General features: G+C 69.9%; 48 protein-coding genes, 1 tRNA gene and 1 pseudogene (1 of these 50 only partly in view). 32 read left to right on the top strand and 18 right to left on the bottom strand.

What is annotated here, in order from left to right; genetic code table 11:
• Together ACQEVY_RS30120 and ACQEVY_RS30115 are read right to left on the bottom strand one after the other, a co-directional pair.
• Positions 1-415, bottom strand: the 5' end (the start) of a protein-coding gene (locus ACQEVY_RS30120; RefSeq protein ID WP_432952507.1) for a toll/interleukin-1 receptor domain-containing protein. It extends 2,429 nt beyond the left edge of the window; only the first 415 of its 2,844 coding nucleotides appear in the window; it begins with the start codon at positions 413-415; its stop codon lies beyond the left edge, outside the window.
• An 88-nt stretch (positions 416-503) separates the two neighbouring features.
• A complete protein-coding gene (locus ACQEVY_RS30115) occupies positions 504-1,100 on the bottom strand; it encodes an SACE_7040 family transcriptional regulator (protein WP_432952506.1) in 597 nt (198 codons plus the stop codon).
• 95 nt (positions 1,101-1,195) lie between these two features.
• On the opposite strand from ACQEVY_RS30115, the gene ACQEVY_RS30110 reads away from it, so the two are divergent.
• Genes ACQEVY_RS30110 through ACQEVY_RS30095 form a run of 4 tightly spaced genes read left to right on the top strand, consistent with a single transcriptional unit; the run spans position 1,196 to position 6,851 of the window.
• The gene (locus ACQEVY_RS30110) at positions 1,196-2,812 is read left to right on the top strand and encodes a carboxyl transferase domain-containing protein (protein WP_432952505.1); all 1,617 of its coding nucleotides are present in this window, start codon (positions 1,196-1,198) and stop codon (positions 2,810-2,812) included.
• An 11-nt stretch (positions 2,813-2,823) separates the two neighbouring features.
• The gene (locus ACQEVY_RS30105; protein ID WP_432952504.1) at positions 2,824-4,749 is read left to right on the top strand and encodes an acetyl/propionyl/methylcrotonyl-CoA carboxylase subunit alpha; all 1,926 of its coding nucleotides are present in this window, start codon (positions 2,824-2,826) and stop codon (positions 4,747-4,749) included.
• Positions 4,749-5,678, top strand: coding sequence for a hydroxymethylglutaryl-CoA lyase (locus ACQEVY_RS30100; RefSeq protein ID WP_432952503.1), 930 nt, complete (start codon positions 4,749-4,751; stop codon positions 5,676-5,678). The genes ACQEVY_RS30105 and ACQEVY_RS30100 overlap by 1 nt, the downstream gene beginning before the upstream one ends.
• A 6-nt stretch (positions 5,679-5,684) precedes the next feature.
• Positions 5,685-6,851, top strand: coding sequence for an acyl-CoA dehydrogenase family protein (locus ACQEVY_RS30095; protein ID WP_432952502.1), 1,167 nt, complete (start codon positions 5,685-5,687; stop codon positions 6,849-6,851).
• A 149-nt stretch (positions 6,852-7,000) separates the two neighbouring features.
• Here the strand turns inward: ACQEVY_RS30095 and ACQEVY_RS30090 are convergent, their stop codons facing one another.
• Positions 7,001-8,761, bottom strand: a complete 1,761-nt coding sequence (locus ACQEVY_RS30090) for an NlpC/P60 family protein (protein ID WP_432952501.1) — start codon at positions 8,759-8,761, stop codon at positions 7,001-7,003.
• 185 nt (positions 8,762-8,946) lie between these two features.
• Here ACQEVY_RS30090 and ACQEVY_RS30085 point away from each other — a divergent pair, with 185 nt between their 5' ends.
• From ACQEVY_RS30085 to glmS, 9 genes are all read left to right on the top strand, one after another.
• Entirely contained in the window at positions 8,947-9,993 is a 1,047-nt protein-coding gene (locus ACQEVY_RS30085; protein ID WP_432952500.1) for an ABC transporter substrate-binding protein, read from the top strand.
• Between the two features lie 372 nt (positions 9,994-10,365).
• Positions 10,366-11,220: a siderophore-interacting protein gene (locus tag ACQEVY_RS30080; protein ID WP_432952499.1), complete on the top strand. Its 855-nt coding sequence runs from the start codon at positions 10,366-10,368 to the stop codon at positions 11,218-11,220.
• 197 nt (positions 11,221-11,417) lie between these two features.
• Positions 11,418-12,863 carry a lysine decarboxylase DesA gene (gene desA / locus ACQEVY_RS30075; RefSeq protein ID WP_432952498.1) on the top strand — a complete coding sequence of 482 codons (1,446 nt, stop codon included), beginning with the start codon at positions 11,418-11,420 and terminating at the stop codon, positions 12,861-12,863.
• Entirely contained in the window at positions 12,847-14,139 is a 1,293-nt protein-coding gene (locus tag ACQEVY_RS30070) for a lysine N(6)-hydroxylase/L-ornithine N(5)-oxygenase family protein (RefSeq protein WP_432952497.1), read from the top strand. Before desA ends, ACQEVY_RS30070 begins: the two co-directional genes overlap by 17 nt.
• Positions 14,136-14,684, top strand: coding sequence for a GNAT family N-acetyltransferase (locus ACQEVY_RS30065; protein ID WP_432952496.1), 549 nt, complete (start codon positions 14,136-14,138; stop codon positions 14,682-14,684). The genes ACQEVY_RS30070 and ACQEVY_RS30065 overlap by 4 nt, the downstream gene beginning before the upstream one ends.
• Before the next feature lie 8 nt (positions 14,685-14,692).
• Positions 14,693-16,516 carry an IucA/IucC family protein gene (locus tag ACQEVY_RS30060; protein WP_432955471.1) on the top strand — a complete coding sequence of 608 codons (1,824 nt, stop codon included), beginning with the start codon at positions 14,693-14,695 and terminating at the stop codon, positions 16,514-16,516.
• 78 nt (positions 16,517-16,594) lie between these two features.
• On the top strand, positions 16,595-17,482 hold the full coding sequence (locus tag ACQEVY_RS30055) for a DUF4429 domain-containing protein (protein ID WP_432952495.1): 888 nt from the start codon (positions 16,595-16,597) through the stop codon (positions 17,480-17,482).
• Positions 17,483-17,609: 127 nt separating this feature from the next.
• On the top strand, positions 17,610-17,867 hold the full coding sequence (locus tag ACQEVY_RS30050; RefSeq protein ID WP_328771391.1) for a hypothetical protein: 258 nt from the start codon (positions 17,610-17,612) through the stop codon (positions 17,865-17,867).
• Between the two features lie 26 nt (positions 17,868-17,893).
• Positions 17,894-19,711, top strand: a complete 1,818-nt coding sequence (glmS, locus tag ACQEVY_RS30045; protein ID WP_432952494.1) for a glutamine--fructose-6-phosphate transaminase (isomerizing) — start codon at positions 17,894-17,896, stop codon at positions 19,709-19,711.
• Positions 19,712-19,811: 100 nt separating this feature from the next.
• On the opposite strand, the gene ACQEVY_RS30040 is transcribed toward glmS, so the two are convergent.
• Entirely contained in the window at positions 19,812-20,402 is a 591-nt protein-coding gene (locus tag ACQEVY_RS30040) for a GPR1/FUN34/YaaH family transporter (protein ID WP_328771389.1), read from the bottom strand.
• Between the two features lie 200 nt (positions 20,403-20,602).
• The gene (locus tag ACQEVY_RS30035) at positions 20,603-21,130 is read right to left on the bottom strand and encodes a universal stress protein (RefSeq protein ID WP_432952492.1); all 528 of its coding nucleotides are present in this window, start codon (positions 21,128-21,130) and stop codon (positions 20,603-20,605) included.
• Positions 21,131-21,530: 400 nt separating this feature from the next.
• On the opposite strand from ACQEVY_RS30035, the gene ACQEVY_RS30030 reads away from it, so the two are divergent.
• From ACQEVY_RS30030 to ACQEVY_RS30015, 4 genes are all read left to right on the top strand, one after another.
• Positions 21,531-21,875, top strand: a complete 345-nt coding sequence (locus ACQEVY_RS30030) for a hypothetical protein (protein ID WP_432952491.1) — start codon at positions 21,531-21,533, stop codon at positions 21,873-21,875.
• Positions 21,876-22,261: 386 nt separating this feature from the next.
• Positions 22,262-23,488, top strand: a complete 1,227-nt coding sequence (locus tag ACQEVY_RS30025; protein WP_432952490.1) for a helix-turn-helix domain-containing protein — start codon at positions 22,262-22,264, stop codon at positions 23,486-23,488.
• A 102-nt stretch (positions 23,489-23,590) separates the two neighbouring features.
• The gene (orn, locus tag ACQEVY_RS30020; RefSeq protein ID WP_432952489.1) at positions 23,591-24,193 is read left to right on the top strand and encodes an oligoribonuclease; all 603 of its coding nucleotides are present in this window, start codon (positions 23,591-23,593) and stop codon (positions 24,191-24,193) included.
• A gap of 104 nt (positions 24,194-24,297) precedes the next feature.
• Positions 24,298-24,370, top strand: a tRNA-His gene (locus tag ACQEVY_RS30015).
• 75 nt (positions 24,371-24,445) lie between these two features.
• On the opposite strand, the gene ACQEVY_RS30010 is transcribed toward ACQEVY_RS30015, so the two are convergent.
• The gene (locus ACQEVY_RS30010) at positions 24,446-25,501 is read right to left on the bottom strand and encodes a LacI family DNA-binding transcriptional regulator (RefSeq protein WP_328771384.1); all 1,056 of its coding nucleotides are present in this window, start codon (positions 25,499-25,501) and stop codon (positions 24,446-24,448) included.
• A gap of 359 nt (positions 25,502-25,860) precedes the next feature.
• On the opposite strand from ACQEVY_RS30010, the gene ACQEVY_RS30005 reads away from it, so the two are divergent.
• The 4 genes from ACQEVY_RS30005 (at position 25,861) to ACQEVY_RS29990 (ending at position 30,642) form a co-directional block, all read left to right on the top strand.
• A complete protein-coding gene (locus tag ACQEVY_RS30005) occupies positions 25,861-27,180 on the top strand; it encodes an ABC transporter substrate-binding protein (RefSeq protein WP_432952488.1) in 1,320 nt (439 codons plus the stop codon).
• Between the two features lie 5 nt (positions 27,181-27,185).
• Positions 27,186-28,196, top strand: coding sequence for a carbohydrate ABC transporter permease (locus ACQEVY_RS30000; RefSeq protein ID WP_432955469.1), 1,011 nt, complete (start codon positions 27,186-27,188; stop codon positions 28,194-28,196).
• 12 nt (positions 28,197-28,208) lie between these two features.
• A complete protein-coding gene (locus tag ACQEVY_RS29995; RefSeq protein ID WP_432952487.1) occupies positions 28,209-29,120 on the top strand; it encodes a carbohydrate ABC transporter permease in 912 nt (303 codons plus the stop codon).
• 103 nt (positions 29,121-29,223) lie between these two features.
• Positions 29,224-30,642, top strand: a complete 1,419-nt coding sequence (locus ACQEVY_RS29990) for a GH1 family beta-glucosidase (protein ID WP_432952486.1) — start codon at positions 29,224-29,226, stop codon at positions 30,640-30,642.
• 95 nt (positions 30,643-30,737) lie between these two features.
• Here ACQEVY_RS29990 and ACQEVY_RS29985 read toward each other — a convergent pair whose 3' ends face one another.
• From ACQEVY_RS29985 to ACQEVY_RS29975, 3 genes are read right to left on the bottom strand one after another with little or no spacing between them, the layout of a single operon-like run.
• The gene (locus ACQEVY_RS29985) at positions 30,738-31,946 is read right to left on the bottom strand and encodes a hypothetical protein (RefSeq protein WP_432952485.1); all 1,209 of its coding nucleotides are present in this window, start codon (positions 31,944-31,946) and stop codon (positions 30,738-30,740) included.
• An 8-nt stretch (positions 31,947-31,954) separates the two neighbouring features.
• A complete protein-coding gene (locus ACQEVY_RS29980) occupies positions 31,955-32,317 on the bottom strand; it encodes a hypothetical protein (RefSeq protein ID WP_432952484.1) in 363 nt (120 codons plus the stop codon).
• Complete coding sequence (locus ACQEVY_RS29975; protein ID WP_432955467.1) at positions 32,314-32,913, bottom strand: ABC transporter ATP-binding protein; 600 nt, start codon at positions 32,911-32,913, stop codon at positions 32,314-32,316. The genes ACQEVY_RS29980 and ACQEVY_RS29975 overlap by 4 nt, the downstream gene beginning before the upstream one ends.
• Positions 32,914-33,665: 752 nt before the next feature.
• Between ACQEVY_RS29975 and ACQEVY_RS29970 the strand changes: the two genes are divergently transcribed.
• A complete protein-coding gene (locus tag ACQEVY_RS29970) occupies positions 33,666-34,955 on the top strand; it encodes an MFS transporter (RefSeq protein WP_432952483.1) in 1,290 nt (429 codons plus the stop codon).
• Between the two features lie 120 nt (positions 34,956-35,075).
• On the opposite strand, the gene ACQEVY_RS29965 is transcribed toward ACQEVY_RS29970, so the two are convergent.
• Complete coding sequence (locus tag ACQEVY_RS29965) at positions 35,076-35,576, bottom strand: ATP-binding protein (RefSeq protein WP_432952482.1); 501 nt, start codon at positions 35,574-35,576, stop codon at positions 35,076-35,078.
• A gap of 240 nt (positions 35,577-35,816) precedes the next feature.
• On the opposite strand from ACQEVY_RS29965, the gene ACQEVY_RS29960 reads away from it, so the two are divergent.
• Positions 35,817-36,698, top strand: coding sequence for a helix-turn-helix domain-containing protein (locus tag ACQEVY_RS29960; RefSeq protein ID WP_432952481.1), 882 nt, complete (start codon positions 35,817-35,819; stop codon positions 36,696-36,698).
• An 11-nt stretch (positions 36,699-36,709) separates the two neighbouring features.
• Complete coding sequence (locus tag ACQEVY_RS29955) at positions 36,710-36,904, top strand: DUF397 domain-containing protein (RefSeq protein WP_432952480.1); 195 nt, start codon at positions 36,710-36,712, stop codon at positions 36,902-36,904.
• Between the two features lie 91 nt (positions 36,905-36,995).
• On the opposite strand, the gene ACQEVY_RS29950 is transcribed toward ACQEVY_RS29955, so the two are convergent.
• Both ACQEVY_RS29950 and ACQEVY_RS29945 read right to left on the bottom strand, forming a co-directional pair.
• Complete coding sequence (locus ACQEVY_RS29950) at positions 36,996-37,871, bottom strand: GNAT family N-acetyltransferase (RefSeq protein ID WP_432952479.1); 876 nt, start codon at positions 37,869-37,871, stop codon at positions 36,996-36,998.
• Between the two features lie 106 nt (positions 37,872-37,977).
• Positions 37,978-38,820 carry a helix-turn-helix transcriptional regulator gene (locus ACQEVY_RS29945; protein WP_432952478.1) on the bottom strand — a complete coding sequence of 281 codons (843 nt, stop codon included), beginning with the start codon at positions 38,818-38,820 and terminating at the stop codon, positions 37,978-37,980.
• A 157-nt stretch (positions 38,821-38,977) separates the two neighbouring features.
• Here ACQEVY_RS29945 and ACQEVY_RS29940 point away from each other — a divergent pair, with 157 nt between their 5' ends.
• On the top strand, positions 38,978-39,724 hold the full coding sequence (locus tag ACQEVY_RS29940) for an SDR family oxidoreductase (protein WP_432952477.1): 747 nt from the start codon (positions 38,978-38,980) through the stop codon (positions 39,722-39,724).
• A 107-nt stretch (positions 39,725-39,831) separates the two neighbouring features.
• On the opposite strand, the gene ACQEVY_RS29935 is transcribed toward ACQEVY_RS29940, so the two are convergent.
• From ACQEVY_RS29935 to ACQEVY_RS29925, 3 genes are all read right to left on the bottom strand, one after another.
• Positions 39,832-40,905 (bottom strand): ABC transporter ATP-binding protein, encoded by a 1,074-nt coding sequence (locus ACQEVY_RS29935; RefSeq protein WP_432952476.1) that lies wholly within the window; start codon positions 40,903-40,905, stop codon positions 39,832-39,834.
• A 14-nt stretch (positions 40,906-40,919) separates the two neighbouring features.
• Positions 40,920-42,386: an ABC transporter permease gene (locus ACQEVY_RS29930; RefSeq protein ID WP_432952475.1), complete on the bottom strand. Its 1,467-nt coding sequence runs from the start codon at positions 42,384-42,386 to the stop codon at positions 40,920-40,922.
• Between the two features lie 212 nt (positions 42,387-42,598).
• Positions 42,599-43,648, bottom strand: coding sequence for an iron ABC transporter substrate-binding protein (locus ACQEVY_RS29925; RefSeq protein WP_432952474.1), 1,050 nt, complete (start codon positions 43,646-43,648; stop codon positions 42,599-42,601).
• A 173-nt stretch (positions 43,649-43,821) separates the two neighbouring features.
• Here ACQEVY_RS29925 and ACQEVY_RS29920 point away from each other — a divergent pair, with 173 nt between their 5' ends.
• On the top strand, positions 43,822-46,584 hold the full coding sequence (locus tag ACQEVY_RS29920) for an AMP-binding protein (RefSeq protein ID WP_432952473.1): 2,763 nt from the start codon (positions 43,822-43,824) through the stop codon (positions 46,582-46,584).
• Positions 46,585-46,632: 48 nt separating this feature from the next.
• Here the strand turns inward: ACQEVY_RS29920 and ACQEVY_RS29915 are convergent, their stop codons facing one another.
• Both ACQEVY_RS29915 and ACQEVY_RS29910 read right to left on the bottom strand, forming a co-directional pair.
• Positions 46,633-47,517 (bottom strand): spermidine synthase, encoded by an 885-nt coding sequence (locus ACQEVY_RS29915; RefSeq protein ID WP_432952472.1) that lies wholly within the window; start codon positions 47,515-47,517, stop codon positions 46,633-46,635.
• Between the two features lie 214 nt (positions 47,518-47,731).
• On the bottom strand, positions 47,732-48,205 hold the full coding sequence (locus ACQEVY_RS29910; protein WP_432952471.1) for a hypothetical protein: 474 nt from the start codon (positions 48,203-48,205) through the stop codon (positions 47,732-47,734).
• A gap of 283 nt (positions 48,206-48,488) precedes the next feature.
• Between ACQEVY_RS29910 and ACQEVY_RS29905 the strand changes: the two genes are divergently transcribed.
• A complete protein-coding gene (locus ACQEVY_RS29905) occupies positions 48,489-50,006 on the top strand; it encodes a hypothetical protein (protein ID WP_432952470.1) in 1,518 nt (505 codons plus the stop codon).
• A 275-nt stretch (positions 50,007-50,281) separates the two neighbouring features.
• Here ACQEVY_RS29905 and ACQEVY_RS29900 read toward each other — a convergent pair.
• Positions 50,282-50,518: pseudogene (locus tag ACQEVY_RS29900) on the bottom strand (histidine phosphatase family protein); the annotation flags it as partial.
• 227 nt (positions 50,519-50,745) lie between these two features.
• On the opposite strand from ACQEVY_RS29900, the gene ACQEVY_RS29895 reads away from it, so the two are divergent.
• The 5 genes from ACQEVY_RS29895 to ACQEVY_RS29875 all read left to right on the top strand — a co-directional run bounded on the left by ACQEVY_RS29895 (position 50,746) and on the right by ACQEVY_RS29875 (position 56,922).
• Complete coding sequence (locus ACQEVY_RS29895; RefSeq protein WP_432952469.1) at positions 50,746-51,843, top strand: phosphatase PAP2 family protein; 1,098 nt, start codon at positions 50,746-50,748, stop codon at positions 51,841-51,843.
• On the top strand, positions 51,800-52,930 hold the full coding sequence (locus tag ACQEVY_RS29890; RefSeq protein ID WP_432955465.1) for a hypothetical protein: 1,131 nt from the start codon (positions 51,800-51,802) through the stop codon (positions 52,928-52,930). Before ACQEVY_RS29895 ends, ACQEVY_RS29890 begins: the two co-directional genes overlap by 44 nt.
• Positions 52,931-53,297: 367 nt before the next feature.
• A complete protein-coding gene (locus tag ACQEVY_RS29885; RefSeq protein ID WP_432952468.1) occupies positions 53,298-54,914 on the top strand; it encodes a hypothetical protein in 1,617 nt (538 codons plus the stop codon).
• Positions 54,911-56,251, top strand: a complete 1,341-nt coding sequence (locus ACQEVY_RS29880) for an AAA domain-containing protein (RefSeq protein WP_432952467.1) — start codon at positions 54,911-54,913, stop codon at positions 56,249-56,251. Before ACQEVY_RS29885 ends, ACQEVY_RS29880 begins: the two co-directional genes overlap by 4 nt.
• A 293-nt stretch (positions 56,252-56,544) precedes the next feature.
• A complete protein-coding gene (locus ACQEVY_RS29875; protein ID WP_432952466.1) occupies positions 56,545-56,922 on the top strand; it encodes a hypothetical protein in 378 nt (125 codons plus the stop codon).
• Positions 56,923-56,966 lie beyond the last annotated feature (44 nt).

The raw sequence follows: 56,966 nt of genomic DNA, 5'->3' as shown, positions 1-56,966 counted from the left end.
AGAGGGGTTCGGCGGTGAAGGCACCCCGTAACTCGGGGGGCAGGGCGATGGTCTCATCGGCCCAGTCGAAGTCACCCGCGGCCGGGTCCCAGCCAAGGCTGCCGTCACTGAGCGCGATCAGGAACTGCTCCATGCCGTGGTTCTGTCGCCAGTACGTGATCTCTTCCCGGACCCACCGCGACCTCGCGGCTTCGGGGGATGCCAGATAGATGAAGTACCGGCACTCGGCCAGCGCGGCTTTGATGGAGCCATCGAGATCATGGTTGGCACTGAGGCTGCTGGTGTCCCGGAAGACTTTCACCCTCGAACGGCGTAGCCACGGTGTCCGGAGGATCTCCTTGAGTCCGTCCTCCAGCGCTCGGGCGAGGGGTACGTCCTCCTTGTGGCTGTAGGAGATGAAGGCGTCACGTTCCAAGACCGTCCCCCGAGGATCCCGCTGTCGATCACTGCAACTCGCAGGGTGACACAGGGAGTTCACCAGGAAGGCGGATTCGGTCAACTCCTCACTGTGTGCCGGCCGCCGCGAACGCCCCCCGAGCCATCCGGTGCAGCAGCACCGCCGTAACCCCGCGCCCCGGCAGCGACCCCGGCCGCCCCAGATGCGGCGTGGAGTTCAGCAGCCCGAACACCGAGTGCACCGCCGAGCGGGCCGTCGGCTCAGTGAGGTCCGGGTACACCTCGCGCACCACCCCCACCCACAGCTCGACGTACTGCCGCTGCAGCTGCCGTACCAGCTTGCGGTCGCTGTCGCGGAGGCGGTCCAGCTCGCGGTCGTGCAGGGTGATGAGAGGCCGGTCGTCGAGGGCGAAGTCGATGTGGCCCTCGATGAGCGAGTCGAGCACCGCCTCGGCGGGCACCCCATCGGCCTCCGCCAGCCGCCGCTTCGCGCCCGTCAGAAGCTGGCCGCTGATGCCGACCAGGAGCTCGGCGAGCATCGCGTCCTTGCCGGCGAAGTGCCGGTAGAGACCGGGTCCGCTGATGCCCACAGCGGCGCCTATCTCGTCGACACCGACGCCGTGGAATCCACGCTCGGCGAAGAGCCGCGCGGCCTCCTTGAGGATCTGTTCGCGGCGGGTGGGGGCGTCGGTTCTGGGGGCCATGGAAGTAATTCTAGACAGGGAGGTTAGCGCTCGTTAACCTGAAGGAAATGGTTAACGCTCATTAACAGTCGATCACTGGGTGAGGGGACCGCAGGATGCATGAGGCACCGGAGCTTCACAGCGCGGCAGATCCCGCGTCGGAGGCCTTTCGGGCCAACGAGGAGGCCCACCGGGCGCTGGCCGAGGAGCTGCGCGGCAAGCTCGCCGCGGCCCGGCTCGGTGGCGGCGAGAAGGCCCGCGCCCGGCACACCGCGCGCGGCAAGCTGTTGCCCAGGGACCGAGTCGACAGCCTCCTCGACCCCGGCTCCCCCTTCCTGGAGCTCGCACCCCTCGCCGCCGACAGCCTGTACGACGGCCAGGCCCCGGCCGCCGGTGTCATCGCCGGGATCGGGCGGGTCAGCGGGCGCGAGTGCCTGATCGTCGCGAACGACGCCACGGTCAAGGGCGGCACGTACTACCCGATGACCGTGAAGAAGCACCTGCGCGCACAGGAGGTGGCCCTGGAGAACCGCCTGCCGTGTCTGTATCTGGTCGACTCCGGCGGAGCCTTCCTGCCCATGCAGGACGAGGTCTTCCCCGACCGCGAGCACTTCGGGCGGATCTTCTACAACCAGGCCCGGATGTCCGGCGCCGGCATCCCGCAGATCGCGGCCGTGCTCGGCTCCTGCACCGCCGGCGGCGCCTACGTCCCCGCCATGAGCGACGAGGCCGTCATCGTCCGCAACCAGGGCACGATCTTCCTCGGCGGCCCCCCGCTGGTGAAGGCGGCCACCGGCGAGGTCGTCACGGCCGAGGAACTCGGCGGCGGTGACGTCCACGCGCGCGTGTCCGGCGTGACCGACCATCTCGCCGAGGACGACGCACACGCGCTGCGGATCGTGCGGAACATCGTCGCGACCCTCCCCGCGCGCGGGTCGCTCCCCTGGGAAGTCACGGCCGCCGCCGAGCCGAAGGTCGACCCCTACGGCCTCTACGGCGCCGTCCCGGTCGACTCCCGCACCCCCTACGACGTACGCGAGATCATCGCGCGTGTGGCCGACGGCTCCCGTTTCGCGGAGTTCAAGTCCGAGTTCGGGCAGACCCTCGTCACCGGCTTCGCCCGGATCCACGGCCACCCGGTCGGCATCGTCGCCAACAACGGCATCCTGTTCTCCGAGTCCGCCCAGAAGGGCGCCCACTTCATCGAGCTGTGCGACCAGCGCGGGATCCCGCTGGTGTTCCTGCAGAACATCTCCGGGTTCATGGTCGGCAAGGACTACGAGGCCGGGGGCATCGCCAAGCACGGCGCCAAGATGGTGACGGCTGTGGCGTGCACGCGCGTGCCGAAGCTGACGGTGGTCGTCGGCGGGTCGTACGGCGCGGGGAACTACTCCATGTGCGGGCGCGCGTACTCGCCCCGCTTCCTGTGGATGTGGCCCAACGCCAAGATCTCCGTGATGGGCGGCGAGCAAGCCGCCTCCGTGCTCGCGACCGTCAAGCGGGACCAGTTGGAGGCGCGCGGCGAGGACTGGCCTGCGCAGGAGGAGGAGTCCTTCAAGGATCCGATCCGTGCGCAGTATGAGCGCCAGGGGAACGCTTACTACGCGACCGCCCGCCTGTGGGACGACGGGGTCATCGACCCGCTGGAGACCCGGCAGGTGCTGGGCCTGGCCCTGACCGCGTGCGCCAACGCGCCTCTGGGCGACCCCCAGTTCGGCGTCTTCCGGATGTGATGAGGGGACCCATGTTCGACACGGTACTTGTGGCCAACCGGGGCGAGATCGCCGTACGGGTCATCCGTACGCTCCGGTCGCTGGGCGTGCGCTCGGTGGCCGTCTTCAGCGACGCGGACGCCGACGCACGGCACGTCCGGGAGGCGGACACGGCCGTACGGATCGGTCCGGCGCCGGCGGCTGAGAGCTATCTGTCGGCGGAACGCCTGCTGGAGGCGGCGGCACGGACGGGCGCGCAGGCGGTGCATCCGGGCTATGGGTTCCTCGCCGAGAACGCCGCCTTCGCGCGCGCCTGCGCCGACGCCGGGCTCGTCTTCATCGGGCCGCCCGCCGACGCCATCTCCCTGATGGGCGACAAGATCCGCGCCAAGGAGACGGTGAAGGCGGCCGGGGTGCCAGTCGTGCCCGGATCCAGCGGCAGCGGGCTGACGGATGCCGAACTGGCCGACGCGGCCCGGGAGATCGGCATGCCCGTGCTGCTCAAGCCCTCCGCCGGCGGTGGCGGCAAGGGCATGCGGCTGGTGCGGGACGTGGCGGTGCTGAGCGAGGAGATCGCGGCGGCCCGGCGTGAGGCCCGTGCCTCCTTCGGCGATGACACGCTCCTCGTGGAGCGGTGGATCGACCGGCCCCGGCACATCGAGATCCAGGTTTTGGCGGACGGCCACGGCAATGTGGTGCACCTGGGCGAGCGTGAGTGCTCGCTCCAGCGCCGGCATCAGAAGATCATCGAGGAGGCGCCGTCCGTCCTCCTGGACGAGAGTACGCGCGCGTCGATGGGCGAGGCCGCGGTGCAGGCGGCACGGTCCTGCGGCTACCGGGGCGCGGGCACGGTGGAGTTCATCGTCCCCGGCGGCGACCCCTCCTCGTACTACTTCATGGAGATGAACACCCGCCTCCAGGTGGAGCACCCGGTCACCGAGCTGATCACCGGCCTCGACCTGGTGGAGTGGCAGTTGCGGGTGGCGGCGAGCGAGCCGCTCGCCTTCGGGCAGGACGACATCCGTCTCACCGGCCACGCGATCGAGGCCCGCGTCTGCGCGGAGGACCCCTCCCGCGGGTTCCTCCCCTCCGGCGGCACGGTCCTGAAGCTGCACGAGCCGCAGGGCGACGGCATCCGCACCGACTCCGGGCTCAGCGAGGGCACGGAGGTCGGCAGCCTGTACGACCCGATGCTGTCCAAAGTGATCGCGTACGGCCCCGACCGCGCGACCGCGTTGCGAAAGCTCCGGGCCGCTCTCGCGGAGACGGTCACGCTGGGCGTGCAGACCAACGCCGGGTTCTTGCGGCGGCTGCTCGCGCATCCGGCGGTCGTGGCGGGCGAGCTGGACACGGGGTTGGTCGAGCGGGAGGTGGACGAGCTGGTCTCCACCGACGTACCGCAGGAGGTGTACGAGGCGGCGGCGGCCGTACGGCTGGACGCGCTGCGGCCTCGCGGGGAGGGCTGGACCGACCCGTTCTCCGTGCCTAGCGGCTGGCGGCTGAGCGGCGAGCCCAGGCCCGTCGGCTTCCACCTGCGGATCACCGACCCCGTGGAGTACGCCCCGCGGGGCGTCCACACCGTCACGGACGACCGGGTGGCCGTCACCCTCGACGGCGTCCGCCACACCTTCCACCGCGCCGCCGACTGGCTCGGCCGGGACGGCGACGCGTGGCACGTGCGCGACCACGACCCGGTGACCGCCTCGCTCACCGGGGCCGCCCACGCGGGCGCCGACTCGCTCACCGCGCCCATGCCGGGGACGGTGACGGTGGTGAAGGTCGCCGTGGGGGACGAAGTGACCGCAGGACAGAGCCTGTTGGTGGTGGAGGCGATGAAGATGGAGCACGTCATCTCCGCCCCGCACGCCGGCACGGTCGCCGAACTGGACGTCACGCCGGGCACGGCGGTCGCCATGGACCAGGTGCTGGCGGTCATCAACCCGACGGAGGAGGACTGATGACGCTGCCCATGACGGTGCCTGCCCCGGACCTGCCCGCCCGCGTCCGCATCCACGAGGTAGGCCCCCGCGACGGCCTGCAGAACGAGAAGGCCACCGTCCCGACGGAGACGAAGGCCGAGTTCATCCGGCGCCTCGCCGACGCGGGCCTCACCACCATCGAGGCCACCAGCTTCGTACACCCCAAGTGGGTGCCCCAACTGGCCGACGCGGAAGACCTGTTCCCCCGCGTCAGCGAACTCCCGGTCGCGCTCCCGGTCCTCGTGCCCAACAAACGCGGGTTGGACCGCGCCCTCGCCCTCGGCGCGAGCCGCATCGCCGTGTTCGCGAGCGCCACGGAGTCCTTCGCGAAGGCCAACCTCAACCGGACCGTCGACGAGGCGCTGGCCATGTTCGAGCCGGTGGTCCAGCGGGCGATGGACGAGGGTGCCCATGTACGCGGGTATCTCTCCATGTGCTTCGGCGACCCCTGGGAGGGCCCGGTCCCCGTCCCCCAGGTCGTACGGGTCTGCCGGGCGCTGCTGGACATGGGCTGTGACGAACTGAGTCTCGGCGACACGATCGGCGTCGCGACCCCGGGGCACGTACGGGCACTCCTCAGCGCCCTCAACGAAGCAGGCGTGCCCACGCACACGCTCGGCGTGCACTTCCACGACACGTACGGGCAGGCCCTCGCCAACACCCTGGCGGCGCTTCAGCACGGCGTCACGACCGTCGACGCGTCCGCCGGAGGCCTCGGCGGCTGTCCGTTCGCCAAGTCCGCCACCGGCAACCTCGCCACCGAAGACCTCGTGTGGATGCTGCGGGGCCTCGGTATCGACACCGGAGTCGACCTCGACCGTCTCGTCGCCACGAGCGCCTGGATGGCCGACCAATTGGGCCGACCCAGCCCTTCCCGCACCGTCCGCGCCCTCTCCCACAAGGAGTGATCCCCCATGTCACTTGACCATCGGCTCTCCCCCGAGCTCGAAGAACTCCGCCGGACCGTCGAGGAGTTCGCCCACGATGTGGTCGCCCCGAAGATCGGGGATTTCTACGAGCGGCATGAGTTCCCGTACGAGATCGTGCGGGAGATGGGCCGGATGGGGTTGTTCGGGCTGCCGTTCCCGGAGGAGTACGGCGGTATGGGCGGCGACTATCTGGCGCTGGGCATCGCGCTGGAGGAACTGGCCCGCGTGGACTCCTCCGTCGCCATCACCCTCGAAGCAGGTGTCTCCCTCGGTGCCATGCCGATCCACCTGTTCGGCACGGAGGCCCAGAAGCGGGAGTGGCTGCCCCGCCTCTGCACGGGCGAGATCCTCGGCGCCTTCGGCCTGACCGAACCGGACGGCGGCTCGGACGCGGGCGCGACCCGTACGACGGCCCGTCTGGACGAGGCGACGAACGAATGGGTGATCAACGGCACCAAGTGCTTCATCACCAACTCCGGTACGGACATCACGGGTCTGGTCACGGTCACGGCGGTGACCGGCCGCACGGACGAGGGCAAGCCCCGTATCTCGGCGATCATCGTGCCGTCCGGTACACCCGGGTTCACGGTGGCGCCCGCGTACTCGAAGGTCGGCTGGAACGCCTCGGACACCCGCGAGCTGTCCTTCGACGACGTCCGCGTACCCGCCGCGAACCTGCTCGGCGAGGAGGGCCGCGGTTACGCCCAGTTCCTCCGCATCCTCGACGAGGGCCGTATCGCCATAGCCGCCCTGGCGACGGGTCTGGCGCAGGGCTGCGTGGACGAGTCGGTGAAGTACGCGAAGGAGCGCCAAGCCTTCGGCCACCCCATCGGCTCGTACCAGGCGATCCAGTTCAAGATCGCCGACATGGAGATGAAGGCCCACACGGCCCGCCTCGCCTGGCGCGACGCGGCCTCCCGCCTGGTGACCGGCGACCCCTTCAAGAAGGAGGCGGCCCTGGCCAAGCTCTACTCCTCCACGATCGCCGTGGACAACGCCCGCGACGCCACCCAGATCCACGGCGGCTACGGCTTCATGAACGAGTACCCGGTGGCCCGCATGTGGCGCGACTCCAAGATCCTGGAGATCGGCGAGGGCACGAGCGAGGTCCAACGCATGCTGATCGCACGGGAGTTGGGCCTGACGAGCTGACCCCGCCGGGTCCGCCACGGAGGGGAGAGGCAGGCTTTGCGGCGAAGCTCGACGGGGTCGATCCGGCGCTCGTCGTTCTCCCTCGGGCCGATGCCCGAGGGGAGGCCTACGAGTCGAGTCGGGTCCGCAGGCGCGGTGAGCGCACGGCGTCAGATGCGATGCACCGTATGCAACGTTTTGGCGTACGTCCCCGTCCCGTCCAGCAACGAGGTGCCGCCGAGGTCGGACATGGTGGGCCCGTTGACGGTCTTGCGGCTCGACAGGAAGCGACGCTTGCCGGTCGCGTCCAGGCCCAGGTAGATGCCGACGTGGTCGGCGGTGGCCGTGAGGTTGTCGTCGCCGGAGTCTGCGTTGAAGAGGACCAGGTCGCCCGGCTGGAGGAGGGTCGCGGCGGGCGGGTTCGTGCCGTCGGTGCGGTCGACGCGTACGCCGGGGGCGTGGTCGGCCATGTCCCGGGACCGGCGGGGAAGGCGAAGCCCGGACGTGTCCTCGCCCGCGGCCATCGGCACCCCCATGTGGTAGCCGTACACCATGCGTGTGTAGCCGGAGCAGTCGAGGTTGCCGACCTGCTTGCTGGACGGGCCGGTGTGGCCGCCGTCGTCGAAGGTCCAGCCGGTGTTCATGTACTCGTGGAAGTCGGCGCCTTCGTAGCGGTAGCCCTGTGGGTCGAGGTAGCCGTACCCGGACTCGCCCAGCACCTGCTTGCCCTGGGCCGGGCCCGCCCCGGCCGTCACCGCCGGGGCCCCGCCGAGGAACATCGCGGCGTACGCGAGCACGTCCGGGGCGGGGGAACCGGCCCAGGCACGTATGGTCCGCTCGACCTCGTCGTTCCACGTACCGTCGAAGGGCTCGGGCAGGACTCGGACCCAGTCGCTGTGGGTGACGCTCGGCGGGGTGTCCCAGTTCGCGGCGTCCACCTGGAAGCGACTGACGGCGAGCGTGACCGGCAGGTTGGTGCAACCGTTGTTGGCCAACACCCGTAGGCCCACCCGGCCCTTGCCGAAGGCGGAGTCGGTGACGTCGACGGCCCACGCGGATGGTTCCGCCGACGCCGAACGCCACGCCTTGGCCCGGATACGGGAACCCTCCCGGCGTACCCGGATCGTCCAGTCGGTGCCCGCGGGCACGTCCGTGGCGAGAGTCTGGGACGGGGCCAGCTGGGTGACCGTGTCGTCGACCTCCTTCTCGACGCGCAGTTGGACCGCACCCGAGGTGACGAAGGACAGCCGGGCCCGGTAGCTGTTGTGGGTGTTCTGGTAGCCGAAGGACAGCGCGTACGAACACGCCTCACCGGTGGGCACCTTGTCGAACCGGGCCACGGAGCGCACATCGACGTCGGTGATCTCGCCATCGCGGAGGCTCGCGTGCCGACTCGCGTAATCCGTGGTCAGGGCGATGAGACCGGTGCCCGGCACCACCGAGTAGTCAGTGTCGACGGGCCCGAGCGTGGACCAGCTGCCACCGCCCGGGGAGGTGCCCCAGTACTGCCGGTTCGCGGCCGGCAGCGACACGTCCGGCAGTGTGCGCTGGAAGTCGTCCACGAAGAGCCGCTTGTTCTCGGTGAACGTCCGCTGCGGGCCCGGCAGTACGACGGTCCGCGCGCCGTGCGTCAGCAGCGCGACGCGCCGACCGCCGGAGGTGACCTCCGTACGGGCCGGGGTCCCCGGCAGCACGGTCGCGGTGAGCGCGGCGCCCAGCGTCACCGGTGTGAAGTAGGAGGCGTCCAGCGACGGCAGGGTCACGGAGGAACGAGCCGAGGCCAGACCGGTCGGAGCCGAAGCCGCTAACGGCTCGACGGACACCGCCGAGTCGGCGGCGCGCGCCGGAGCGGTGGCCAGAGCGCTGAGCGGGACGGTGGCGGCGGAGGTCGCCAGGGCAGCCAGCAGGCTGCGCCGAGAAGTGGTCGTCATACGGCACATGATCTCGTGACGCGTGACACGTCCCTTTCTGCGGGAGGGCCGGGGCAGAAGGGGTGGCGGCGCTGCACCGTCCCAGTCGTTCAGGACCCGTCCATTGGACACCTAGTGAGGTTAGGCTAACCTTCCTTGGGAATTGTCCCGTGGGCGATCAGCCCTGTGCGAAAGCAGTCACCACCATGTTCAACGCCCGTTCCGCCCACCTCAACCGCCGCGGCATACTCGCCGCGGGCGGCGCCCTCGGCCTCGGCGCCGTGCTCGCGGCCTGCGGCGACGACGACGCGAAAAGCGGTGGCTCGGCCGACTCCACGGAGGCCGCCAAGTCCGGCCCCTGGAGCTTCAAGGACGACCGCGGCAAGAACGTCGAGACCGACAAGGTCCCTGCGAACATCGTCGCGTTCACCGGCGTCGCCGCCGCACTCCACGACTACGGCATCGAGGTCAAGGGCGTCTTCGGCCCCACCGAGACCAAGGACGGCAAGGCCGACGTCCAGGCCGGCGACCTCGACATCAGCAAGGTGACCATTCTCGGCAACGAGTTCGGCCAGTTCAACGTCGAGAAGTACGCGACCCTGGCACCCGACGTTCTGATCACCACCATGTTCGACGACGCGGGCACGCTCTGGTACGTCCCCGAGGAGTCCAAGGACAAGATCGCCGCCCTCGCTCCGAGCGTCGGCATCTCCGTCTACGACCGTCAGCTGACCGAGCCGCTGCAGCGCATGATGGCGCTCGCCGAGTCCCTTGGCGCCGACATCAAGGCCGACAAGGTCACCGCCGCCAAGAAGCGCTTCGAGGACGCCTCCGCCAGGGTGCGCGCCGCGGTGAAAGCCAACCCCGGCATCAAGGTGCTGGCCGGTTCCGCGAGCCAGGACATCTTCTACGTCTCCACCTCGAACCTCTCCGTCGACCTGGAGTACTTCAAGGCACTCGGCGTCACCTTCGTCGAGCCCCCCGCCGACGTACTGAAGGCCAGCGGCGGCTGGTTCGAGAACCTCAGCTGGGAGAACGTCGACAAGTACGACGCGGATCTCATCCTGATGGACAACCGCACCTCGGCCATCCAGCCCGCGGACATCACGGAGGCAACGTGGAAGCAGTTGCCTGCGGTGAAGGCTGGGCAGGTCATCGCCCGTGACCCGGAGCCGATCTTGTCCTACGACAAGTGCGCGCCGCTTCTCGAAAACTTGGCGGAGGCCATCGAGAAGGCGAAGAAAGTTAGCTGAGCGGGGTTCGTCAACTGCGGGCCGGTTGATGGCTGGTCGCGCAGTTCCCCGCGCCCCCAAAAGGGGCGCCGATGCTGGCCAACCGCCGTGCAAGGGTTCCGGCCCGCACGCCGCAGGCAGAGACACCGGGGAGGGGGCGCCCCATAAGGGGCGCGGGGAACTGCGCGAGCAACCACAACGGACCCGCAGGTCAAACACCACAGCCACCCACCCGCCCCTTGAGGGGCGCGGGGAACTGCGCGAGCAACCACGACGCACCCGCACCCGCTCAACCGCCGGAGGCACCCGCGGGGAACTGCGCGAGCAACCACAACGGACCCGCAGTCGGCAGACAACAGCCCCCCTCCCCCTGACCCCACATCAGGAGCCCGCATGGCAACGGCCATAGCCACCCCGTACCGCTTCTTCGACCTCCAGGTCGTACGGACGAGGCGGCTCAGCCCCTCCCTCGTCCGCGTCAGCTTCGCGGCCAGCGACCGCAACGGCCTACACACCTTCGCCTCCAACGGCCTCGATCAAAGCCTCTCCCTCTTCCTCCCGCGCCCGGGCCAGGAAAAGCCCGTCATGCCGATGGAGTACGGCGAGGGCTGGCGTCAGGCCTGGATCGACACCCCCGAGGACGTGCGGGCCATCATGCGCTCGTACACGCTCCGCGCCCTGAGGCGAGACCCCGACGAGATCGACATCGACTTCGTGCTGCACGGCACGGAGCCGGGCGCCGAAACCCCGGCCGGCCCGGCCTCCCGCTGGGCCGCCGAAGCCAAGGCCCGCGACCGCGTCGTACTGCTCGGCCCAGCCGTAGCCGACAACACGGCGATCCGTTTCCGCCCGCCAACGGACACCGACCTGATCGTCCTCTGGGCGGACGAAACCGCCCTGCCCGCCGCCGCAGCCATCCTCGAGTCGCTCCCACCCGGGACCAGTGCAACCGCCTGGCTCGAAGTCCCGCACGCAGCCGACCGCCTCGACCTCCTCAACCCCGCCGAAGCCGACATCACCTGGCTCGTACGCGACGAGGGCTCCCCCATGGCCCACGAAGCGATCCGAGCCGCCCAACTCCCGCCCGCACAGGCCCCGTACGCCTGGATCGCCGGCGAGTCCGGCCAAGTGAAGGAGCTGCGTCGGCACCTCGTACGGGAGCGGGAGATCGACCGTCGGCGCGTCACGTTCGTCGGCTACTGGCGGCGCGGGCTGACCGAGGAGCAACTACGCGCGCAAGGAGAGTGACAGGGAGAGTGATTCACCCAACACGCACAGCCACCAAAGGCAACCAACGCGCAACTAAAGGGACATGAGGGAGCAGCGGGAGCCGAGAAGTTAGGTTAGCCTTACCTAAGTAAGCACCAAGCTCCAGCCCCAGCCCCACTCTGAAGGGCACCGCTCTCCCCACCCCCACCCTCTCCCGCCCCGGAGGAAACACCCCCATGCGCTCGCACCTGCTCAATGACACGACCGCGGAGCGGTACCGCAGCTCCGTGACCGAAGGAATCGAGCGGGTGGCGGCCAAACTCGCCACCACCGACCGTCCGTTCACCGGCGTCACGGTCGACGCCCTCGCGCCGCGCATCGAGAAGGTCGACCTCGACCGGCCGCTGCTCGACACCACCGCGGCCCTGGACGAGCTCGAAGAGCTCTACCTGCGCGACGCGATCTACTTCCACCACCCGCGCTACCTCGCGCACCTCAACTGCCCGGTCGTGATCCCCGCCGTCGTCGGCGAGGCCGTCCTCTCCGCCGTCAACTCCTCACTGGACACCTGGGACCAGTCGGCCGGCGGCACCCTCATCGAGCGCCGGCTCATCGACTGGACCACCGAGCGCATCGGCCTCGGCCCGGCCGCCGATGGGGTGTTCACGTCCGGCGGCACCCAGTCCAACCTCCAGGCGCTGCTGCTGGCGCGAGAAGAGGCCAAGACCGACTCGTACGCCAAACTGCGCGTCTTCGCCTCCGAGGTGAGCCACTTCAGCGTGAAGAAGTCGGCGAAACTCCTCGGGCTCAGCCAGGACTCCGTGGTCTCCATACCCGTCGGCCACGACAAGCGCCTGCAGACCGTCGCGCTCGCCCATGAGCTGGAGCGCTGCCGCCGCGACGGGCTGATCCCGATGGCCGTCGTCGCCACCGCGGGCACCACCGACTTCGGCTCCATCGACCCGCTGCCCGAGATCGCCGAGCTGTGCGACCAGTTCGGCGCCTGGCTGCACGTCGACGCGGCATACGGTTGCGGGCTGCTCACGTCACTCAAAAACCGTCACCTCATCGACGGCATCGAGCGCGCCGACTCCGTCACCGTCGACTACCACAAGTCCTTCTTCCAGCCGGTGAGTTCGTCCGCCGTGCTGGTCCGGGACGCGGCCACGCTGCGGCATGCCACGTACCACGCGGAGTACCTCAACCCGCGCCGCATGGTGGAGGAGCGCATCCCCAACCAGGTCGACAAGTCCCTGCAGACCACCCGCCGCTTCGACGCGCTCAAGCTGTGGATGACGCTGCGCGTGATGGGCGCCGACGGCATCGGCGAACTCTTCGACGAGGTGTGTGAACTGGCGCAGGAGGGCTGGAAGTTGCTCGCCGCCGATCCGCGCTTCGACGTGGTCGTCGAGCCGTCCCTCTCCACCCTCGTCTTCCGCTACATCCCGGCGGCCGTCGCCGACCGGGCCGAGATCGACCGCGCCAACCTGTACGCCCGCAAGGCCCTGTTCGCCTCCGGTGACGCAGTCGTCGCGGGCACCAAGGTCGATGGCCGCCACTACCTGAAGTTCACCCTGCTCAACCCCGAGACCACGACGGACGACATCGCCGCCGTACTCGACCTGATCGCCGGCCACGCCGAGCAGTACCTGGGAGGAGAGTCCCTTGACCGCGCTTCCTGAATCCGCGCTTCCCGAATTCCCCGCGAAGACCCACGACTTCATCGGGATCGGCCTCGGCCCCTTCAACCTCGGTCTCGCCTGCCTCACCGAGCCGATCACCGAACTCGACGGCGTCTTCCTGGAGTCCAAGCCGGACTTCGAATGGCACTCCGGGATGTTCCTGGAGGGCGCACACCTCCAGACGCCGTTCATGTCGGACCTGGTCACCCTGGCCGACCCGACGTCCCCGTACTCCTTCCTCAACTACCTGAAGTCCTCCGGGCGGTTGTACGCGTTCTACATCCGCGAGAACTTCTATCCGCTGCGCGTCGAGTACGACGACTACTGCCGCTGGGCCGCCGGGCAGCTCTCCAGCATCCGCTTCAACACGACGGTCACCGAGGTCACGTACGTCGATGACGTGTACGTCGTACGGACGGAAGCCGGCGAGACCTACCGCGCCCGCCATCTCGTGCTCGGCACCGGCACGCCGCCGTACATCCCCGAGGCCTGCCGGGGACTCGGCGGCGACTTCATCCACAACTCCCGCTACCAGCAGCACAAGCGGGAGCTGCAGGCGAAGAAGTCGATCACGCTGGTCGGCAGCGGGCAGTCCGCCGCGGAGATCTACTACGACCTGCTGAGCGAGATCGACGTCCACGGCTACCGGCTGAACTGGGTCACGCGCTCGCCCCGTTTCTTCCCGCTCGAGTACACCAAGCTCACGCTGGAGATGACCTCTCCGGAGTACATCGACTACTTCCACGCGCTGCCGGAGCGGACCCGCTATCGCCTCCAGTCGGAGCAGAAGGGCCTGTTCAAGGGCATCGACGGGGAGCTGATCAACGAGATCTTCGATCTGCTCTACCAGAAGAACCTCGGCGGTCCGGTGCCCACCCGGCTGCTCACCAACTCCGCACTGCGCAGCGCGAGTTACGAGAACGGCACGTACACCCTCGGCCTGCGTCAGGAGGAGCAGGAGAAGGACTTCGAACTGCACTCCGAGGGCCTGATCCTCGCGACGGGCTACAAGTACGCGGAGCCGGAGTTCCTGAAGCCCGTACGCGACCGGATCCTCTACGACGAGCACGGCAACCACGACGTGGCCCGCAACTACGCCATCGACACGACCGGACGCGGCATCTTCCTGCAGAACGCGGGCGTCCACACGCACTCGATCACGTCACCGGACCTCGGCATGGGCGCGTACCGCAACGCGTACATCATCCGCGAGCTGCTCGGCACCGAGTACTACCCGGTCGAGAAGACCATCGCGTTCCAGGAGTTCGCCATATGAGCACCGCGATTCTCGGGGCGCTCTCGCTGCGCCCCCTCGACCCGCTCACCGACGCCGAGTTGCTGCACTCCTGGGTGACCCATCCCAAGGCGGCCCACTGGATGATGCTGGACGCCCGGCTCGAGGACGTGGAGCGCGAGTACATGCGGATCGCCGCCCACGAGCACCACGACGCGTTCATCGGGCTGCACGACGGCGAGCCTGCGTTCCTGATGGAGCGCTACGACCCGCGGTACGTCGAACTCGTCGGCCTGTACGAGCCCGAGCCCGGCGACGTCGGCATGCACTTCCTGGTGGCGCCGACGGACACCCCCGTACACGGCTTCACCCAGGCCGTGATCACCGCGGTGATGGAGTCCCTGTTCGCCGACCCGCGCACCCGGCGGGTCGTCGTCGAACCGGACGTGACCAACACGGCGGTGCACGCGCTGAACGAGGCCGTCGGCTTTGTGCCCGTACGCGAGATCCAGAAGCCGGAGAAGCGCGCGCTGCTGTCCTTCTGCACGCGGGCGCAGTTCTTGGCTTCGCGAGGAGTGGCGATATGACCCGCGACATGACCCTGACCACCGACACCACGACCGCAACCGCAACCGCAACCGGACCGCATCTGTCCGACGCCGTCGCGCACCTCTCCCCCGAACGCTGGGCGCGCGCGAACCGCCTCCTCATCCGGAAGGCCCTCGCCGAGTTCGCCCACGAGCGGCTCTTCACACCTGAGGAGGCCGACGACGGCTCGTATGTCGTACGGAGCGATGACGGCCTCACCCGTTACCAGTTCGCCGCCATCCGTCGCGCCCTCGACCACTGGCAGGTCGACGCCAACTCGATCACCCGGCACCGCGACGGCAGTGAACTCCCCCTGCACGCCCTGGAGTTCTTCATCGAGCTGAGGAAGTCCCTCGGCCTGAGCGACGAGGTGTTGCCGGTCTATCTGGAGGAGATCTCCTCCACCCTCTCCGGCACCTGCTACAAGCTCACCAAGCAGCCCCAGCTCACCTCCGCCGAGCTCGCCAGGAGCGGCTTCCAGGAGATCGAGACCGGGATGACCGAGGGCCACCCCTGCTTCGTCGCCAACAACGGGCGGCTCGGCTTCGGGGTCCACGAGTACCTCTCGTACGCCCCTGAGACCGCGAGCCCCGTACGGCTGATCTGGCTGGCGGCGCACCGCTCGCGGGCGGCGTTCACGGCGGGCGTCGGCCTGGACTACGAGTCGCTGCTGCGGTCGGAGCTCGGGGACGAGACGCTGAAGCGGTTCTCCGTCACCTTGACCGAAAAGGGGCTCGACCCGGACGACTACCTGCTCATCCCGGTCCACCCCTGGCAGTGGTGGAACAAACTCTCCGTGACCTTCGCGGCCGAGGTCGCCCAGCAGCACCTCGTATGCCTGGGTGAGGGCGACGACGAGTATCTGGCCCAGCAGTCGATCCGGACGTTCTTCAACAAGAGCGCCCCCGAGAAGCACTACGTGAAGACCGCCCTGTCGGTCATCAACATGGGCTTCATGCGCGGCCTGTCCGCCGCGTACATGGAGGCGACGCCGGCCATCAACGACTGGCTGGCCCAACTCGTCGAGAACGAGCCGGTGTTGAAGTCCACCGGCCTGTCCGTCATCCGCGAGCGCGCGGCCGTCGGCTACCGGCACCTGGAGTACGAGGCCGCCACCGACCGCTACTCCCCGTACCGCAAGATGCTCGCCGCCCTGTGGCGCGAAAGCCCGGTCCCCTCCCTCCGCGAGGGCGAGCAACTGGCCACCATGGCCTCCCTCGTCCACGTCGACCACGAGGGCGCGTCCTTCGCGGCGGCCCTGATCGAGCGCTCGGGGCTCGCCCCGACGGAGTGGCTGCGCCGCTATCTGCACGCCTACCTCACGCCGCTGCTGCACAGCTTCTACGCGTACGACCTCGTCTTCATGCCGCACGGCGAGAACGTCATCCTCGTCCTTGAGGACGGCGTCGTACAGCGCGTGATCTACAAGGACATCGCCGAGGAGATCGCGGTGATGGACCCGGACGCGGTGCTGCCGCCGGTGGTCGAGCGGATCCGTGTCGAGGTGCCCGAGGACAAGAAGCTGCTGTCGATCCTCACGGACGTCTTCGACTGCTTCTTCCGCTTCCTGGCCGCGAACCTCGCCGACGAGGGCGTCATCGAGGAGGCGGACTTCTGGCGGACGGTCGCCGACTGCGTACGCGACTATCAAGCAGCCGCGCCTGAACTGGCCGACAAGTTCCGGCAGTACGACATGTTTGCGCCTGAGTTCGCGCTGTCGTGCCTCAACCGGCTGCAGTTGCGCAACAACGAGCAGATGGTCGACCTCGCCGATCCGGCCGGGGCACTCCAGCTCGTCGGCAACCTGAATAACCCCATAGCTGGGCTGTAGCAACAGACAGCCCCACCAGCAGGCGGGCGCCCTCACGTACGGTCCCAGGGGGCGCCCGCCGTCGTACAGAATTGCCGTATGGCGGAAATCATCCAGAAGGACGGGACTTGGACCTTCGACGGCGATGCCCTGCACCTCACCCCGGGGCGCGACAAGAGCGTGAGCCTGCTGCGGAAGACACTGGGTGAACTGACCGTCCCGCTGGGCGCGTTGGCGGGTATCTCCTTCGAACAGGGCAAGAAGTCCGGGCGGTTGAAGCTCCGGCTGCGGGAGGGCGCGGACCCCTTGCTGCAGGCCACCGGCGGCAAGCTCGCCGAGCCGAACGACCCGTACCAACTCGCCGTCGACTCCGACCGCTATGGCGTCGCCGAGTACTTCGTCGAGGAGATCCGCAACGGGCTGCTGCTGGACGAGGTCCCGACCACCGCCGTCGACCGCTATCTGGTGCCGGGCCCGTCCGTGCCGCTGTCGGTGTCCGCCGGGGACGGCACCGCGAGCTTCGACGGGGAGCGCGTACGGCTGGACTGGAACTGGAAGACGGAGGAGGCCAAGGCGGCGGCCGGTGCACGCACGATCTACTTCGCGGACATCGAGTCGGTGGAGTGGCACCCGGCGGTCGGCCTGGAGAACGGCTATCTCCGCTTCACCGTTCGCAACGCCCCGACCAAGGCGCCGCCGAAGTACGACCCCAACTCCATTGAGCTGTGGGGCTTCAAGAAGGACCCGCTGATGGCGCTGGTCGCGGCGGCGGTACAGGCCCGCCTTCCGCACCCCTCGGCGTCGTCCATCGAGGACCGGGTGCCCATATCGCCCAACTCCCCCGCCAAGGACGCCGAACCGCCCGCCGAGCCCGACCACGACGCCCTACTGCGCCGCCTTCGCGAACTGGGTGAACTACACAAGTCGGGCATCCTCACGGAGGAGGAGTTCACCCTGGCCAAGCAGGCCATCCTGAAGCGTCTTTGAGCCGGTCTCCGAGCCGCTGTAGATCCTTTACGGCCAACGCGGGTCCTTTGCGACAGTTCTGCCACGTTGCTGCCCGATACCGGGCAGATTTCTTGCGATCACTCGCCCCATCGTTCAGGATCATCGAGTGCACGACGAACTCGTTGATCATCTGACGCGCTCCACCGCCCTCAGCCGGGGCGAGGCTCTGCGGGTGATCCAGGACGTGCTCGCCTACTTCGACGAGACGACCGAGGAATACGTCCGTCGCCGCCATCGCGAGCTCCAGGTTCAGGGCCTGGTGAACGCGGCGATCTTCGAACGGATCGCGGCAGACCTGAAGTACCGCGCGGTCGCACCGCCCGAGCTCACGCTCCGGCAGCTGCGCCGCATCGTCTATGGCTAGATCGTCTAGGGCTAGGGGCCTTCTGTATGTGTGGAATCGTCGGATACATCGGCAAGCGTGACGTGGCGCCGCTGCTCCTGGAGGGCCTGCAGCGCCTGGAGTACCGCGGCTACGACTCCGCCGGCATCGTGGTGACCAGCCCGAAGACGTCCGGCCTCAAGATGGTCAAGGCCAAGGGCCGGGTCCGTGACCTGGAGGCCAAGGTGCCGGCCCGCTTCAAGGGCACCACCGGCATCGCCCACACCCGCTGGGCCACGCACGGCGCCCCTTCGGACGTCAACGCGCACCCGCATCTGGACGCCGAGGGCAAGGTCGCCGTCGTCCACAACGGCATCATCGACAACGCCTCCGACCTGCGCAGGAAGCTGGAGGCCGACGGAGTCGAGTTCCTCTCCGAGACCGACACCGAGGTCCTCACCCACCTCATCGCCCGCTCGCAGGCCGTGAAGCTCGAGGACAAGGTCCGCGACACGCTGCGCGTCATCGAGGGCACGTACGGCATCGCCGTGATGCACGCCGACTTCCCCGACCGCATCGTGGTGGCCCGCAACGGCTCCCCGGTGGTCCTCGGCATCGGCGAGAAGGAGATGTTCGTCGCCTCGGACATCGCCGCCCTGGTCGCCCACACCCGCCAGATCGTCACCCTCGACGACGGCGAGATGGCCACGCTGAAGGCCGACGACTTCCGTACGTACACCACCGAGGGCACCCGTACGACGGCCGAGCCGACCACCGTGGAGTGGGAGGCAGCCTCGTACGACATGGGCGGCCACGACACGTACATGCACAAGGAGGTCTTCGAGCAGGCCGACGCCGTGGACCGGTGCCTGCGCGGCCGCATCGACGACCGGTTCTCCACCGTGCACCTGGGCGGCCTGAACCTGGACGCCCGCGAGGCGCGCAAGATCCGCCGCGTGAAGATCCTCGGCTGCGGCACTTCGTACCACGCGGGCATGATCGGCGCCCAGATGATCGAGGAGCTGGCCCGTATCCCCGCGGACGCCGAGCCGGCCTCCGAGTTCCGCTACCGCAACGCGGTCGTCGACCCGGACACGCTGTACGTCGCGGTCTCGCAGTCCGGTGAGACGTACGACGTACTGGCCGCCGTGCAGGAGCTGAAGCGCAAGGGCGCGCGCGTCCTGGGCGTGGTGAACGTGGTGGGCAGCGCCATCGCCCGCGAGGCGGACGGCGGCATCTACGTCCACGCGGGCCCCGAGGTCTGCGTCGTCTCGACCAAGTGCTTCACCAACACCACGGTCGCCTTCGCGTTGCTCGCCCTGCACCTGGGCCGCACCCGTGACCTGTCGGTCCGCGACGGCAAGCGGATCATCGAGGGCCTGCGCAGGCTGCCCGCGCAGATCTCGGAGATCCTCGCGCAGGAGGGCGAGATCGAGAAGCTGGCGGCGGAGTACGCCGAGGCCCGCTCGATGCTCTTCATCGGTCGTGTACGGGGCTACCCGGTGGCCCGCGAGGCCTCGCTGAAGCTCAAGGAGGTCTCGTACATCCACGCCGAGGCCTACCCCGCCTCCGAGCTCAAGCACGGACCGCTCGCCCTGATCGAGCCCGCCCTTCCAACGGTCGCGATCGTCCCCGACGACGACCTGCTGGAGAAGAACCGCGCCGCCCTGGAGGAGATCAAGGCCCGCAGCGGCAAGATCCTCGCGGTGGCGCACCAGGAGCAGGAGAAGGCCGACAGGACGATCGTCGTCCCCAAGAACGAGGACGAACTGGACCCGATCCTGATGGGCATCCCCCTCCAACTCCTCGCCTACCACACGGCGTTGGCCCTGGGCAGGGACATCGACAAGCCGCGGAACCTGGCGAAGTCCGTGACGGTGGAGTAGCCCTCGTACACAGCGAACGGCCTCTCGGGTGTGCCACCAGCACCCGAGAGGCCGTTCCTGCGGGAGCCGAGGTCGCCCATTACCTCGGCTCGTGGCTGCCTCAGCCGGGAGCCGTCATCCTCCGGCCGGCAGCGCGTCGTGGGACCGCGGTGGGCCAGTGGGCCAGGAACGCCGTCGCGGTGTACCAGGCCACGGCGCCGCCCGCCACGGCGAACCAGCCGCCGACCTTTCCGAGCGCCTCGTTGTCCGCGAAGCTCGAGATGGCGAGCAGCACCAGCGCGACGAAGAACAGCCCGTAGGCGCCCTGTGCGAGCGGTCCGCGGGCCGCCGCTCCGAGGGTCAGGCTCAGCGCGACGAGTGCGAACAGCAGGAAGAAGAGCCCTGCGGCGTTGTCGGACAGCGTGCTGCCGGCGGTGACTCCCCAGTCGCCCGCCATCGCACCCCAGGCGAACCACAGGGCGCCGAACCCCGTGAAGGCCGTGCCGGTGACGATGTCACGGTCGCGGAACGCGAACAGACCCGCGATGAAGAGCGCGATGCCGCCTACGTACGTGGCGAGACCCACGGCGTCCGCCGCCGTCACGCCGTCGATCACTTCGGTGTGACCGAGGCCGAAGAACAGCAGGGTGATACCGAGGGCGAGATGACCGAGGGTGGTGATGGTGCTTCCCGCAGTGACGTCGTTGTTCACGGCGGGCCCCCTTTCATGCAGGAGCGCTTGCGCGATGCCCTATGCCGGACCGTGTCGGCCCGACGACCGGTTTGTACCCTTCACAAGGGTACAAACACCTCTACGCGCGAGTAGGTTTATGCCGCGTCAGAAGTGGCATCGGCCCTCGTCGCGCCTCGTCCCACCTGGGACAACGCTGAGACAACGGTCGGGGCGACGTCTTACGGGATGACGACGACGGGCCGCTGCGCCCGCTTGGCGAGCCGCCCCGCGACCGAGCCGAAGATCCGCCCGACGATGCCGTGCGTGGAGCCGACGACGATCGCGTCCGCCTCGTACTCCCGCCCGACCTCCTCGAGCTCGTGGCAGATGTCGCCGCCGCGCTCCACGAGGATCCAGGGCACCTCGGAGAGGTAGTCCGCGCAGGCGAGTTCGAGCCCGAGCACCTCGGTGCGGTGGTCCGGGACGTCGACGAAGACCGGGGGTTCACAGCCCGCCCACACCGTGGTCGGCAGCCGGTTGGCCACGTGCACGATGATCAGGCCGGAGCCCGAGCGGTGTGCCATCCCGATCGCATAGGAAAGGGCGCGCTCGCTGGACGTCGAGCCGTCGAAGCCGACGACGACGCCATGCTTGAACGCGGGGTCACAGGACTGACGTGTCTCTTCCGCCGCGAAGGGCTCGGACGCCGTGGGATCGACGACGGGGCGCTTGCGGTCCGCGGGATCGAAGAATTCTTGACCGGCCATGGCTGTCTCGGCGTTTGGATCCTCATGGGTGGGACGACAGGTGCTACGGAGCTGTGTCCGGGAATCATCTTCCCAACCCCATACCCCCAAGGGTACGGCGGCACGCCTCCTCTGCCCAGATCCCGCGACGGCCGCGGGAGGGTTCCAGGGAGCATGCACGAGAGGGTGCCCGCAACGCAATGGTTGCTGCCCCGTACAGGCTGTTTGCGCAGGGTTTTGATCGCCGTAGTACGGCAGTTGATCGGTCCGCTGCCGCTTGCATGGCGTGCTACGACCGCTCGGTTTGCCCCGGGACCTCTCGCCGGGCGGTGGATTTCGTGACCGCCGGGTCGGGCAGGCGTTGAACTCCGGTGAGCCACCGCTCCAGGGAGGCCCAAGCCACCGTCCAGGGAGGCCCACCGTGTCCGCACCCCAGCCCTCCTCCGGGAAGCCCGCCGCGCGGGACTCCGTCGGCGACTCCGTGAGCGATGTGGTGCGCTGGGCGGCCTTCAGCTGCGTACTGGTCCCCGTGGTGCTCGTCGGGTACGGAACCTCGCTGGCGGGCGCCGCCGGCACGGCCCTCGGACTGGCGGCGGTGACGGCGGTCTGCCGGGCGCTGCTGAGGCGCTCCGAGCGGTACGCGGCGGGCGCTTCGGCCAACGATCCGGCCGGGAAACGGACAGCCGGTCGCCGACGGCGCATCAGGGGCAGTACAGGAGCGCACAGAGGGGGCCGGAGAGCCCCGGAAAGCACGCCGGTCGACTGACCGGTTTCAGCTCACGCGCCCGGTGGTTTTCAGCCAACTTCCGGCTCCTGCGCATTCCTTGGCCTAAGGGGTCTCCACCCCCCGTTCCACCTGCACCGAAAGGGGTGCCAGGGGGCCTCACACCCTACGGGGACCGGCCACGGAGCTGAGGCGCACTTCCCTGTACGGCCCACGAGTGCAACGCTTCGTGATCGAATGCTTCACGCCAAGTTGTCATGTCGACAATCTGCCGAGTGCTGAACTGGTCACGTAGGCACCACGGGACACAGTAGATTCGATCATGCTGTCTGACGGCGGGGGACTCGTGCAGGACCGAGGGGAAACGTGTTGGAGCGACAGACCCGAAAGGTTAGGGGCGCCGCGACCACCGAGGGGGGCTTAGCAGTATGAGCCACGACTCCACTGCCGCGCCGGAAGCCGCGGCCCGGAAACTTTCCGGGCGACGCCGCAAGGAGATCGTCGCGGTGCTGCTGTTCAGCGGCGGCCCCATCTTCGAGAGTTCCATTCCACTGTCGGTGTTCGGGATCGACCGCCAGGACGCCGGCGTGCCGCGCTACAGGCTGCTTGTCTGCGCGGGGGAAGAGGGGCCCCTGCGGACCACAGGGGGACTTGAACTCACCGCGCCCCAGGGGCTGGAGGCGATATCCAGGGCAGGCACCGTCGTCGTGCCCGCCTGGCGGTCGATCACCTCGCCGCCGCCGGAGGAGGCGCTCGACGCACTGCGCCGGGCCCACGAGGAGGGCGCCCGCATAGTCGGGCTGTGCACCGGCGCCTTCGTACTCGCGGCGGCAGGGCTGCTGGACGGTCGTCCCGCGACCACCCACTGGATGTATGCGCCGACGCTGGCCAAGCGCTATCCGTCCGTCCACGTCGATCCCCGCGAACTGTTCGTGGACGACGGCGATGTGCTGACATCGGCGGGTACGGCGGCGGGTATCGACCTCTGTCTGCACATCGTGCGGACAGACCACGGAAACGAAGCAGCCGGAGCGCTGGCCCGCCGTCTGGTGGTCCCGCCCCGGCGCAGCGGCGGCCAGGAGCGCTATCTCGATCGGTCTTTACCAGAGGAGATCGGCGCCGACCCGCTCGCGGAGGTCGTCGCCTGGGCGCTGGAGCATCTCCACGAGCAGTTCGACGTGGAGACGCTGGCGGCACGCGCGTACATGAGCCGTCGTACGTTCGACCGCCGGTTCCGCTCGCTCACCGGGAGCGCTCCCCTGCAGTGGCTGATCACGCAGCGGGTGCTGCAGGCGCAACGGTTGCTTGAGACATCCGACTACTCGGTGGACGAGGTGGCGGGCCGCTGCGGCTTCCGCTCCCCGGTGGCCCTGCGCGGCCACTTCCGCCGGCAGCTCGGCTCGTCCCCGGCCGCGTACCGGGCCGCCTACCGGGCCCGGCGCCCGCAGTCCGACAAGCCCTCGGACCCGGAGGGACCGCCACCGCCACCGGCTGCTCCGCAGGAGTCCGCCTCGGTTCCCCAGCAGACCCGCCGCACGGCCGCCGCCCACGCGGTGGGCCCGACGGCGTCCGTCTCCACGGAGCCGGGCAAGAGCGGCACCGAGATGTACGCCAACGGCAGGCCGAGCCTGCCGGGACAGCGGAGCGCACCATAAGGGACGTAAGGCTGTAGCGGGGCGGGTCGCCCGCCCCGCTACAAGGGCTGCCCTGGTCCCGCGCCTGCCGCGGCGGTGGCGGCGGGCCGTAGGGTAAGACATATGAACGATCGCATGGTGTGGATCGACTGCGAGATGACCGGTCTCTCGTTGTCCGACGACGCGCTCATCGAGGTGGCCGCACTGGTCACCGACTCTGAGCTGAACGTGCTCGGGGAAGGGGTGGACATCGTCATCCGCCCGCCCGACACGGCGCTGGAGACCATGCCGGAGGTGGTACGTGCCATGCACACCGCCTCCGGTCTCCTCTCCGAGCTGTCCGCCGGTACGACCCTGGCGGACGCCGAGGAGCAGGTCATGGCGTACGTACGTGAGCACGTGAAGGAGCCGGGCAAGGCCCCGCTGTGCGGTAACTCGGTGGGCACGGACCGCGGTTTCCTGCTGCGGGACATGCCGGCCCTGGAGCAGTACCTCCACTACCGGATCGTCGACGTCTCCTCCGTCAAGGAGCTGGCCCGCCGCTGGTACCCCCGGGCGTACTTCAACAGCCCGGAGAAGAACGGCAACCACCGCGCCCTGGCGGACATCCGCGAATCCATCGCCGAACTCCGCTACTACCGCGAGGCGATCTTCGTCCCGCTCCCCGGCCCGGACTCGGAAACGGCCCGCGCGATCGCCGCGAAGCACGTCCTGCCTGGGGAGTAGCGCCTGTGCTGCGCCCTCGTAAACGCGGGCGCGAGCACCCCTTCCGACCCTGTACACTTTTTCTCGGCCGGTCGGGAAGTCCACGCGGACAACCGCCGGACATGGTGGGTGTAGCTCAGCTGGTAGAGCACCTGGTTGTGGTCCAGGATGCCGCGGGTTCAAGTCCCGTCACTCACCCTCGAGAATGAAGGCCCGGCCTGTACGAACAGGCCGGGCCTTCATCGTTCCCGAGCACCGCGAGATGGGCTCCGCTCACGACGAGTCGCGCTCCACCAACATCGCCGGAAGCACCAACTGCCGCTTCTCCAGGCCTCGCGAGACCGCGGGACGACGGTCCGCGATCTCGTCCAGCAGGAGGTCGAGCATCGCGCGGCCCATGTCCTCGATCGGCTGGCGGACGCTGGTCAGCGGCGGGTCCATGTGGCGGGCGATGGCGGAGTCGTCGTAGCCGACGAGGGCCACGTCGTCGGGTGTGCGGCGGCCCGCCTCACGCAGGACCCGGCGGGCGCCGGCCGCCATCACGTCGGAGCCGGCGAAGACGGCGTCCAGGTCGGGGCGGCGGGCCAGCAGTTCCGTCATCGCGCGGCGGCCGCCCTCCTCCGTGAAGTCACCCGTGATGATCAGTTCCTCGTCGACCTCGCGGCCGGCGTCGCGCAGCGCGTCGCGGTAGCCGTCGACGCGGCGCTGGGCGCCGAAGACGTCGAGGCGGCCGGCGATATGGGTGATGGTGCGGCAGCCCCGGGCGAGCAGGTGCTCCGCCGCCGCCCGGCCGCCGCCGTAGTTGTCCGAGTCGACGGAGGGCAGCGTCTCGTCCGCGGACCTGCGGCCGCTGATCACCGCCGGGATCTCCAGCTGGGACAGCAGATCCGGCAGCGGGTCGTCCGCGTGGACCGAGACCAGCAGCACGCCGTCCACCCGGTGCGCCGCCAGATACTGGGCCAGCCTGCGCCGCTCCCGGTCACTGCCCGCGAAGATCAGCAGGAGCTGCATCTCGGTGTCCGAGAGGGCCGCGCCCACACCTTTGAGCATGTCCGAGAAGTACGGCTCCGCGAAGAAGCGGGTCTCCGGCTCGGGGACGACCAGGGCTATCGCGTCGGTACGGTTCGCGGCGAGAGCGCGGGCCGCCGTGTTCGGGACGTAACCGAGTTCCGCGACCGCCGCCTCGACGGCCGCGCGGGTGGCCTCGCTGACCCGCGGGGAGCCGTTGATCACGCGGGAGACCGTGCCGCGGCCCACTCCGGCGCGCGCGGCGACCTCCTCGAGGGTCGGCCGCCTGCCGCTGCGGCCCCGCGCTCCGTGGACTACCATCCCCTGCCTCCCGTCCGACACGGCTCGCACCGCGTGTGGCCTGGAATCTAACAGTGTCGGTCCGTGCGCGGCTTCCGGCACTCATCTGCCGACGCCCGTACCGGACTTGATCACTCCCCAGTAGAGCCGCCAGGCGTTAGCTAACGGCCCGATAACTGAACACATATCTCACTGTCCGGTCCCTTGACACCCCCGCATCGAGCGGCGAACCTTCAACACATCACTGGTGGGAGCGCTCCCACAGTACCTGGCACATACACATCCCGCACGTTCCCCGCCCGAGCCGCAAGTCAGAACACACGGGCCCAGCAAGAGAGTTGGCCGGGGGGTCGGCACGTCAGGGCAACAGGAGGACGACAATGCGCGCACGTACCCGAACCGGCCGCCGCAAGGTGGTAGTCCTCGCGGCCGTGGCGTCGCTGGGCGCCGGGCTGCTGGCAGGTTGTGCCGATGACGGCGGCGACGAGGAGTCGCCTGGCAGCGGCAGCGGTGGCGGTAAGACCAAGATCACTCTGGGTCTCTTCGGCAGCTTCGGCTTCGAGGAGGCAGGCCTCTACAAGGAGTACGAGAAGCTCAACCCGGACATCAGCGTCCAGCAGACGGTGATCGAGCGGAACGAGAACTACTACCCGCCGCTGGTCAACCACCTCACCACCAACAGTGGACTGCAGGACATCCAGGGCATCGAAGTCGGCAACATCAACGAGGTCGCGAACACCTACGCGGACAAGTTGGTGGACCTGTCCAAGTACGGCAAGGAGAGCGACTTCCTCGACTGGAAGTGGAAGCAGGCCACCACCAAGAGCGGCGAGACGATCGGCCTCGGCACCGACGTCGGCCCGATGGCCATCTGCTACCGCAAGGACCTGTTCGAGGCGGCCGGTCTGCCCACCGACCGCGCGGAGGTCGGCAAGCTGTGGGAGGGCGACTGGGAGAAGTTCGTCGACGTCGGCAAGGACTACAAGGCGAAGGCCCCGAAGGGCACCACCTTCATGGACTCCCCCGGCGGTCTGCTCAACGCCATCATCGGCAGTGAGAAGGACCGGTTCTACGACTCCTCCGGCGAGGTCATCTACAAGTCGAACCCGGCAGTGAAGGCCGCCTTCGACCTGACGGCCGCCGCCGCCGAGGACGGGCTCGTCGGCAACCAGACGCAGTTCCAGCCCGCCTGGGACACGACGATCGCCAACAGCAAGTTCGCCGCGATGTCCTGCCCGCCGTGGATGCTCGGCTACATCGAGAGCAAGTCGAAGCCCGAGGACGCCGGCAAGTGGGACGTGGCCTCGCCGCCCAAGCCCGGCAACTGGGGCGGTTCCTTCCTGGCCGTGCCCAAGTCGGGCAAGAACGCCGAGGAGGCCGCGAAGCTCGCCGCCTGGCTGACGGCGCCCGAGCAGCAGGCCAAGCTGTTCGCGAAGCGCGGCAGCTTCCCGAGCGCGGAGGCGGCGTACGATCTGCCGCTGGTGACCGGCGCGAAGAACAAGATGACCGGTGACGCGCCGATCGGCGAGATCTTCGCTCCGCTCGCCAAGGAGAGCCCGATCCAGACCATCGGCCCGAAGGACCAGATCATCCAGCAGGGTCTGACCGACAACGGCGTGATCCTGGTGACCCAGGGCAAGTCGCCCAAGGAAGCCTGGGACACAGCCGTCAAGACCATCGACAACAACCTGGAGAAGTGACCGGTATGGCCACCCGGCACGACACCGCCGCGCCCCCCGCCAAGGGGGGCGCGGCCCCGGGCCGTCCTCCGGCCGACGCGATACCTCCGGACGTGGCGAAGAAGCGCGCCCGGCTCTCCCGCCGATGGCAGCGGGACCTGCGCTGGAGCCCGTACGTCTTCGTCTCGCCGTTCTTCCTGCTGTTCCTGGCGTTCGGCCTGTTCCCGCTGCTCTACACCGCCTGGGCGTCCCTGCACACGGTGGAGCTGACGGCGCCGACCGACATGGAGTGGGCGGGGCTGCGCAACTACACGCGCGTCTTCGACGACGAGTTCTACTGGAACGCGGCGCAGAACACCCTGACCATCGGCATCATCTCCACCGTCCCGCAGCTGCTGATGGCGCTGGGCCTGGCCCATCTCCTCAACTACAAGCTGCGTGCCTCGACCTTCTACCGGGTCGTGATGCTGGCGCCGTACGCGACGTCGATCGCCGCCGCCTCCCTGGTCTTCGTGCTGCTCTTCGGCCGTGACTACGGCATGATCAACTGGGCCCTCGGCATCGTCGGTATCGACAACATCGACTGGCAGAACGAGACATGGGCCTCGCAGCTCGCGGTGTCGAGCATCGTCATCTGGCGCTGGACCGGCTACAACGCGCTGATCTATCTGGCGGCGATGCAGGCCATCCCGCAGGATCTGTACGAGTCGGCGGCCCTGGACGGCGCCTCGCGCTGGAAGCAGTTCATCCACGTCACGCTGCCCCAGCTGCGGCCGACGATCCTGTTCACCGTGGTCGTGTCGACGATCGGGGCGAGCCAGTTGTTCGGCGAGCCGCTGTTGTTCGACGCCAACAAGGGCGCGTCCGGTGGCTCTCAGCACCAGTTCCAGACGCTCGGTCTGTACATGTACGAGCAGGGCTGGCTGAACCAGCACCTGGGCCGGGCCTCCGCCATCGCCTGGACGATGTTCCTGATTCTCATCGTGATCGGCATCGTCAACTACGTCATCTCGCGCCGGCTGCGCGCCAGTAGTTAAGGAGAACCGGCCGTGACGACGACCCTGACCAAACCTCCGGCGGATCCGGAGCCCGGACCGCCCAAGCGGCGCCTACGGGGGCCCAAGGCGGCGCGCGCCGGCGGGCACATGCACGCCGGGCCCATCGCGTACGCCATCCTCATCCTGTTCACCATCGGCTCGCTGTTCCCGCTGGTGTGGACGGCGATCGCCGCGTCCCGCGACAATGCGCGGCTGGCCGACACACCGCCGCCGTTCTGGTTCGGCGCCAACCTCTTCGACAAGCTCGAACTGGCCTGGACGGACGCCAATCTGGGCGAGGCGTTCCTCAACACCACGCTGGTGGCGGGCGTTTCGTCGCTGACCATCGTGTTCCTGTCCACGATCGCCGGTTTCGCGTTCGCCAAGCTGCGCTTCAGGGGCCGTAACGCCGCCCTGCTGATCGTCATCGGCACGATGATGGTGCCGCCGCAGCTCAGTGTGATCCCGCTGTACATGATGGTCGCCGAGCTGGGCTGGACCGATCAGCTGCAGGCGGTGCTGCTGCCATCGCTGGTGAACGCCTTCGGGGTGTTCTTCATGCGGCAGTACCTGCTCCAGGCGCTGCCCGACGAGCTGATCGAGGCGGCCCGTGTGGACGGTGCGAGCAGCTGGCGGGTGATCTGGCATGTCGTGTTCCCGGCGGCCCGGCCCGCGATGGCCGTCCTGGGCATGCTGATGTTCGTGCAGACCTGGAACGACTTCCTGTGGCCGTTCCTGGTGCTCACCCAGCTGGGCAACCCGACCGTGCAGGTCGCGGTGGCCGGCCTCGGCCGCGGCTACACCCCCGACCAGTCCCTGATCATGGCGGGCGCGCTGCTCGGCACCCTGCCGCTGCTGATCGTCTTCGCCATCTTCGGCAAGCAGATCGTCGGCGGCATCATGCAGGGCGCCGTCAAGGGCTGACCCGCCGACAGCCCCGCGCATGGGGGCCGGGCCACCGTCGCCCCGGCCCCCGCCCTCCCCCACCAACCCCTCGGCCTCCACGACCTCAAATGGGAGCGCTTCCATGCCTGAGCCTGTGACCTTTCCCCCCGCCTTCCTCTGGGGAGCCGCGACCTCCGCGTACCAGATCGAGGGGGCGGTGCGAGAGGACGGCCGTACGCCCTCGATCTGGGACACCTTCAGTCATACGCCGGGGAAGACGGCCGGTGGCGAACACGGTGACATCGCTGTCGACCACTACCACCGCTACCGCGACGACGTGGCCCTCATGGCGGAGCTGGGCCTCGGCGCGTACCGCTTCTCGGTGTCCTGGTCGCGGGTGCAGCCCACGGGCCGCGGCCCCGCCATCCAGCGCGGCCTGGACTTCTACCGCCGCCTGGTGGACGAGCTGCTCGCGCACGGCATCAAGCCCGCCCTCACCCTCTACCACTGGGATCTGCCGCAGGAACTGGAGGACGCGGGCGGCTGGCCGGAGCGCGACACGGCGCTGCGTTTCGCGGAGTACGCGCAGATCGTCGGCGAAGCGCTCGGCGACCGCGTCGAGCAGTGGATCACCCTCAACGAGCCGTGGTGCAGCGCCTTTCTGGGGTACGGGTCCGGGGTGCACGCTCCGGGCCGTACGGACGCGGCGGCTTCACTGAAGGCAGCCCATCACCTCAACTTGGCGCACGGGCTCGGTACTTCGGCCCTGCGCTCCGCGATGCCCGCCCGCAACACGGTCGCGGTGAGCCTCAACTCCTCGGTGGTCAGGACGGTTTCGCAGGACCCGGCGGATCTGGATGCGGGGCGGCGGATCGACGACCTGGCGAACGGCGTCTTCCACGGCCCGATGCTGCACGGTGAGTACCCCCAGACGCTCTTCGAGGCGACGTCCTCGGTCACGGACTGGTCGTACGTCCTCGACGGCGACCTCGAGCTGATCCACCAGCCCCTGGACGCGCTGGGCCTCAACTACTACACCCCGGCGCTGGTTTCGGCCGCCGAGTCCACCCCGACGGGTCCGCGAGCGGACGGCCACGGCGCCAGCCCGTACTCCCCCTGGCCGGGCGCGGACGACGTGATGTTCCATCAAACTCCGGGCGAGCGCACGGAGATGGGCTGGACGATCGACCCGACCGGCCTCCACGAGCTGATCATGCGCTACTCGCGCCTGGCCCCCGGACTCCCCCTCTACATCACGGAGAACGGCGCCGCCTACGACGACAAGCCGGACCCCGACGGCCGCGTCCACGACCCCGAGCGGATCGCCTACCTGCACGGCCACCTCTCGGCCGTCCGCCGCGCGATCACCGACGGCGCGGACGTCCGCGGCTACTTCCTCTGGTCCCTGATGGACAACTTCGAATGGGCCTACGGCTACGGCAAGCGCTTCGGCGCGGTGTACGTCGACTACTCGACCCTGGCTCGTACGCCCAAGTCGAGTGCGCATTGGTATGCGCAGGCGGCTCGCACGGGGGAGCTGCCTCCGGTGACCACTGAGTAGGGGAAACAGGGGGAACGGGGGATGGGGCGCGGCGCTTGAGGGGGGTGCCGCGCCCCTGTTTCGCCTCCGCGAGAGTGGCCGCCCGTACGGCCGTTTCAGCCCCGTCCCGCTTCCGTGACGCTGAGCTTGTGGGCGGAGTGGAGCGCGGCGAGGAGGGCGGCCAGGTAGAGGGACACGGCGAGGACGGCCAGTTGCCACCAGGGGACGCTCAGGACGAAGCCGTTGATCTGCAGGGCGAGGACCACGCTCGGGACCAGGGCGATCACCAGGCCGAGGACCGTGCTTGCCCCGATGAGTGCGCCGTGCTGGCCGAGCAGGACGTGGCGGGCCCAGCGCGGGGGGATGCCGACGGCGATCAGGCGGGCCACGTAGCGGCGCAGGATGCGGGTCTGGCTGCGGGTGGCGGCCAGGATAGCGAAGAGCGCGAAGGTCACCAGGCCCGCGGTGGTGGCCAGGAGTGCCGCGGGAGGTACTGGATCGTCCGGTTTCACATGGATGAGGACGGCGCCGGCGTCCATGCCGGCGTTGATGACGGCCTGTTGCACGGCGTGCGCCTGGTCCGCGGAGACGCCGGTAACCATGAGCGGGCCGTCGGTCTGGATCGGGAGCCGGAGCGCGTCGGCGGTGGCGCGCAGCATGATGCCGTCGGAACCGGTCCGCCATGAGGTCGGGTCGGGAGCGACGGTGGTCGTGGGCAGTTCGGCGGTGCGGCCCAGGACTTTGTCGCCCTCGCGGACGACGAGACGGGAGCGCGAGTTCGTGCCCGCGGGAACGTCGTTGTCGTCCGACCAGACGAGCAGGCCGCCGTCGCGCAGCACGGCGGTCTGGGGGTCGTCGAGCCGGAGGCCGAGCAGTCTCTCGATCTGCTCGGGTGTGTCTGCCGCGAGCAGACTGCCGTCGTCGCCTGCCAGGCTTGCCATCCGTGGGCTGTCGATGTTCCCGTCCATCAGGTACCGCACTTCCGTGCGGGGCAGGCCGTCGATCGCGCCGGACGCGTCGACTGTGCGCAGCAGGGCCTGGTTCGGCGGGAAGGTGTCGCTCTCTTGGCCGGCCAGCAGGACCTGGCCGGGGAGAACGTCGGCGTACGACTGTTTCTCGGCCGTACGGATCAGGGTGTCCAGCAGGGTGAGATAGCCCAGGGAGGCACCGAACAGCACCGTGAGTACGGCCAGTGCGGCGCAGGCGCGGCGCCGGTCGGCGGCCAGCTGGCGGCGCACCAGTCGGCGGCGGGGCCCGCCCTCCGGGAGCAGCTTCAGTACGCCGCCGAACACCTCCGGGACGACCAGCAGCACCGCGGCGATCACGATGCCGGTCAGGAGACTTCAGCGTCCGTCACACCGACGTCCCGCACACGGGCTTCGAGGTCGGCGACGAAGATGTCATCGCCCGGCAAGAGATTGACCCCGCTACCGCTGCCGACCTGCGCGTCGAAGCGGCCGAGGTCGCGGTCCGCAACCTGTTCGCCAGACAGCGACAGCGTCCGCAGGGTGATGAACATGGCCATCACCAGCAGCGCGGCGACGAAGACGATCGCCACCGAGCGGGCCAGCGCCCGCGAGCGCGCCAGCCGCCGGGCGAGTCGGAGGGCCAGGCGGAGCTGACCGGCGTACGTCATACGGCCAGGCCCCGGTGCCGCTGGTGCTGTCCTCGTCTTCTCCTTCTCCGTGGCGTTCACGAGCGGGATTCCAGGCGGCCGTCGATGACCTCGTAGACGGTGTCGGCGAACTCACGGCAGCGCGGGTCGTGCGAGCAGACCACGGCCAGTACGCCGTCGTCGCACAGCTTGCGGATCAGCTCGAACAACTCCTGTGTCGGGGCCGAGTCCAGCGCACCGGTCGGCTCGTCCGCGAGGAGAACGGCGCGCTGTCCGGTGAGCGCCCGTGCTACGCCCACCCGTTGCCGCTGGCCGCCGGAGAGCTGCCACGGCAGCCGCTCCGCCAGGTCCGCGAGGCCCACGCGGGACAGTTGCTCCAGCGCCTGTTCACGGGCTTCGGCGACGGGGACGCCGCGTGCCTCCAGGGGCAGCGCGACGTTTTCTACGGCGGTGAACTCCTCGATCAGGTTGTGCTCCTGGAACACGACCCCGACGGTGCGCAGCCGCAGCTCTGCGCGCTGCGCCTCGTCGGCCGTGCCCACATCGACTCCGCCGACCCGGATCTCGCCGGAGTCGGCGAGATCCAGCCCGGCGAGCAGGTTCAGCAGCGTCGACTTGCCGGAGCCGCTGGCGCCATACACGCACACGAACTCCCCCGCCCTGGCAGTGAAGTCCACATCTCGCGCGGCCCATACGATCTCGGCCGCGGACCGATACGCCTTGCACACCCCGCTCGTCCGGACGAGCGGGGCAAGTGGTGCGCCAGCGGCTGTGCTCAACTCAGCATCCGTTCGTCGTACGCCAGGAAGAGATCTCGTCGCCGTTCTAGGGGCGACGTTGTCGCACATGGTGTGGGAACTGCAGCCGCTCAGCGTCGCGTTGGCCACCCCCTGCGTGGTGAACCGGCTCACGCCCAGGATCATTGTTGCCCCAAGTGTGAAGCTTCGCACGGTAATTGAAGGCTGGAAGACCGACGCCCCGGGGGCCACGGCCTGGACCGTGCCAGGCACTCCGGCCTCCGACCGGGAACGCCTCCGTCGGCGCTGTAAGCGGGCGGCCTCGGGGTGCCAAGGCTGTTGCGGGAACTTGTGACACTTGGACGTGCAAGTGTCACAAGTTCCCGCAACAGCCCCCACCCCTCAGGCGGCTAGAGCTTCCTCAGGGCTGACCACAGCCCATACGTCACGATCACCAACCCCAATTGCCCAACACAATGGGTTCCTGGCGCAGTAGAGAAACTCGACCTCGGTAAGCGGACCTGAGGGATGCGGCCGCGCTCATCGACGGTAGTTCTCCTTGTCCAGCAACGGGTCGAAGTCGCCGACGTCGGCCCGCGCCGCCAGCCGGGCCAGGGCGAGCGCACGCTTCTTGCGCTTGACGCCTTCCTTGAGCGCGGCGTTGACGGTGTCCCCCTTGGTACGGTCCGATCATGCCGCGCCTAGTGGAAGTCCCTGGGTACGTACGTTTCTTGACCGCTTCGGCTGTGTCTGCGTTCGGTTCTCAGGTCACGGGGCTGGCGTTGCAAGTCCTTACCGCCGTGGCGCTGAGCGCATCCGCCACCGAGGTCGGCATCGTCAACGCCGCCCGCTGGGTTCCGTATCTGCTCTTCGGACTCATAGCCGGGGTCGTGGTGGACCGCTGGCGGCGCAGGCCGATGATGGTCGCCACGGACCTCGGAAGGGCGGTCCTGCTCGGTGCGATACCGGTGTTGTATGCGCTGGATCGGCTCAGCATCCCCGCGCTGTGCATGTTCGTCTTCGTGTTCGGGGTGCTGTCGTTGCTGTTCGAGGCGGCGAACCAGTCGTATGTGCCACAGCTGGTACCAAAAGAGCTGCTGAACGCGGGGTACGCCCGAGTGGAACAGGCCGGCGCGGTGGCCGGCTCGACCGGCCCGCTGATCGCCGGGGCGCTGATCAAAATCATGGGAGCGCCGCTTGCCGTGCTGGTGGACGCCCTCACTTATCTGACATCCGGCCTGCTGCTCGCCTCGGTGAAGGCGCCCGACCCCGTCCCCGATCGAGGTGCACGGCGCAGCCTGGGCAGCGAGCTGCGCGAGGGCGTGGCATGGGTCTACCGACATCGCACGCTGGCGTCCATCGCCCTGACCTCGCACGCGATGCTCTTCTTCAACAGCATGGTGAGCACGGTCTTCGTGGTCTTCGCCCTGCAGAGCCTCAAGATCGGGGAATTCGGTCTGGGGGTCACGTATGCCTGCGCGAGTGTCGGCGCGGTACTCGGCGGTGCGCTCTCCGGTCGCTTGGCCAGAAGACTGGACGTCGGCGCCACTCTGGTCGTCTTCCGCCTGCTCGCCGCCATCGGCTGGCTGCCTTTGGTCCTGGCCGAGCGCGGATCGTGGGCGCTCGCCTCCGTGTCGCTCGCCTTCTTCCTCGTGTCCCTGGCCATCGGCATCGAAAGCCCGGTGGAGATGAGCTACCGCCAGGCGGTGACACCCGATGGGCTGCGCGGGCGGATGAACGCGACGATCCGCTCGATGAACTGGGGAATGATAGCGGTGGGTGCCCCGCTTGGCGGAGTACTCGCCGACCAGGTCAGCTATCGCTTCGCCCTGTGGATCGGACTGTCCGGAGCAGTCATCCAGGCACTCGTGCTGACGGTTTCTCCCACCCGGAGGGCCCGTACTGCCGACGAACTCGATCCCTCGACAGCTGATCTGACACGGCACGGCGCAGAAGCCGCTGCCGGGGATAGCAAGGACTGATCGGCTCGCGGTGGCATTTTGGTCCTGAGCGACAAGTGGTGTCAGCTTCCACGCACAAAACCACTCCTGGGTATCCATCGATGACCTGAGTAAATCCGATGTGGTCGCAGTCAGTCGCCCTCATGGCCCCACCTCAGCGACGGCGAGGCCGACGGCCTCCTCACCTGAGCACGCCGGTACGACCGCTCCTCGCGCTCCAAGCTCGAACCAGGTGGCCTTGCCCCGGCCCGGACCGTGTGTACACACGCCCCAGGCGTCGGCGCCGTACGAGATGAGGTGCATGCCGCGGCCGTCCTCGTCAGTGGCGGAGACGCGGGTACGGCAGGTGGGCAGGCCCGGGGCTTCGTCGTGGATGAGGATGCGGAGGCGGGTGGGGTCGGTCCAGCCGGCGTGGAGGGTGACGGGGGTGGTGCAGCCCTTCGCGGCGCAGGCGTTGATGGAGTTGGTGACGGCCTCGGAAGTCAACAGGACTGCGGTGTCGGTGAGTTCGGGGCGGCCGGAGGTGACGAGGAGGGTGCGCACGGTTTCGCGGGCGGCGCGGACCCAGGCTGGGTGGGGCGGGAAGACGAGGGAGACATCGGTGGGGTGCGGGTGAGTGTTGGGGCTTGGAGGGTTTTCCATGGGGCTCCTTCGGGTTGGGCGTCTACGCGGTGACCAGGTCCAGGCCTCGTCAACTGGCTTGAGGGCGGGGGTGCTTCCTCGTGACGCGGGGTGATTGGGTCGATGCCGAAGGTAGGACCACTCATGGGAAAGTTACAACCGTGTACGGCGCGCTTCCCTCTCAAGAGTGACGCCCCTTCAGTGCGATGGACGTCGGCGCCATCCTCGCGACACACTGCGCAAGGCCACAGGGAGGACCGCATGCCACCGAGGACCAGCCCCAGCGAGCGTCAGCGACGCCTGGGGGCTGAGCTGCGCAAACTACGCATCCAGGCAGGGATGTCGGGTGACGCCGCTGCCGAACTCATCCATGCCGAGCGCACCAGGATCAGCCACATCGAGAGCGGCCGCGTCGATGTCCCGCGCAACGGGCTGTACAAGTTGCTACGTGCCTACGGTTGTCCGGAGGGCGCCTACTTCGACGGCCTGATGGCGATGGCTCAGGAACGCGGGAAGGGTTGGTGGAGCGAGTTCAGCGACACCATCGGGCCAGCGGCCCGCGATCTGGCCGAACTCGAATCACGGTCAACCGTGCTACGAACGCACGAACCGATGCTCATCCCCGGCATGCTCCAGACTCAGGACTACGCCCGCGCCGTGCTCGAAGCCACCGAGGGGGACCCACAACGGGCGGACCGCTACGCCCAGTTCCGCCTGGCGCGGCAGCGTGTACTGACCGGCGATTCCCCCGTGACGTATCGCGCCGTCATCCACGAGGCCGCGCTCCACACCCGCGTGGGCGGCCCGGCAATCATGCGCAGGCAACTCCTGCGGCTGATCGAGGTCTCCCGGCTGCCCAACATGACCGTGCAGGTCTACCCGTTCGAAGCTGGAAACTACGCCGCGCACACCCAGTCGTTCGTCATCTACGGCTGCACGACCCCCGAACTGGACACGGTCTACCTGGAACATCCGACGAAGTCGCTCTTCCTGCGGGATGGAGACCAACTCGACGAGTACGCGAAGATGTTCGAGAGGCTCTCGCAACTGGCGCTAGCTCCGGTCGACCCGGAATCGGCGCCGGAATCGCACGAGTCACGGGACTCTCTGAGCCTCATCCAGCACGTGATGTACACCCTGTGAAAGGACCGAGCATGCCCCAACTTGCCTGGCAGAAGTCGTCGTTCAGCTCAGGCGGCGAGGGCAATTGCGTAGAGCTGGCGGCCGCCGCAACCCCGTACCGCATTCACCTCCGCGAGAGCGATCAACCGGACGGGATAGCCACGACCACACCTCGCGCCCTCGCGGGCCTGCTGCATGCGCTGAAGTCGGGGAACCTCAGCCACTGAGCCCCACCTGCGTTGGCGGAGATGGGTCAGCGATCACGGCTGTCCCAAGTGGCCGCCAGGCGGCCCCGACCCTCGATTTCCGAGATCGCGGCTACGGGCTCTCGGCGTCCCGGTGCAGGTCCCGGATCTCGGGGAGTTGCCGGAAGCCGGCTGACTTGTAGGTGGCGACGGCGCCGGCATTGTGGCTCGGGGTGCAGACGATCGCGCTCGATGAGCCCAGGTCCTGGAGGGCGGCCGTCGCGGCGACGGTGATTGCCTCGCCGTAGCCGTGACCGCGATGTTCCCGGTGTACGCCCATCGGCTCGAGCAACCCGGGCCTGCCCGGACCGGCCGACCAGACCGTCACCGCCGCCACCGCGTTGCCCTGGTCGTCGTACGCGACCAGACAGCGGGCGTCGGCGTACGGCAATCCGGCCGCCATCGCGTGCCAGCGTTCGTCCGTGAACGTCGACCCGTCGAACGATGCCCGCTGTACGGCGGCCCGCACGTGCGCCTGCTCCGGCCCGATCACCTCGATCCGCACGCCCGGGTCCTTCACCGGATCCGTGAGGTCGCGGCGCAGCGGAGTCCACGGCTCGGCGGCGCTCCAGCCGTTCTCGGACAGCAGATCCTGGACCAGTGCGCCCATCGGCGCCTCGATGTTCACCTTCCCCTCGGGCAGTACGCCGCGCTCCGGCTCGGTCACGTCCTCGACCAGCTGCCGCGCCAGCTCCTCGTCCCGCTGAGCGTCCGGCGCGATCGTCAGCCGCAACAACTCGGGACCGTCCAGCAGCCCGACGGCGAGAATCCGTCCGCCCCGGCTCCACGTCCGGACCGCCGCTGCCGTCGCCTCCGCACCGAACCGCCAGAACCAGCCCAGATCTCCCGGATGCAGTTGCATCGGCGCCCCGTCGTACTGCCACTCCCGCAGCACGCCCACTGCCTCGCTCAGCCCGTCAACTCCCGGCTCACCCAACGCAATCGCCATAGGCCCGATCACACATCACCGCACCGACCGTCCGCACCCGGTTTCCGGGCGGTCGGCTTGGCGAGGGTGCTTGACCACCCGGCGGTGTCGTCGAGGCGGTGCCGGGTCAGGGGGTGAGCTGCTGGTGGCCTATGACGGAGAGCAGTTCGAGCTTTCCCTGGCTGTCCGTGCCGGGGCGGGCGGGCAGTACCACCAGGGTCTGGGCGCGGTTCTCGGTGAACAGGACCTGGGCGTCGATGTCGATACGGCCGAGATCCGGGTGGAGGATGGTCTTGCACTCCGCGTAGCGCCGGGCGACCTCCCCGAGTTCCCACACACGGGCGAACTCGGGGCTGATTTCGTGGAGTTCGGCGACCATACGGGCGGCCCGGTCGACGTCGCTGCCGGCCGTCAGCACGGCCCGCAGGCGGGCTGCCATCATGCGGCTGTGGCGCGGGCGGTCCTCTTCGGCGTAATACAGGCGCTCGGCCGGGTCCGTGAACCAGCGGTAGTAGCCGCTGCGGGCCAGGCCCGTATGGCGGGTCTGGTCGCCGAGCAGGGCGGTGGCGATCGGGTTCATCGCGAGGGTTTCGGCCATGTCGGTCAGCACCAGGGCCGGGGTGTCGTCGTTCAGGCGTTCCAGGACCCGTAGGAGGGTCGGGCTGACGTGCTCGGAGGGCTGCAGGCGGGCCGGGGCGTTGTGGCCGATGAGGGCGAAGAGGTGGTCGCGTTCGTCCGGTGTCAGGCACAGGGCCCTGGCGAGGGCGGTGGCGATCTGGACGGACGGCTGTGGAGCGCGCCGCTGTTCCAGGCGGGCGTAGTAGTCGGTGGACATGCCGGCGAGCTGGGCGACCTCCTCGCGGCGCAGCCCCTGGGTGCGCCGACGCGGGCCCTCGACCAGTCCGACGTCGGCGGGACGCAGCATCTCGCGCCGCCGACGCAGGAACTCCGCCAGTTCTTTCTTGTCCATGTCCTCCATGGTCGCCGTTTTGCGTCGGCCCATCCAGGGATCGCCAATCCATGGATAAACCTTCCTCTCCCGCCTCCCCGCAGGCGCTCCTACGGTCGGGGCTGCGGGCGTGGCGTTCACCGGCCCGCAGCCAGCGAATGAATGAGAGAAGACCCCCATGAAGATGACCGGCAACACGATCCTGATCACCGGCGGCACCTCGGGCATCGGGCTCGGCCTGGCGCTGCGTCTGCACGAGGCCGGCAACAAGGTGATCGTCGCCGGCCGCCGCAAAGAACTCCTGGACCAGATCACGACCGAGCACCCCGGCATCGCGGCGCTCGTCCTCGACGTCGCCGACCCCGCGTCGATCGCCCACGCCGCCGAGAGGGTGGCGTCCGCTCACCCGGACCTGAACGTCCTGGTCAACAACGCCGGCATCATGCTGCGCGAGAACCTCCTCGACCCCGCCTCTCTCCCGGTCGCCGAGGACCACGTCGCCGTCAATCTGCTCGGCACGATCCGGATGACGTACGCCTTCCTGCCCCTGCTCACGGGCAAGGACGACGCGGTCGTCATGAACGTCACCTCCTCGATGGGCTTCGTACCGCTGGCGGTCACCCCGACCTACGGCGCGACCAAGGCCGCGCTGCACTCCTTCTCCGAGAGCCTGCGCGTGCAGCTCGCCGACAGCGGCGTCCAGGTGATCGAGGTGGTCCCGCCGGGCGTGCGCACCACCCTCATGGGCCAGCAGGACGACGAGAACGCCATGCCGCTGGAGGACTACCTCACCGAGGCCGTGGACCTTCTGCGGGAAAACCCCGACGCCAGGGAAATCGTCGTCGAGCGGGCCAGGTTCTTTCGAGACGCGGCGGCGAACGGTACGTACGACGACGTCCTGGCCATGCTCAGCGATTTCCGCTGAGCGGCACCAGGCACCAGGCACCAGGCACCAGGCACCAGGCCCACGGAACGCGATGTTGTAGCGCCGCAGTTCCTCGTATACGTACGGGGGTGCTCAGCTGCTACGAGTCAGCTCGGCCGCGCTTCGGGGCCCTCCGCGTGCAGCGCCCCCTCCCCCACAATCCGCACCCCCGTCTGCTCCCCCGGCCGCACCCGCAGCGGGCCCGCGACCCGGATGCCGACCGGGGTGTCGTGGCCGTCGACGGACACGGTGACCATGGCGTCGTGGCCGTAGTAGCAGACGTCGGTCACCGTGCCCCGTGCCGCGTCTTCCGCGGTGGGGGCGGTGAGGCGGAGTTGTTCCGGGCGGAGCAGGACCGTGCCGGTGCGCAGGCCCGCGGGCGGGGCGCCCAGGGACACGGTGCCCAGCGGTGTGCGGGCCGTGCCGTCGGTCTCGAGCGTGCCGGGGAGCAGGACGGCGTCGCCCACGAAGTCGGCGACCCAGGGGTCGGCGGGGTGGCGGTAGAGGTCCTGCGGAGTGGCGCACTGGGCGACGCGGCCGTCCCGTACGACGGCGACGAGGTCGGCGGTGGACAGAGCCTCCTGCTGGTCGTGGGTGACGAGCACGGCCGTGGCTCCCGTCGCGCGCAGCGCCGTCCGCACGTCGGCCCGTACTCCCGCCCGTAGCGCGCTGTCGAGGGCGTTGAACGGCTCGTCCAGCAGCACCAGTTGAGGACGCGGGGCGAGCGCCCGGGCGAGGGCGACGCGTTGCTGCTGGCCGCCCGACAGTTCGTGCGGCATGCGGTCGCCGTAGCCTGCCAGGCCGACCAGTTCCAGCATCTCGTCCGTGCGGCGGCGTCGCTCGGCCCGGTCCACACCCTTCAGGCCGAAGGTCACGTTGTGGGCCACGCTCAGGTGCGGGAACAGCGCGCCCTCCTGCGGGACGATGCCGACGCGGCGCCGCTCAGGTGGCACATGGACGCCCGCACCCGGGCCGGTCAGGACCCGGTCGCCCACCCGTACCGTGCCCGCGTCGGCGCGCAGGAAGCCGGCGACGATGCGCAGCAGGGTCGTCTTGCCGCAGCCAGAAGGGCCGAGGACGGCGGCCAGGGCGCCGGTCGGCACGGTCAGGTCCAGTCCGCGCAGGACGGGGCCGCCGTCACCGTACGACTTGGTCAGTCCTTCGACATGGAGCTCGTTCATGTCCGTAATGCCCGTCATGTTCGGTGCCTGCCAAGGAGGTACGAAGGGACGGCCGCCAGCAGGATCAGCGCGGCCGCGTAGGGTGCGGCCGCCGCGAAGGACCCGGCGCCCGTCTCGGTCCACAGGCGGGTGGCCAGGGTGTCCATGCCGGTGGGGCGCAGGAGCAGGGTGGCGGGCAGCTCCTTCATGCAGACCACGAACGTGAGTGCCGCCCCCGCCGCCACCCCCGGCGCGGCCAGCGGCACGGTCACCTCGCGCAGGACCTGCCACGGCCGCCGCCCCAGCGACCGGGCCACGTCCTCCAGCACGGGCGGCGCCTGGAGCACGGCGGCCCGCGTTGCGGCCACCGCGACCGGCAGGAAGAGGACCGCGTACGCGCAGACCAGGAGCGGGAGTTGCTGGTACAGGGGGTACGCGTAGCGGACCGCGAAGAAGACCAGGGAGAGGGCGACCGTGATACCGGGCAGCGCATGGCCCGCGTACGCCGCCTGCTCCAGCAGGCGCGCGCCGCGCCCCCGGTGCCGGGCGGCGATCACCCCGACGGGCAGGGCGAGGGCCGTGGTGAGGGCGGCCCCGGCCGCGGCGACGGTGAACGTGGCCCACGCGGTGTCCGCGATCGCACCCAGGTCCCAGGTGGCCGAACTGCCGGCGGTCAGCCAGTACGCGAGGGTGCCGAGCGGGAAGACGACGGCCACGGCCACCACCGCCCCGCACCACAGCAACGCGAGCGGTCCCCACCGGCCCAGTGCCATCGGTACGGCCGGGCGGGCGGTGCCGGTGCCGGTCCTTGCGTGCCCGGCGCGTCCGCGCGTACGGGCCTCGGCGGCGACCAGTGCCACCGTCATCACCACCAGCACGACGCTGAGCGCGGCGGCCGGGGTGCGGTCGAAGGACGCACGGTACGAGGTGTGGATGGCACGGGTGAAGGTGTCGTACCGCATCAGTGAGACCGCGCCGAAGTCGGAGAGCACATACAGCGCGACGAGCAGCCCGCCGCCCGCCGCGGCCGGTCGCAGTTGCGGCAGGGTGACCCGCAGGAAGGTCGCCGCCGGGCCGTGGCCGAGGGAGCGCGAGGCCTCCTCCTGCGCGGGGTCGATGCCGCGCAGCGCGGCGGCGACCGGCAGGTGGACGTACGGGAAGCTGACCAGGGTCAGGGCAAGTGCGGCGCCCGCGAAACCGGCGAGTCCGGGAGCCGCGGACAGCCAGGCGAAGGCGGCGACGTAACTGGGCACCGCCAGCGGCAGCGTGGCCAGCACCGACCAGGCGCGGGCGCCCGGCAGGGCGGTGCGCACCGTCAGCCAGGCCAGCGAGACGCCCAGCACCAGGCTGGCCGCGACGACCACGGCGGTGAGGCCGAGGCTGCGGCCGAGCAGGTGCAGGGTGCGTTCGTCCGCGACGACGTCCCAGGCGTAAGCGGGGCCGCGTTCAAGGGCGCGGACGGCGAGATAGCCGAGCGGGAGCAGGGCGAAGAGGGCCGCCACGCAGGCGGGGACGAGCAGGACGAGGGGTGTTCTGCGCCCGGCCGTGCTACGGAACGGCCGGGCACCGAGCGCCTTTTGGACCGTACGAAAACGGGGTGGCTCCCCGCCCGTCCGGGACCGGCGGGTTGGCTCCCCGCCTGTCCGGGACCGACGTGCACCGGGCACCCCACTGCTCGTGTCGGGGCGCCCGGACTGCGATGTGGTCACAGCCGTCAGACCAGCCCGACGTCCTGGAGCATGGCCAGGGTCTCCTGGAGGGACTCCAGCTTGCCGAGGTCGATGTCGGGCGACTCGAGGGAGTCGAACGGCGGCAGGCCCTCGACGGTGCTGGTGACGCCCGCGGCCAGCGGGTACTCCATGGTCTTGTCGGCGAAGTAGGTCTGCGCCTCCTCCGACAGCAGGAAGTCGACGGCCTTCTGGGCGGTCTCGCTCTGCCCGCTGCCCTTGAGGACGCCCGCCCCGGCGACGTTGATCAGCGCGCCGGGGTCCTTGCCGGGCAGGAAGTGCAGCTTGGAGTTGACCTTGTCCTCGCCCTTCTCGGCGACCCGCTCGTACCAGTAGTAGTGGTTGACCAGGCCGAGGGAGACCTCGCCGGCCTCGACCCCGTCGAGCGTCGCGAGGTTGTGGGCGTACGTCTTGGCGCCGTTCGCCTTCAGGCCCTCCAGCCACTCACGGGTCGCGTCGTCGCCCTCCAGTACGCGCATGCCGGTGACGAAGGCCTGGAAGGAGGCGTTGGTGGGCGCGAAGCCGACCTTGCCCTTCCACTCGGGCTTCACCACGTCGTGGACGCTGTCCGGGACGTCGCCCTCGGCGACCTTGTCCGGGTTGTACGCGATCACGCGGACGCGCCCGGAGACGCCCACCCAGTCGCTGTCGGCGCTCCGGTAGGCCTTGTCGACCTTGTCCAGCTGAGCCTGCGGGAGCTTCTCCAGCATCCCCTCCTTGGCAAGGGCGCCGAGCGCCCCGGCGTCCTGGGAGAAGAACAGTCCGGCCTTGGTGCGGTCGCCCTCCTCCAGGATCTGCGCGGCCAGCTCGGCGCTGTCGCCGTAGCGCACCTCGACCTCGGTGCCGACGGCCTTCTCCAGCTTGTCGAGGATCGGCTTGACCAGCTTCTCGTTACGGCCGGAGTAGATGACGAGGGCGGAGTCGCCGCCGTCCGCCGAGCTGCTCTTGTCGTCGTCGGAGCCGCAGGCGGCGAGGGCGGGGAGCAGCAGGCCGGCCGCGACGAGCGCGGTGATTCGGCCAGCCAGAGGGCGTCGCATGAGGGTGCCTTCCTGCGTGGCTCGCTGCGACGCCGCAGGTCGCGTCGTCGGGCGGCGAGCGGCGTACTGACGCTTTTTAGCCAACTGTGAACATGCTATGAATAAGGTAAACCTTGCCTAACCGTCAAGGGATCTGTGTTATCTGCGGACTTTGCTGCGGAAAGGCGCGCACCGTGATCGACCCCTTCGGGCCCCTCCAGGCGCCGCCCAGCATTTCGACCCCGTCGGCCGCCCCGCCCACCTCGGTCCCCTTTCCGGAACCGCCCGTACGTCCGCAGAGCGCGCCGCAAGTACGCCCGCACGGCGTGCCGTTCGCGCGGAAGCTCGCGGCGTACGGCGACCGCGTCGCGCTGATCACCCCGGACGGGGAGCTCTCCTACCGCCGGCTGGCAGAACGCGTGGCCGCCACCGCCGAGCGCCTCGGCCCCGTACGCCGACTGGTGCTGCTGGCCGGCGCCAACCGGGCCGACGCCCTCGTCGTCCACCTCGCCGCCCTCTCCGCGGGCCACCCCGTACTGCTCGTCCCCGGCGACAACGACCGCGCGATACGCACCCTGACCGCCGCGTACAACCCGGACGTGGTGGCCCGGCCGGACGACCACGGCACCTGGACCCTCGACGAGCGGCACCACGGCAGCAGCCACACCCTCCATCCGGATCTCGCCCTGCTGTTGAGCACCTCCGGTTCGACCGGCTCACCCAAACTGGTGCGGCTCTCCCACGAGAACGTCCAGGCCAATGCCGAGTCCATCGCCACGTACCTCGGTATCTCCGACACCGACCGCGCGGCCACGACCCTCCCCATGCACTACTGCTACGGCCTGTCGGTGGTCCACAGCCACCTGCTGCGCGGTGCCGGGCTGATCCTCACGGACCGTTCGGTGTCGGAGCCGGACTTCTGGGCGGAGTTCCGTACCGCCCGCGGCACGTCCCTCGCCGGGGTGCCGTACACCTTCGACCTGCTCGACCGGGTCGGCTTCGAGCGGATGCGGCTGCCGCAGCTGCGCCGCGTCACCCAGGCCGGCGGTCGGCTCGCACCCGAACGCGTCGCACGGTACGCGGAGTTGGGGCGCCGGTCCGGCTGGGAACTGTTCGTGATGTACGGGCAGACCGAGGCGACGGCCCGTATGGCCTACCTGCCGCCGCATCTCGCCGCCGAGCGCCCGGAATCCGTCGGGGTGCCGATCCCCGGCGGCTCCTTCCGGCTGCACCCGGTCGACGACCAGGGTGATCCCGGGATCGGCGATCTGGACGATCCTGAAATCGGCGAACTGGTCTACTCCGGTCCCAATGTGATGCTCGGTTACGCCGAGAGCCCGGCCGACCTCGCCCTCGGCCGGACCGTACGGGAACTGCACACGGGAGACCTCGCCCGGCGCGCACCCGACGGACTGTACGAAATCGTGGGCCGCCGCGGCCGGTTCGTGAAGATCCTCGGTCTGCGGATCGACCCCCAGCGCGTCGAGGCGCTGCTGGAGCGGCACGGGGTCACCGCGTACTGCACGGCGGACGGCGACGCGCTGGCTGTGGCCGCGGCGGGGGACGAGGCCGCCGACGGTGACCGGCTGCGGCGCCTGGTGGCCGACGTGTGCGGAATCCCGGCCCGCGCGATACGGGTCCGGGTCCTCGCCGAACTCCCTCGGCTCGCCACGGACAAGCCCGACTACGAGGCCGTACGACGGCTGACGCGCCCGGCACCGGAGGAGGTGGAAGAGGCAGGGCTCGCCGGGGACTTGTGCCGGCTCTACGCCGAGATCCTCGACCGGGCCGACGCCACCGAGGACAGCAGCTTTGTGGGCCTGGGCGGCGATTCGCTCTCCTACGTCGAGATGTCCCTGCGGCTGGAGGAAGCGCTCGGCGGGCTTCCCACCGACTGGTATACGAGGCCGATTCGCGAACTGCGCGCCCTGGCAACTCCCGTGACGGAACTGGCAGGTACGGAAGCCGGCGAAGCCCCGGCAGCCGGAGCCGCCGGACGGCCGGTCTGGTGGAACGGGCGGCTCCCTATCCGCACCCGCGGCCCGAAGTCCCCGCGGCCCTCGCGGCCCTCGCGGTCCTGGCGAACCCGTCGCACGCTGGAAACCGGCGTAGCCCTGCGCGCAGTCGGCATCGTTCTGATCGTCGCCTCGCACATCCCCTTCTTCTCCCTCCAGGGCGGCGCGCACGTGCTGATCGGCGTCGCGGGCTACAACTTCGCCCGTTTCCATCTCACCGGCGCCGAACGCCGCGCGCGCGTACGGCACTTGTGGCGCGGCATCGCCCGCGTCGCTGTACCGAGCGTGGCGTGGATCGCCGGCGCGGTGGCGCTGACCGGCCACTACGACCCGGCCAACGCCCTGCTCCTGAACAGCCTCCTCGACCAGGGGACCGAACGTCACGAATGGCACTACTGGTTCGTGGAGGCGCTGGTCTACATCCTGGTCGTCCTCGCCGTACTGATAGCAGTTCCCCTGCTGGACCGGCTGGAGCGGCGGTACGCGTTCGGGGTGCCACTGGCGCTCCTGGCGGTCGGGCTGATCGGCCGGTACGACCTGCCGGACCTGGCACCCGCCCGCTTCCACCTCGGACCGACCGTGGTCTTCTGGCTGTTCGCGCTGGGGTGGGCCGCCGCACGGGCGACCACCGTGCGACAGCGGTCGCTGCTGACGGCGGTACTCCTGCTCGCACTCCCGGGCCTCTTCAACGACCAGCCACTGCGCACCATGCTCGTGGTGGCCGGGCTGACGCTGCTGATCTGGGTGCCGACGCTGCCCAGCCTGGGCCCGCTCAACCGGATCACGGGCATCCTGGCGAGCAGCTCGCTCTACATCTACCTGACGCACTTTCAGGTCTATCCCCACATCCCGGACGACTTCCCGCTCCTGGCCCTCTTCGCCTGCCTGGCCGTCGGCATCGGGTACGCGGCCGTGGCGACGCGGGTGGTCAGGCGGCTGTGACGCCTTGCACCGCCGTGCCGCTTGTACCGCCGTGCCGCCGGTCTCGAATCAGCGGAACGCCGAGGGCGGTGGCGCCGGTGATGCCACCGCAGCCGCGTCCGTGACGGCTACGGCGCCGCCGGTGAAGTCGGTCAGCGTTCTGCCGTGTTCGACCCTCGCGGGGTGCGGGTCCGAAGCGGCGCGGCGGGTCAGTTCGGCGATCGGGAGCGGGTGGTCGGAAGCTACGAGGACCGCGTTGCCGAAGCGTTTGCCGCGCAGTACGGCCGGGTCGGCGACCAGGGCGAGCTCCGGGAAGACGCCCGCTGCCGTGGCGATCTGCCCGCGCAGGTGGGCCAGCGGGGGGCCGTCGGCGAGGTTGGCCGCGTATACGCCGCCCGGCTTGACGACCCTGCGGACGTCGTCGAGGAACTCGGTGGAGGTCAGATGCGCCGGCGTGCGCGCCCCGCTGAACACGTCCGCGATGACCAGGTCCGCCCAGCCGTCCGGCACCTTGGCGAGCCCTTCGCGGGCGTCGGCGGAACGTACGCGGATCCGGGCGTTCGGGTCCAACGGCAGCTCTCGGCGGACCAGTTGGACGAGGGCGGCGTCGCGCTCGACGGCCTGCTGGGTGGAGCGGGGGCGAGTGGCGGCGACGTAGCGGGCGAGGGTGAGGGCGCCGCCGCCGAGGTGCACGGCATGCACGGGTTTGCCCGGCGGGCCGACGAGGTCGATGACATGGCCGAGGCGGCGCTGGTACTCGAAGTTCAGATACGCCGGGTCGTCGAGGTCCACGTACGACTGCGGGGCACCGTCGATGAACAGCGACCAGGCCCGAGGCCTGTCCCGGTCGGGCATCAGCTCGGCGAGCCCGCCGTCGACTTCGGCGACGACGGGTTGCGCCGTCCGCCGGTCGCCTGACCGCTTGGTTCTCGGCTTCGCCCTTGCCCTTGCCATCGGGCCATTATCGCGGCGTACGGGCGGGGTGGCTCAGCCCACTATCGGGGGCGGGAGAGGGAGGCTCAGCGACAGCGCCCCAAAGGGGCGCGGGGCTGTGTCAATGTGCGGCTCCGCCGCGATGGGGGTCCCCCCGCGCGAGCTCGATTCGAGCGTGGGGGAGCGACCAGCCACGGCCGACCCGCAGACAATCACCGGCCGTCGCCTGCAACACCTAACGGCAGTTATCGGCCGCCTCGATCAACCGAGCCGCCTCGTCCAGCGCCGCCCGCAGCACAACCGGGTCCGTGGCGAGCTCGGAGTCCTCCGGGGGCAGGAGCCAGTCGGAGCCCTCGACGGGCGGCTCGCCGGACCCGGCGCCCGAGTCCTCGGAGGCGGCGGCCTCCGCGACGAGGCTGACACCCCGACCATCCGTCTGCGTGCACGTGCTCCCCGGCACATCCCACGCGTCCGCCGTGCCCGGCGGCACCAGGAAGCCGAGGGTGTCGCAGCTGTCGTCGTGCAGTACGGGGCCCACGGCCTCCGAGGAACCCCGGCGCAGGATGTCGACGGCCTCCAAGCCCTGCCGCGTCGGGACGGTGACGAGGTCACAGGGGTCGCCGGGGTCCGCCGGCCCCTCACCCCCGGGCGGGGGCGCGGCCTCCGTCGAGAGCGGCGCACGGCGATCGATGCTCTGTCTGGTCTCCATCGCGACCTCCATATGGAACCCCTCCTCGATCGAACTCACCGCATGGTTCAACGCCCCCGGACGTCAACGGCTACGGCGCAACTCAGCCGCAAAGGATGGCAGTTCATGGCAGATCATGGATGAGATATCCGGTTTGTAGCCAAACCTCGCGTGGTCGGCTCATCACAGCGGGTACGTTCTTGCCCGCCAGAAACATGAGCGAGACCTGATCCATCCGAGCGAAACGTGATCAACTCGCCCGGTTTCCGGCATGGTTCGACGGTTCGCGAGAGAGGGCCCGGCCATGGCGTCGTCCACGACGACCTCGTCGTCCCAGTCACCTCCACCACCGCGGCCGAACCTCGCCTTCCGGGAGCTGCGCGGGCAGCGCTCGCCGGGCGAGTTCGCCGCGGCGGTGCGACGGGCCGCGCGGGAGATCGGGGAGCGGGTGAGCTGCGACGCGCGCTACGTGGGGCGCGTCGAGGCGGGGGAGATCCGCTGCCCGAACTACGCGTACGAGCGGGTGTTCCTGCATATGTTCCCCGGCCGGTCGCTGACCGACCTGGGCTTCGCGCCCCGCTCATCGGTACGCGGACGCGGGGCGCGTGAATTGGACGAGGCGCTCCCCTCGCGCACCACGAGCCCGACGTACGCCCCGCATGAGACGGATGGGGCGCACGAGCCGTATGAAACGCAGGACGCGCAACACGCCTGCGGAACGCACAACACGTACGGCATGCAAGACACGTACGGAACGGAAGACCCGTACGAGTACCACGATCAGAACCACGAGGAGAGCGACGTGCAGCGTCGCGCATTCATGACCGGCGGCACCGTCACCGTGGCGGCCGCCTCCCTGGGCCCGCTGGGCCTCGCGTTCGGCGGCCCGGCCGTCGCGGCGGACCGTCCCGTGCGCCGGGTCGGTGAGGCCGAGGCGGGCGCGCTCGAAGAGGCCGTACGGCAGATCCGGCTGCTCGACGACCGGCACGGCGCGGACGGTCTTTACCGGAGAGCGGCGGCTCCGCTGCGGGCCGCGTACTCACTGCTTGACGCGGGCGCGACCCGGCGGGCGACCGCCGAGCGGCTGCACTCGGGGGCGGGTGAACTGGCCATCTCCGTGGGCTGGCTGGCACACGACTCGGGGCGCTTCGGCGACGCGCGCTCGCACTACGCGGAGGCCCTCGCGACCGCGCGGGTCGCCGGGGACCCGGCCCTGGAGGCGCACGCGTTCTGCAATACGTCCTTCCTGGCGCGTGACGCGGGACGCCCGCGTGAGGCGGTGCGGGCGGCGCAGGCCGCGCAGCGCGTCGCGCGTCCGCTGGGTTCGGCCCGGCTCCTGTCGCTGCTCGCCATGCGCGAGGCGGGCGGCTGGGCCGGGCTCGCCGACCGCACCGGCTGCGAGCAGGCGCTCGCCCGCGCGCACGCGCTGTTCGACCGCGGGCCCTGCGAGGCCGACCCGGAGTGGATGAGCTTCTACGGAGCGGCCGAACTGGCGGGCCTGGAGGCCCAGTGCTGGTCGACGCTCGGCGACTGGCCGCGCGCGGCCCACCACGCCCGGCGCGCGGCCCGCCTCCAGGACCCCCACTTCACGCGCAACATCGCGCTCTACACCGCCGAACTCGCCGACGACCTGGCCCGCGCCGGCCACCCCGACGAGGCCGCCACGGCCGGACTGCGCGTACTGGACCTTCTGAACGAGGTCCAGTCCTCACGCGTCCAGACGATGCTCGCGGGCACGGCCCGGGTACTGCTGCCGCATCGCCGCGCGACAGGAGTGTCGGACTTTTTGGAACGGCACGCGGCGCTGGCGCGGACGGCATAGCGCTGCGTCGGTATCCCGTAGGCGCCACTTGGGGTGAGGTGACGTAGGCAGACGGTTTACGCGGCTCCAGCTCTCCGCCGGTGCTTTGTGTGGGCGCCTGACCGCTGCAGCGACGGCTAAGCGTCCGGTGCGGTTCGCCCGCGCCCCAAAGGGGCGCGGGGCTGTGTCAATGTGCGGCTCCGCCGCGATGGGGGTCCCCCCGCGCGAGCTCGATTCGAGCGTGGGGGAGCGACCAGCCACGACGGACCCGCAGGTGCGGACGGTTCTTCCAGCGGAGCGCGTAGGTCGCCGAACCCTGCGATTTCGCACGTCTCACGCGCGCGTGCCAGCGGACTCGTACGCACCTCGACCCCGGAGAGCCCGTCGAACGGCGCCCGGTGCAGTCGCTCCCCGAGCAGCTTGGCGCCGCGCCTGCCTTCCTCCAGGAGAGCAATGTCACTCCTGCCGGTGTGCTTGCCGGCCAGTGACCACTCGGTCTGTCCGTGCCGGGCCAGCAGGATGCGCGGTGCCATGAGTTCGGCCTCCGGTGGGGTCAGGGATGGACCAGGAATGGCTCAGGGTCGGATTCAGGGATGACCCTCTGGTGGATCGCTCCATCATCGCCGAGGCTGCTTCGGGGCAACCCACTGGGCGATCTCAGCGTCTTGCAGGACCGAGGCGCCCCGTTCAGGCGTTCGCATAGGTTGGACCTTGGGGCGTGGCGCACCGGCCACGGGGTCAGAAGGGGGAGGGCGGTCGGATGCGGCGGACCGATGTACCGGTTACCGAGGCGGTATCGCGCGTTCGGCCCCGCTGGTGGGCGGAGCTGCCGCTGATCCTCCTGGTGTACGCGGTGTATTCGGCCGGCCGGCTGCTCGCGCGCGGGGACGTGACCACCGCCGTGGACCACGGTCTGGAGATCCTGCGCATCGAGAAGGTCTTCTACCTCAACGCCGAGCACCCGCTGAACCGCCTCTTCACCCGCGAGCCCTGGATCGGCATACCCGCCGACTTCTGGTACGCGTCGCTGCACTACCTCGTCACGCCCGCGATCCTGGTGTGGATCTTCCGCTCCCGGACCGTGCGTTACCGGGCGGCCCGCACCTGGCTGCTGGCGTCGACGTTCATCGGCCTGATCGGCTTCACGCTGCTGCCCACCTGCCCGCCCCGGCTGCTGTCCGCGAGCCACGGCTTCGTCGACACGATGGCCCAGTACAGCGACTACGGCTGGTGGGGCGGCGAGGCGAGCGCGCCGCGGGGCCTGGGCGGCATGACCAACCAGTACGCGGCGATGCCGAGCCTGCACGTCGGATGGGCGCTGTGGTGCGGGGTCATGCTGTGGAAGTACGGCGGCACACGGCTCACCAAGATCGCGGGGGTCGCGTATCCCTTGATCACCACGGTCGTGGTGATGGGCACCGCGAACCACTACTTCCTCGACGCGCTCGCGGGCGCCGCCGTGATGGGCGTCGGCCTGCTGCTGACCCGGCCGGTACTGCGGCTGGCGGACCGGGTTCGGGAGCGGTACGGGATACAGATACGGACGCGGATACGGCTGCTCGCCCGGGTCCGGACAGCGGGCACGCCTGGCTCGACACCCGTCGCTGCGCCGGTCCAGGAAGCGATCCCGGAATCCGTCCCGGAAGCGGTTCCCGAACCGGTCGTCGCCTCCGTCACAGCGGGCTCTCGAGCCGCAGGCTCCTCAATTGTCAGTGGTGGATGCCAGACTTCCCCGGGTGAGCGAATTCCGCGACAGCGCAAGGTCAGTGCCGGCCCAGGTTCCGGCACCGAGCAGGGAGCCGAACCCGAAGCAAATCCCGCCGACGCGGGGGACGAGACTCCGGCAGCGGCTCGCTGAGCTGCGCGGTCCGGCGGTCGCGCCGCAGCCGCTGGACGCCCGTGCCCTCGCGGCACTCGCCGCGAACCCCGGCTGCAAGCGCCGCGCCATCCTCGACGGAGCGGGGGTGAACAAGGCGGCGCTGGCGAGCGCGCTCGGCTCGCCGTCGGCCTTCGGGCAGTCACAGTTCGCGTTCATGCGGGGCAACGCCTTCGAGGCGAAGGTCAAGGCCGACGGAGGCGCTGAGCTGCTGCGGCTGGTGCACGAGAAGTTGGACCCGGGGGCGGAGCCGCCCGCGAACGGTCTCGTCCCCGACCTGACGGCCGTGGGCCCCGAGGGACGTGCGGCCCGTACGGCACTGGCGCTGCGCGAAGCGACCGAGGCCGGCGCCTGGACGCTGCTCGACCACCCCATGCTCGCGCTGGAGGTCGCGGGCTCACCCGCCTTCCTGGAGCCGGACGCGGTCGTGGTGCATCCCGACGGAAGCTGGACGGTCGTAGAGATCAAGTCCTTCCCGATGCTGGACGGTTCGGCGGACGCGGCGAAGGTGGGCGCGGCGGCGCGGCAGGCCGCGGTGTACGTACTGGCGCTGGAGCGGGTCGCGGACCGCATCACCCCCGCCCCCGAGGTACGGCACTCAGTGCTCCTGGTCTGCCCGAAGGACTTCTCGAACCTCCCCACCGCCTCCGCCGTCGACGTCCGCAAACAGCGCGCCGTGACCCGCCGCCAGCTGGACCGCCTCACCCGCATCGAGGACATCGCCGCCACCCTCCCAGAGGGCACCTGCTTCGCCCCCGACCTCCCCACCCCCGACCTGACGGCAGCAGTCGAGTCGGTCCCCGCCACCTACGCCCCCGAATGCCTCTCCACCTGCGAACTCGCCTTCCACTGCCGGAACCGCTCCCGCACCGAGGGCGCGGTGACGTCCCTGGGCCGCTCCCTGCGGGCAGAGCTGGGCGGCCTGACGACGGTCGACGACGTCCTGTCGGCAGCCCGCGGCGACTCCGGCGACCCGGACGACCCGGCGGTGGCCGCGCTGCGGAGAGCGGCGGAGTTGCGCGCGGAGGCGCTGGACGGCCGCGAGGGAGTGGGGCGGGCGACGTGCTGAGCGCATGGCAGCCCCGGTGCAGTCCGCGCCCCTTCAGGGGCGCGGGGCTGCATCAATATGCGGCTCCGCCGCGGGGGCGCGACCAGCACCCCGTCAGGGGCGCGGGGCTGTGTCAAATTGCGGCTCCGCCGCGGGGCGCGACCAGCCACAACGCACCCGCACGAACGACACCGACCCGCGCGGAGCGCCCCGTAAGGGGCGCGGGGCTGCGTCAATACGTGGCTCCGCCTCGTTGGGCGCGGCGAGCGCCCTTTAGGGGCGCGGGCCGTGACACTAGGCGGCTCCGCCGCGTGGGCGCGACCAGCCACAACGCACCCGCACGTACAACACCGAAACGTGCAAAGCGCCCCGCCTGGGACGGAGTCCCATGTCCCTGATCACCACCCTCGCCCGCCTCGAAGCCGTCGACACCGGCCGTGCCCAGCCGCTCGCCACGGTGCGGCACCGGCACCTCACCGAGCAGCCGCTCGTATTCGTGCCGCTCACGACCGCCGGAGAAGCCGGGGCCCCGCTAGGGGCACTCGTCGGCACCGACCGCGACGCGCCCCGGCTGCTCGTCGTGCCGCAGCCCCGCGACCGGGACCTGCGGTTCGCGTTCCTCGCCGAGCTGGCCGGCGTCGTCCTGCCGTACATCGACGCGTACGGCGAGGACGTCGAGGCCGCGGAACGCACCGAGACCGACCCCGAGACCGGCAAGCGAGTCAAGGTCGAGGTCGAACTGTGCGCGGACGCACCGCAGTTGATCGTGCCGAGCCGAGCCGGTATCGAGTTCGTACGGCTTCTCGGGCGTTCCATGCGCTTCCGCCGCACCGCCGAGCAGGACCCGGAGACGCCCCACCCGGCACCCCCGCACGTACCGCTGCTCGGGCGATGGCTGACGCACTACGGCGAGCGGGCCCGAGTGCCCGGCTCCGCGCTGCTGCTCGCCCTCACGGACGTACTGTCGCGCCACTGGGCCACCGGCCAGAGCAGCCTCGAGGACCAGCACCTCGGCGCACTGCTCGCCTGGATCGACCCACCCCAAGGCGAGTCCGGAGCCGAGGCCGCCCTGCGGGCCGAGCTCGGGCGCGACGCCAAGGGTCAGCTCCTCTGCCCGCCCGCCGGCCCCGCCACCGACCCGGCGTTCGACAACAAGCTGCTCGCCCCCGCCATCGAGCGCTACGACCGCGCCCGTACGGCACTCCAAGCCGCCGAAGACGGCCTCCAGGCGGACGACCGGCTCGGCGAACTCACCGCCGCCGAGCGCGAGATCCGCGACCTCGTCGACAGCCGCACCCGCCCCACCTGGGACGCGGTGTGGCACGGCCTCGACCTGCTGCGCACCCTGCCCGAGGGCACCCACGCCGCCGACCGCTGGACCCGCGACCGCTGGTCGTTCACCGGCCACCGGGACCGCGTGCTCGCAGGCGAGCCCCCGCAGCCGCGCCGCGACGACGCGGTCACCGCCGCGAACAAACTCGCCACGCGCGAGCGCGAACAGGCCCGCCTCGAAGCACAGGAAGCCCTCGACGACCCGCTCGTCATGGCCGGACGCCGGCTCGCCGGAGAGGCCTTCGCGGGCGAGGTCACGGACGTCGTCATGGCGTACAGCGAGAGCAAGCGCCCCAGCCCGCGCCCCCTCGTGACGGTCCGCACGGACGACCGTCCGCACCTCGCCGAGCGCGCCAAGGTGTACCGCTCGCTGGGCGGAAAGCCGCAGGCAGCGGAGTTCGTCGAGTACGTCGAAGGCGAGGCCGACGGCGCCGACACCGGAGGCAGGAGCATCGTCCTGCGCATCGTCGACAAGATGGGCCGCGGCAAGGAACCCGAGACCGGCTCCGTCCCCGAGAAGGGCGACCACGTCTGCTTCACGCTCTTCGAGCACGAACAGCGCGGCGGCGCGAAGCTGCCCGACCCGGAGGACACGCCTTGGACGCACGGCGGCCCACCGGGTGAGGCGACGGATCCCCCGGCCGACCCGGTGACCGAGGAGGACGTCCTATGACCACCACCGCTCCCTTCGACGCCAGCACCGAAGCGACCCGCGCCACCGACGCGATCCTGCGCGACACCCTCCACGGCACGCACCGCGGAGTCGTCGTCGACTCCCCGCCCGGCGCCGGCAAGTCCACGCTCGTCGTCCGCGCCGCGCTCGAACTGGCCGAGGCCGGACGCCCGTTGATGGTCATCGCGCAGACCAACGCGCAGGTCGACGACCTGGTCCTGCGGCTCGCCGACAAGAACCCCGAGCTGCCCGTCGGCCGCCTGCACAGCAGCGACCCGGACCCGTACGACAAGGCGCTCGACGACCTCCCGAACGTCCGCAAGTCGGCGAAGGCCGGAGACCTCGCCGGGCTCGACGTCGTGATCTCGACGGCCGCCAAGTGGGCCCACGTCAAGGGCGTCGAGCCCTGGGGGCACGCGATCGTCGACGAGGCGTACCAGATGCGCTCGGACGCGCTGCTCGCCGTCGCGGGCCTCTTCGAGCGGGCGCTGTTCGTGGGCGACCCGGGCCAGCTGGACCCGTTCGCGATCGTCGGCTCGGAGCAGTGGGCAGGGCTGTCGTACGACCCGTCCGCCTCGGCCGTGACGACGCTGCTCGCCCACAACCCGCAGCTGCCGCAGCACCGCCTCCCCGTCTCCTGGCGGCTCCCGGCGTCGGCGGCGCCGCTGGTCTCGGCCGCGTTCTACCCGTACACCCCGTTCCGCAGCGGCACGGAACACGGCGACCGGCGGCTGGACTTCGCGATCCCGTCGGACGGTTCGGGCCCCGACCGCGTGATCGACGAGGCGGCCGAGTCGGGCTGGGGACTGCTGGAACTCCCGGCCCGGCACACGCCTCGTACGGACCCCGAGGCGGTACGAGCACTGGCCCAGGTCGTACGCCGTCTCCTGGACCGAGGCGGCGCCGCCACCTCCGAGCGCTCCCCCGAGCCCACCCCCCTCACCGCCGACCGCATCGCCGTAGGCACGGCACACCGCGACCAGGCGGCAGCGGTCCGCTCGGCGCTGGCGGAGCTGGGCGCCGGCGACGTGACCGTAGACACGGCCAACCGCCTCCAGGGCCGCGAATACGACGTCACGGTCGTCCTGCACCCCCTCTCCGGCCGCCCCGACGCCACGGCCTTCCACCTGGAAACGGGCCGCCTCTGCGTCCTGGCCTCCCGCCACCGCCACGCCTGCATCGTGATCAGCCGCGCCGGAGTACCGGAACTCCTGGACGACCACCCCTCCACGGAGCCGGTCCAGCTGGGAGTCCCGCTGAAGTTCCCGGACGGCTGGGAGGCGAACCACGCGGTGTTCGCCCACCTCTCGAAACACCGGGTGCCATGGCAGCCGTAACGCAGAGAGCCCCCCGCCATGAACCCTGAGAATCCCGGCGGCCCGATGGTCCGTCGCGCGCACGCCTCGGACTGGACCGAACTCACCGGGATCGACTCCCTCGCGGCGTCGGGCGATGACGCGCGACGCGCAAACATCCGGCGCTGGTGCGAGCAGGGCCTGGTGCTGCTGGCCGAGGCCCAAGTGAACGGCTGCGCGTCCGGCGGTCCTGAGGCCCACTTGCGCGGTCAAGAGACAATGGACGGTGGCCCACCCACAAGGACGGGTCGTCCACCGCATGAGGAGGAGAAGTCATGGCGGAGCAAACGCCGCGTCGGAACGAGCCGCGGCTTCGCCCCGCGCCCCTGCTCTTCGAGCCCGCGGAGGCGGCCTCCGATCCGGAGCATTTCTTCGATCTGGAGTCGATCGACGATCCACGGGCGCTGCTGGACCGCGCCACGGAGCTGACACACGCGTTCCGCGCGGCCACCGACCGTGCCGTCGAGTTCCAGGCGATCGCCGCCGCGCAGCTCGCCGACCCCCGCCGGTTCGACCGGCTCACCGCGGCCGACATCGCCGAGCGGGCGGAGTGGACCGAGGACTACGCGAAGAGAATGGTCGACTTCGGCCGGGAACTGCTCAGCGGGACGAACGGCAAGGGTCTCGGGCATGGAATCGGCGATCTGCCCTGAGCCGCCGAGGCCCGAGCCGCGAGATCTGAGCCGCCGAGGCCCGA

This window comes from Streptomyces sp. CA-288835 (assembly GCF_050936385.1).
GTDB lineage: Bacteria > Actinomycetota > Actinomycetes > Streptomycetales > Streptomycetaceae > Streptomyces.
This window is presented reverse-complemented; position numbering and strand designations above follow the sequence as displayed.

What these genes read in the sequence shown, in the direction of transcription:
- ACQEVY_RS29960 (WP_432952481.1), top strand. Translation starts at nt 35,817, where the DNA reads ATGCCACCGAGGACCAGCCCCAGCGAGCGTCAGCGACGCCTGGGGGCT.
- ACQEVY_RS29885 (WP_432952468.1), top strand. Translation starts at nt 53,298, where the DNA reads ATGTCCCTGATCACCACCCTCGCCCGCCTCGAAGCCGTCGACACCGGC.
- ACQEVY_RS30100 (WP_432952503.1), top strand. Translation starts at nt 4,749, where the DNA reads ATGACGCTGCCCATGACGGTGCCTGCCCCGGACCTGCCCGCCCGCGTC.
- ACQEVY_RS29945 (WP_432952478.1), bottom strand. Translation starts at nt 38,820, where the DNA reads ATGGACAAGAAAGAACTGGCGGAGTTCCTGCGTCGGCGGCGCGAGATG.
- ACQEVY_RS30000 (WP_432955469.1), top strand. Translation starts at nt 27,186, where the DNA reads ATGGCCACCCGGCACGACACCGCCGCGCCCCCCGCCAAGGGGGGCGCG.
- desA (WP_432952498.1), top strand. Translation starts at nt 11,418, where the DNA reads ATGCGCTCGCACCTGCTCAATGACACGACCGCGGAGCGGTACCGCAGC.
- ACQEVY_RS29950 (WP_432952479.1), bottom strand. Translation starts at nt 37,871, where the DNA reads ATGGCGATTGCGTTGGGTGAGCCGGGAGTTGACGGGCTGAGCGAGGCA.
- ACQEVY_RS30055 (WP_432952495.1), top strand. Translation starts at nt 16,595, where the DNA reads ATGGCGGAAATCATCCAGAAGGACGGGACTTGGACCTTCGACGGCGAT.
- ACQEVY_RS30085 (WP_432952500.1), top strand. Translation starts at nt 8,947, where the DNA reads ATGTTCAACGCCCGTTCCGCCCACCTCAACCGCCGCGGCATACTCGCC.
- ACQEVY_RS29915 (WP_432952472.1), bottom strand. Translation starts at nt 47,517, where the DNA reads ATGGCAAGGGCAAGGGCGAAGCCGAGAACCAAGCGGTCAGGCGACCGG.
- ACQEVY_RS29990 (WP_432952486.1), top strand. Translation starts at nt 29,224, where the DNA reads ATGCCTGAGCCTGTGACCTTTCCCCCCGCCTTCCTCTGGGGAGCCGCG.
- ACQEVY_RS30080 (WP_432952499.1), top strand. Translation starts at nt 10,366, where the DNA reads ATGGCAACGGCCATAGCCACCCCGTACCGCTTCTTCGACCTCCAGGTC.
- ACQEVY_RS30005 (WP_432952488.1), top strand. Translation starts at nt 25,861, where the DNA reads ATGCGCGCACGTACCCGAACCGGCCGCCGCAAGGTGGTAGTCCTCGCG.
- ACQEVY_RS29970 (WP_432952483.1), top strand. Translation starts at nt 33,666, where the DNA reads ATGCCGCGCCTAGTGGAAGTCCCTGGGTACGTACGTTTCTTGACCGCT.
- ACQEVY_RS29895 (WP_432952469.1), top strand. Translation starts at nt 50,746, where the DNA reads ATGCGGCGGACCGATGTACCGGTTACCGAGGCGGTATCGCGCGTTCGG.
- ACQEVY_RS29955 (WP_432952480.1), top strand. Translation starts at nt 36,710, where the DNA reads ATGCCCCAACTTGCCTGGCAGAAGTCGTCGTTCAGCTCAGGCGGCGAG.
- ACQEVY_RS29940 (WP_432952477.1), top strand. Translation starts at nt 38,978, where the DNA reads ATGAAGATGACCGGCAACACGATCCTGATCACCGGCGGCACCTCGGGC.
- ACQEVY_RS29935 (WP_432952476.1), bottom strand. Translation starts at nt 40,905, where the DNA reads ATGAACGAGCTCCATGTCGAAGGACTGACCAAGTCGTACGGTGACGGC.
- ACQEVY_RS29925 (WP_432952474.1), bottom strand. Translation starts at nt 43,648, where the DNA reads ATGCGACGCCCTCTGGCTGGCCGAATCACCGCGCTCGTCGCGGCCGGC.
- ACQEVY_RS30105 (WP_432952504.1), top strand. Translation starts at nt 2,824, where the DNA reads ATGTTCGACACGGTACTTGTGGCCAACCGGGGCGAGATCGCCGTACGG.
- ACQEVY_RS29965 (WP_432952482.1), bottom strand. Translation starts at nt 35,576, where the DNA reads ATGGAAAACCCTCCAAGCCCCAACACTCACCCGCACCCCACCGATGTC.
- ACQEVY_RS30035 (WP_432952492.1), bottom strand. Translation starts at nt 21,130, where the DNA reads ATGGCCGGTCAAGAATTCTTCGATCCCGCGGACCGCAAGCGCCCCGTC.
- ACQEVY_RS30110 (WP_432952505.1), top strand. Translation starts at nt 1,196, where the DNA reads ATGCATGAGGCACCGGAGCTTCACAGCGCGGCAGATCCCGCGTCGGAG.
- ACQEVY_RS30065 (WP_432952496.1), top strand. Translation starts at nt 14,136, where the DNA reads ATGAGCACCGCGATTCTCGGGGCGCTCTCGCTGCGCCCCCTCGACCCG.
- ACQEVY_RS29880 (WP_432952467.1), top strand. Translation starts at nt 54,911, where the DNA reads ATGACCACCACCGCTCCCTTCGACGCCAGCACCGAAGCGACCCGCGCC.
- ACQEVY_RS30090 (WP_432952501.1), bottom strand. Translation starts at nt 8,761, where the DNA reads ATGACGACCACTTCTCGGCGCAGCCTGCTGGCTGCCCTGGCGACCTCC.
- ACQEVY_RS30060 (WP_432955471.1), top strand. Translation starts at nt 14,693, where the DNA reads ATGACCCTGACCACCGACACCACGACCGCAACCGCAACCGCAACCGGA.
- ACQEVY_RS29910 (WP_432952471.1), bottom strand. Translation starts at nt 48,205, where the DNA reads ATGGAGACCAGACAGAGCATCGATCGCCGTGCGCCGCTCTCGACGGAG.
- ACQEVY_RS30115 (WP_432952506.1), bottom strand. Translation starts at nt 1,100, where the DNA reads ATGGCCCCCAGAACCGACGCCCCCACCCGCCGCGAACAGATCCTCAAG.
- ACQEVY_RS30095 (WP_432952502.1), top strand. Translation starts at nt 5,685, where the DNA reads ATGTCACTTGACCATCGGCTCTCCCCCGAGCTCGAAGAACTCCGCCGG.
- ACQEVY_RS29875 (WP_432952466.1), top strand. Translation starts at nt 56,545, where the DNA reads ATGGCGGAGCAAACGCCGCGTCGGAACGAGCCGCGGCTTCGCCCCGCG.
- ACQEVY_RS30025 (WP_432952490.1), top strand. Translation starts at nt 22,262, where the DNA reads ATGAGCCACGACTCCACTGCCGCGCCGGAAGCCGCGGCCCGGAAACTT.
- ACQEVY_RS29905 (WP_432952470.1), top strand. Translation starts at nt 48,489, where the DNA reads ATGGCGTCGTCCACGACGACCTCGTCGTCCCAGTCACCTCCACCACCG.
- ACQEVY_RS30010 (WP_328771384.1), bottom strand. Translation starts at nt 25,501, where the DNA reads ATGGTAGTCCACGGAGCGCGGGGCCGCAGCGGCAGGCGGCCGACCCTC.
- orn (WP_432952489.1), top strand. Translation starts at nt 23,591, where the DNA reads ATGAACGATCGCATGGTGTGGATCGACTGCGAGATGACCGGTCTCTCG.
- glmS (WP_432952494.1), top strand. Translation starts at nt 17,894, where the DNA reads ATGTGTGGAATCGTCGGATACATCGGCAAGCGTGACGTGGCGCCGCTG.